Raw genomic sequence first — 57671 nt, 5'->3', positions numbered from 1 at the left:
GTTCAATCCATCGCGAAACGAAGCCGCTTAATAAGGGTGTGAACCAAACGTCTCTTGGTAAAAGAATCAGGGTGAACTGGGAGCTCTATCTGTTCTTGGCGCCGGTCTTGCTGTATTTCCTTGTATTTCACTATGCGCCGATGTATGGTATTCAGATTGCCTTTAAGAACTTTATCCCTAGCAAAGGCATCATGGACAGCCCATGGGTGGGCTTCGATCATTTCGAGCGTTTCTTCAATTCCTACTATTTCTGGGATTTGCTGTGGAATACGTTCAGCCTCAGCTTCTACGAGCTGTTAATCGGGTTTCCGCTACCGATTATCCTGGCACTCGCTTTCAACGAAATCCGGACGGGTCCCTTCAAGAAAATAGTCCAGACCGTTACGTATGCGCCTCATTTTATATCCGTTGTTGTCATGGCGGGTATGATTATTACGTTCTTATCGCCGTCCACAGGCATACTGATCCAATTTATCAAATGGATGGGCATCGATGCGCCGAACTTTCTGTCGGATCCGGCCTGGTTCAAGACCGTATACGTTCTGTCCGGGGTCTGGCAAAGCACCGGATGGGGGACCATTATATACCTGGCTGCGCTGTCCGGTGTCGATCCCCAGCAGCATGAAGCTGCGATCGTGGATGGAGCCAGTCGTTTCAAACGATTGTTGCACATCAACCTGCCGGCCATACTCCCAACCATCACCATTTTGTTGATTTTGAACATGGGCAACATTCTTACGATAGGCTTCGAAAAAATACTGCTGCTGCAGAACTCACTGAATATGGAGTCTTCGGATGTCATTTCAACTTATGTCTACCGGACCGGTCTGGTAGACGCGCAGTACAGCTTCTCGACAGCCGTTGGCCTGTTCAACTCCGTTATTAACGTCATTTTACTGGTAACGGTCAACCGGATTGCCAGACGCACCAGCGAGAACAGCCTATGGTAGAAAGGGGGAAAGTACATTGGTTACCGCTATGAAGGAATCGAAGTGGGACAAGATTTTTCTTGGCAGCGTCTATATCTATTTATCCATCGCTCTGATTGTTGTTCTGTATCCGCTCATTTATATTCTCAGCGCATCGATCAGCAGCCCGCAGCAGGTAAATTCGGGTGCGATGTGGCTGTTTCCCAAGGAGATTACCTTGGCCGGATACCAGCTGGTCTTCGAAAACCCGAAGATTTGGAACGGATATCTGAACACGATAGTCTATACTGGGATAGGAACGCTGTTGAACCTGGCCGTAACTCTGCCTGCAGCCTATGCGCTCAGCAGGTCTGATTTAGTCGGTCGTCAACTGTTCTTGGGATTTATTCTGTTCACGATGTTCTTTACCGGAGGGCTTGTGCCAACGTATCTCGTAGTCCGGAATTTGGGGCTGATCAACACGATGGGGGCGCTCATTCTTCCCGTAGCAGCATCGGTATGGAATATAATTGTTGCCCGGACGTTCTTTCAGACGACGATCCCGAAGGAACTGCAGGAAGCGGCATACATGGACGGCTGTACCAACCTGAAGCTGTTCGTCCGCATTATTCTGCCGCTGTCCGCACCGATTATCGCAGTCATGGCTTTGTTTTACGGGGTCAGTCACTGGAACAGCTATTTTCCGGCTCTGATCTATCTCAACGATGAGAGCAAGTACCCTCTGCAGATGGTATTACGGCAGATTCTGGTTCTTCAGGAAATGACGGCGGAGACGACCGGCGCGGGAATCAGCGGGGATGCCGCCAGGGCAATGAATTCCAAAGCCGAAACCGCATCACTGATCAAGTACGGGGTTATCGTCGTATCGACACTGCCGATTGTGGCTCTCTATCCTTTTTTACAGCGATACTTTGTCCAAGGGGTCATGATTGGCTCTGTAAAAGGATAATGAAAGCGTTTTATAAAAATATGAACTTGAGTATTCAAAGGGAGGAAACATGGATGAAGATGACAAGCAAACCTTGGAAGCTGGTGTTGACGGGCATGACGGCCCTGTCTTTGCTCGCCGGATGCAGTTCGGCCAGCGATACGACTACTGGAACGAAGTCAACAGAAGCAGCCGCAGTGAATAAGGAAGGCTTCCCGATTGTTAATGAACCACTAACGCTGACGATGATGGCACCTGATGTCGGTGTTCAGAACTGGCAGGATATGATCGTTCTGCAGCAGATGAAGGAAATGACGGGCATTTCCTTCCGATACTTAAACGCTCCGAAGGATAGCTTTGATACGAAGAAGAACCTCGTATTTGCCAGCGGCGATTACCCGGATGTCTTCTATGCTGCAGGCTTGACGGCGGCTGAACAGATGAACTATGGCGAGCAGGGAATTCTGATTCCGCTTGAGGAGCTTATCGAGGAATATGCTCCGAACTTCAAGGCGCTGATGGACGAGATTCCCGAGATCCGTAAATCCATTACCGCTCCTGATGGGCATATCTACTCCTTACCTGCGATCGATTTAAGCCAGCACTGGTATCGCAACCCGATGTGGTATAACGGAGATTTCATGGAGGCCCTGAATATCGACAAGCTTCCGGAGACGACCGAGGAGCTCTATACCTTCCTGAAGCGGGTAAAAGAAGAAGATCCGAACGGCAATGGTGTCGCCGATGAAATCCCGATCTCTTCCGTATCGACAGCAACGACCAATGCTCGGGATATTCGTACTTGGCTTCTTGGCGCTTTCGGCGTTTATGAAGACGAAATTTATGTTGATGATGAGGATGTTGTTCATTATACCCCGATAGAAGAGGGCTTCAGAGAGTATCTGGTCTATATGAACCGTCTATGGAAAGAGGATCTGCTTGACCACGAAAGCTATTCACAAACCGCAGAACAGAAAAAGGCCAAGGCACAGAACAATCAGGTGGCCCTGTTCTCCGACTGGCATGCCTACATGACCAAAGGGGGAGAACCGTCCACCAAAGATCCGATGTTCGCTCCGGTGAAGAGCGATTTGGTAGACAAGCCGGCCATCGCCAAGAACAGAGGGATTACTACGGGAGCTTTTGCCATCACGGTTACCAATCCTGCCCCTGAAGCATCGATGCGTTGGGTGGACTACCTTTACTCTTATGAAGGATCGCTCTTTTTCAACAAAGGACCTGAAGGCAAGCTGTGGGAGTACACGGATGAAGCCAATCGTGTGAAGCGCTATCTGCCTGTTCCAGACGGCAAGGAAATGGAGGATTACCGTGCGACTTTGACGCCAAATTACGGCATTCCGGCTCCTACCATCAACACGGACGATATTAATAAAGGATTGAAGACCGACTTTGATCTGTGGGTTGAGAAGGAAACGAAGGAAAAGCTGCTTGATCGCGGAGCCAGACCTCCGTTCCCTGCTTTGTTTCTTACCGTTGAAGAGCAAACCGAGATTAACAGTCTGAACTCTGATCTGAGCACGTATGTACAACAGATGGAGGCGAAATTCGTTACCGGAGCAGAACCATTGTCAAATTGGGATAACTACCTGAGCACGATGAAGAAAATGGGTGCCGATCGGGTCGTTGAAATCTACCAAGGTGCATATGACCGCTGGAAGTCGAACTAAACATAAATTGTGCCTAGTAGAATTCAAGTGGGCCTGATTAATCCTGAATATCATACAAATGTGGAGGCATAGTCTATGAAAATTACGAGACATCCGAACAATCCGATCGTCGTTCCGGGGAAGTACGAATGGCGTAAAGTCACCGTATTCAATCCTGCGGTTATTATCGACAACGGCAAGTTTTACATGATCGAGCGTACCGCAGGCTCGCTAACGCCTTGCAAGAATGTTTTGGGACTGCTGGAGAGTGAAGACGGAGTGAATTTTACGCACGTAAAAGACGAGCCGATCGTGACTCCTGACATGCTGGGCTTTCCATATGGAAGCGTCCAGGACCCGCGGATTGTCAAAATTGACGGCACGTACTATCTAAACTATGCCCTTAGGCCGTGCGCCATGAGTTACTATCCGACAGGAGCGGGCATACCGGAGCGTTCGATTCCGAAATATCCGGACGGGTGGGGAGAAGAGGAAGGCCACTGGCTCACTCGCTCTTCGATTGTGAAGTCGGACAATCTGATCGACTGGGAATTCGTTGCCGATACGACACCACTCGACATAAACGACCGTGACAACATTCTGTTCCCTGAGAAGATTAACGGAAAATATGTATTGCTGCGCCGTCCGGAGGAATACGTGGGTGCAGCTTACGGAACGGACAGTGCGGCGATATGGATTACGTACTCGGAGGATCTGGTTCACTGGGAAGAGCCCAAGCTTCTGGCTAAGGCTGAGAATCCAGCTTGGGAATCCAGGAAAATCGGCGGAGCAACGCCGCCTGTGCGAACAAATAAAGGCTGGCTGGTCCTTTACCACGGGGTTGATGATCAGGTCGTTTACCGTGTTGGGGCGATGCTTCTTGACCTGAACAACCCCGAGAAGGTCATAGCAAGAACGAAGACTTTCATTATGGAACCGGAAACATACTATGAGAAATTCGGTTATCAAATTCCGAATGTTGTGTTCCCGACAGGAAACGTGGTCAAAGATGGCCTGCTCTATATCTATTATGGTGTTACCGACACTGCAATTGCACTGGCTACCGTGCCGATAGATGAGCTGGTAGAGTATATCTTGAACGAACCGCAGCTAGCGAAGTAGAAGCACAAGGGCCCTTTCGAGACAAAGTCTCCGAAAGGGCCCTTGTGTTATATATCCACCCTGTTCGAGAGATGTTGTTTGCGGTACTGACCGGGCGTAAGTCCGGTTTCTTTCTTGAATTTGCGGATGAAATTGGGTGCATCCAGGTAACCGACCTGTTCGATGATTTCCTTCAGGGGAGCGCTTGTTGTCACAAGCAGCCGAATGACTTCTTCCATACGCCTCTTCCAGATATACTGCGAGAAACTGATCCCGGTTTTCTCTTTAAAGCTGCGGCTTAAGTAAGAGGTAGAGACGGAAAATTTAAGGGCGACATGCTCCAGGCTGAGCGTATAGTCGGCAAACTGCTGATTTACATAATGTACGATATCATCGATCAGTTTAGGCGCTGCTTGCTCATGGTTACGCTCAACCTTCTCGCAAATCTCTGTCGTCAGCGACAACAGCTTGTCCTCAAATTCCTCCAGCGTCTCAAACGACGTATAGTCCGAGATGTTGCTGAACACTTCGTTCATTCCGACCTCAGAGGCGGACCGAAGCAGTGCGTTTAATAGATCGAAGCAAATGCAGCGCAGCAGATGAATCTGCAGCAGCGGTTCGCTCCGAATGGTCTCCATCATCTCGGCGATCATCTGCACGGCCACCGACTCGTTGCCTTGCTTTAGGCTTTGCTCCAGCTTGAGCAGCGACTTTCTTGGAAGCCACACGCCTTTGGCGACAGGATGATTCTGCTCTGCCAACTGGTCGAAATAGGTGATACGGCTGCTGCCAACCATTCGGTGCTCCAGTGCGGTTGCGGCTTCGATGAAGGATTGGTTCAGTTGCCCCAAATCCCGGTAGGGCGTACCTACGCCCATGCTCGGATCGAGCCGCGTGTTCTCGGAGATCAATGCCTGGACCGCGCGAATGATCTGCTCCATCAGGAGCTTCAGCGAATCTTGACCAGGGTCAGGAAGTGATACGATCAGCGCAAATTGATTATCGGCTGAGAATTCAACGCCATAGATATTCGCATGAAGCCCTGATGGTTCAACATGGCTGAGAATTTTATGCACCTGCCGACGATCATTCTGGACATCCTCGGCCGCATCGTTTTCTTCCCAGGACAGAATCACACAGAAATAAATGACTTGTTCTTGGGGAGGTTCTAGTCCGACTGCGGCGATCATTCGCTCGATTTCGGGATCATCCGGCTTGCCGTGCTTCAGTAGAAGCAGCATGCATTGGTTGCGCACGAACGGCTCCTGCATATCGATTCGGGTGCTGTAATCGTGAAGGGTCTGACGAATCCATTCCCATTCATTGCGCGTTTTTGGCTCTGGAGTATCGTTGATTCTGAGCTTGGCGAATTCCATCAAATCCTTAATCGGGTGATATTGGCGTCTAGCCAGCACAAAAGCGGCGAGCACTCCGGTTATGACTGCGATGACAAACACCAGCAGAATGAGCGTCTGTACATGAGCGACCCGGCTGAAGAACTGGTAGCTTGGCATGATGGTCATGTAGTTCCAGCCGTTCTCCCCGGATTTGACTGATACGACGGAATACTTGTCATTATTCAGGGAGAGATTGTGTATGCCGGCATCAAGCGCAGCCAATGACCCGAGATGCTCTTGGGACAGGGTTACGCCATGATTGTTGGCTGTAAGCACTTCATTATTTTGATTGAAAATATAGCTGCTCCCGGTGAAATCGTTAAGAATAGAATCCATGACCCCGGTAAGATTGGACTCTTTCACCATATATACGACGCTTCCGTAGGGATAGGGGGCATTGGGCTTGATCGGTACGATTACGGTCAGCATCGCCTCCTGCCTGGAGCTGTTGATCGTAACATTCTCGGCAGGCCGTATGAACATCTGATTCGTTTCGTTCAGAGCAACGATTATATCCTCCAGACTCCAGTTCTCATAACGATAAAAGGAATCGAACGTAACGTTAACATTCGTCAGGCCGCGGTAAGAATAGATAACCGGGTCGTTATGATAGTATATGAAGATGTCTTCAATGATGCTGCTGTTCGCTTTATAGTTGGCCAAAGCTTGTATGGCTTCCACTCTGTAATAAGAATCACGGACCATATAAGGGGTTAAGCGTCTGTCGTAAGCGATTCGGCCGGAAAGCTCCCGAAGCTCTGCGATACGGGAGTCGATGGTCATTTTTACCTGGTTCAATTGATTGATGTTGGATTGTTCAATCTCGGTACGAAGCCCGCTGACAGCGCTATCATAAACAAATATCGTTACTCCCGTCAGGGGAATCAGGAAGATCAGAATATAAGACAGAACGTATCTTAGGAGCAGCTTCGACTTAAAGTGATTCCAGTTTATTCGGAAAGTGAAAGTGGATACGATGAATGATTTGAGCTTGTGAATGATCATTTGGGTGAATCCTCCATTGCATTCTTTCATGTCTTGCGATAATTCGATTTCATCAACCACGATGTGCTGTCCAAACATTATATCATTATAATGATATAATTTGGCGAAATATGAAGAATAAACTCATAAAATTATTCATTACAAGACATCAGACGTGCATGGTTGGAGATAGAGGAGAAGGGTATGGGAGCTAGCAGCTACCGGATGGCCGGACAGCTGCTTTTTGGCATTTGGTTTGAGCAAAAGGCGGTTGCCATTCTGCTGGGCTTATTCAGCCTGGGCATCCAAGATATCCGAATTGGACCGAAACTGCCGGAGTTCATCTCCAAGGGCGTACTGGACATCCTGGTCGATATGTTCGGCCTGAAGCTGATTACAACGGCCGAGGAAGACATGAATGCCATGCTGGCATTGTCATAATCATTCAAATGGTATGATAAATTAAACGGCCTTACCCTAATGAAATTCAGGACTAAGGCCGCTTCAATCGACTCTTTTGGAAATGGCGGTACAGGGATGACCTCTCTGGGATCGCCATTTTTTTCATTTTTGCTGGGCTTAATGATGTTGGTTTTTTGCTCCCCACTCACATAACTGTTCCAAGATGGGTAATAGCGTTTCCGCTTTATCTGTAAGACTGTACTCGACTTTTGGCGGAACTTGAGGGTATTCTTTGCGTGTCACCAGACCATCCGCTTCCAATTCTTTGAGCTGTGAGCTCAATGTTTTGTAGGTAATTGCTCCTATTTGTCTTTTCAGATCATTAAAGCGAACCGTTTGGTTTTCTGCCAAAAGGTACATAATAACCATTTTCCATTTACCACCAATGATTGAAATGGTATAACCAAAAGGTGTATCTTGAACATTTTTAACCTTACCTTTAAATTCCGCCATACTCATACTTAACACTATCCTTTCGGGTAGTACCTATCATAATTGTGCGTACTATTTTTTTATTTGTGCTCAGTCTATACTAACCTTACTTTGATGTAAAGGAGAGAAACAAATGACTAAAAAAACAATACGCCTGTTAATGCCACAGTGGCAAGGGGGTAACAACCCGAACTACTCTTTTGGAGCCGAGCTGCTTGCTTGGCTAGCTCCGGACAGTGATCAGCCCCTTATCCATGTACCAGTTCAAGCTTATGATGGAACTCCGCTAGAAAACGAGGACGGTATGAATGGAAGAAAACAGCTGCTTGCACAGCTAGAGGCTGCTCATCATCTTATTGAAGCTCATAAGCCGGATCGCATCGTCATGTTTGGTGGTGATTGCCTAGTTGAACAAGCTCCATTTGCCTATTTAAACGAACGATACGGCGGGGAATTAGGTTTAATATGGATCGATGCTCACTCGGATTTAGTCAATTATGTCGGGTATGATAACGGACATGCATTACCTCTCGGGAATCTTTTGGGAGAAGGAGATGAGGAGTTCGCCAAACATGTAAAAATCCCGCTAAAACCTGAAAAAGTCTTTATTGCGGGATTAGCAGCTCCAACAGAACAAGAATTTGTAATGATTTCAGAAGCGTTTCAAAGACTAGGTGTTGCTCCTACAGAACCAGACACGGAAATGATTCAAAGGCTTGGTATTAGAACTGCCGGAACGAAAGAGTTAGCGAGCGGTACTGAATCTATAAAAGAATGGATCAAAGAAAGCGGCATAAAACACCTGGCTATTCACCTTGATTTAGACGTACTAGATCCACAGGCATTTCGTTCTTTATTATTCGCGAACCCTGAAGAACCCTTTAATTTATCTCCCAAGGGAACCATGCAAATGCCTCAACTAGTGAGTTTGATTAAAGAATTATCTGAAGCAACAGATATCGTTGGATTAGGTATAACAGAGCATTTGCCGTGGGACTCCATTAACTTGAAGAAACTCCTTGGAGAAATACCCATTTTAAAAAACTAAAGTTATAAAAGAATTTTAATAGAACAACGAACGGCATATACTTAGAAAATACATTCCGCACCCTAGCTTTAGGGTGTGTTTTTTTATGGCAGCAAGTGCAATGCTTCAGATTGATTTCGTTTAAATGAAGGCCATTCATTGAGGAAGGCCTTCACATCTTAATATCAATATAAATATAATAAAAAACAGTAATTATTTATTGTAAAACGATAAATTTATTGATAAAATCAAATTCATAATAATGAAGTGAGGTGCTTTTAATGAAACGTGGATCCACACTCTTTCTAAGGATAGCTGTTATTCTTATTGGAATCCCAATTCTTGCATTGTGTATATTTGTGGTACCAGGGATAGCGAATTTCACTGCAGAATTGTATCCAGATCATACTTATTTGAAATATCTCGTTCTCATCGATTTGTATGCAGCCGCGATACCTTTTTATTTTGCTTTGTATCAGGCTTATAAACTTCTAGGCTATATTGACAAGAACAAAGCTTTCTCGGAATTATCCGTACGCGTTCTAAAGAATATAAAATACTGTGCAACCATAATCAGCAGCTTGTTTGTGGTAGGTATGCCACTCTTCTATCTGATTGCGGAGAAAGACGATGCCCCAGGTATTATACTCATCGGAATGGCCCTGATTTTTGCGTCCATGGTGATTGCCGTTTTTGCTGCAGTTCTTCAGAAGCTACTACAAGAGGCAATTGATATAAAATCTGAAAATGATTTGACGGTCTGAGGTGATACTATGGCGATTATAATCAATATTGATGTGATGCTGGCTAAACGGAAAATGAGCGTAACCGAACTTTCGGAGAGGGTTGGAATAACAATGGCTAACCTTTCGATATTGAAAAATGGAAAAGCCAAAGCCATCAGGCTTTCAACATTAGAAGCTATTTGCAATGCGCTGGAATGCCAACCTGGAGATATTTTAGAATACAAAAGTGACGAGAACACGTAAGGATCATAAGCAGAGATCTAAAAAGTCGCCATTTTGGCGACTTTTTTGTGATTCATAGCTGATAAGATGAATGTCTGATGGGGAACTGCAGCGAATCAATAAACTGACGGACAGTTTAGTTTGCGAAGCAGGTTAGGATCACTCTTCCTAATATGTGGTAATATGGTCGTCAAGAACAATTGAAGAGGGGTTGGATACTTGATTCGGGGAGTAATTATCGAAGGGTTTTTTTGTTATAGTAACGAAAACGATAGTTCAACGACTAAGAGTAGTGAGTCATCTATCGTGTGAACATGAGGAGGTTAAGGTATGATGAACGACTGCAATGAGGGTAATACTCAGGAAAATAGTGAGATTGATAATGATCAATGGATCTGCGAAGTGGATCAGATTCTTCATAAGATGATCGACAAGTTAGGTGTAGCATATGGCATCGTAAGGGAAAGTAATAACCATGAGGAGCCAACATGCTGGAATATTCGTATCGAAGATTCTGAAACCGTACTCACATCAACCATCTTACTCGAATATATGAGCCGAAATAAAAACTTGAAGGAAGTATTGTCTTTTTTTATGTGCGATCGGTTTCCACACTATAGATAAAGAGTGTATTAACGTGTGAAGTTATTCAACTAATGGTCAGGAGAGCGAAAGGGTAATTTAACGTTGCAACTTATGGAAATTAAGATCGTCATATAATGAAGGGGGAGATTATGATGATTTTTCTTTTAAGAAGTATAGTGCTTATACTATTCGTATCTTTAATCGGGTGTCAGCAAAATACGACCTCAACAGAAAAACTCACAACTGAAGCAGGTATTGAAGATTTTGTGGAGCCAGAGCCATCGGATTGGGTGAAATATATAACGCCTGTCAGAGAGTACATGTATTATAGAACGCAAGCCGTGGTTAACAAGGATATTCATATTTTGTGGGATCATTACCCAGATCTAAAAGAGAATGTTGACCACAAACAAGGGGTCAATATTGAGAAATATGAGGTTGAATCCTTAAATCAAAATGTTAATTTATTGGATGCCAATTATAATATTGAAGATTATGAACGAATTAAAGTGAAAATGATAAACGATAATAAAGTGGAAGTTCTTATTCATGCAAGTATGATTTATTTGAGAGATGATTTTGATGAGTCCGGAGGGGAATATTTAATTAAGCTGTTCTTAGAACATAAGAATAATCATTGGACCGTCGTAAAAACTGACGAATATACTTTACCAGAATACAAAGAATGGATGAAGGAAAAGGAACAGATATAATCCATTGTTAAGCTTATCTATTCATAAAATAGTAGAAATAAACGAACCATTCCTCTCAGGGATTGAGTTCGTTTTTTTTCTTTCTAAGGTGTTGGAATGGAATGTGCGCTTTTATGGATTGCTCGATTACATCAGTTTTGGATATATATTCACAATCCATATGTTGATATACTAGCGTACACATAGAGAAGGAGGTAAGTCGAATGGCTCTAAGAAGCGGATGACAACAGGAGTTAATTTTGATCAGCGTGCAGGTGGTCGTGTTGGACTTGTACGTGCAGAAGAAAGAGGGGAGAAGACATGGAGCGTCTCGTTGAAGAGAATCTCAAAACCGTGAAGCAGCAAATGGAATTGGCATGCCAAGCCTCGGGTCGCCAGATAGAGGACGTGAAATTATTGTTGGCAACCAAAACCGTTCCGCTTGAAAAATTGCAAATGGCCATACAAGCGGGGGAGACTTTATTTGGGGAAAACAAAGCACAAGAACTGCGGGGCAAATTTCCACTTATGCAGTAGTACAATTAGGTGGAGTGGCATTTTATCGGACATCTGCAAACCAATAAAGTGAAGGACGTTGTCAAATATGTTACGCTCATTCATTCTGTGGATCGTTTGAAACTGGGGCAGGCCCTTCACCATCAGCTCGTTAAAGAGAACAAAACCATGGATATTTTGGTGCAAATCAACACGTCCTATGAAGAAAGTAAATTTGGTGCTCCTCCGGAAATGGCAGTGGAGTTGGTAGAACAGTTGTCCCAGTTCGAAACGTTAAACGTGAAAGGCTTAATGACGATTGGCAAACTGAATGCAACCAACGATGAGACCCGGCATTGCTTCCGGTTACTAAAATGTATTCAAACACAAATCAGAGAGAAAAATTTCCCTCGTGTGAAAATGGATATCCTCTCGATGGGTATGTCCGGTGATTTTAAGGTGGCCATCGAGGAAGGAGCTACCATCATCCGCGTAGGGACTAGCGTATTCGGCCAACGTTACTTGCCGGACAGCTATTACTGGAACGAACACGCGCAACAGGACGATTAGGAGAAAGGCAGGAGAACACTCATGAACACAACAACATCCCCTTCGCTGCGCGGCCGCGATTTGATATCGCCAACCATAGCCGCTTTAATATCTGTCATTGTCAACTATGGGGGCACCTTTATTCTCGTGTTTCAGGCAGCAAAAGTCGCGGGTTTAAGTCCCGAAATGACCGCTTCCTGGATTTGGTCCATCTCCATTGGAGTGGGTGTGACGGGGATCTGGCTAAGTTATCGTTACCGGGAACCGCTTATTACGGCTTGGTCAACACCAGGTGTGGCTTTTCTCGTTTCGGCCTTAGCGGTAACCCCTTATCCGGAAGCCATTGGAGCTTACATAATCTCTGCCGTAGGATTTATTGTTTTAGGATTATCGGGCATGTTCGAACGATTTGTCCGGCTTATTCCTCCAGGTATTGCTTCTGGACTACTAGCAGGCATTTTACTTCAGTTTGGCATTTCAGCTTTTGGGGGAGCGAAAGTTGACCCATTGCTTGTCGTTGTCCTGTTTGCCGCTTATATCGTGCTACGACGGTTTACATCCCGCTATGCGATTGTTGGCATACTGGCCATCGGACTGATTTATTTGATTGTTATGGGAAAAGCGGATTTCAGCACGATCCACTTGGCGATTGCATCACCGGTATTTGTCATTCCGGAGTTTTCACTACATGCTACATTAGGCGTTGCATTGCCGCTGTTTATTATTACTTTGACGGGACAATACATGCCCGGAATGCTCGTTTTGCGGAATGACGGGTTTAAGACGAGCGCAAATCCGATTTTGACCGTAACGGGTCTGGGTTCACTTCTTGCAGCACCTTTCGGCTCGCATGCTTTTAATGTAGCAGCCATTACAGCAGCGATTTGCACAGGGAAAGATGCGCATGAGGATTCCACAAAACGCTATATCGCAGGCATTGCCTGTGGCATTTTTTATATTGTTGTCGGCATTTTTGGCGTGACGTTGGCTGCTCTGTTTTTGATTCTGCCGTCTACCTTTATCGCGACATTAGCGGGATTGGCATTGCTTGGCACCATTGGTGGTAGTCTTGCCAATGCTCTAACGGATCCCAAGGGACGGGAGACCGCATTGATTACGTTTTTAGCAACAGCCGCGAATGTCACTCTACTTGGCGTCGGCGGCGCATTTTGGGGACTTGTTGCGGGATTGGCTGCTCATCTATTGATTCATGGGAAATTTTATAAAAAGCAACACAGTTCAAGTGGAGTACAGCAAGTGGAACCAAAACAATAGTAGGCGAGAACATGAAAACAGGTATAGAGCGGGTCAAAAGGCGGGTGGCGGGGTTGTTGGTATTATAAAAGCAACCCCGCGAGACGATAAATGCCTTCTTCAATGGCAGCTTCATCTACTTTAGCAAAACCCAGTACCCATCCTTTTCGATTGCTTTCCAAACCATACGTACTAAGCGGATAAACACGGATACCTTTTTCGAGCGCTAACTTCGTCACGGCTTCTTCGTCGAACGACGGCTCTGCCTCAAGAAGCATATGCAGCCCTGTTTCTACGCCGCTTAGTGTGAAGTGTTCACTCAGACCCGTCGCGATGATAGCTTTCGTCATAGCTTCGTGTCTGCGCCGATATACATTTCGAACTCGTCTCATATGGCGCATGAAATGACCATGTTTAATAAAATGAGTAAGCGTTAATTGCTCCATAATTGGAAGATGACGATAGGTTAGTTCTTGAACTTGGGCAAGCCGGCGAATAGCCTCATTGGGACCAATGATTGCCGAGATGCGAATTCCAGGAGCAACCATTTTGGAAAAACTCATCATGTACAAGGTATTTTGAGGACGCTGACTGAACAAGGTTGGAAGTGGATCGCCGCGATATCGAAATTCACTGTCGTAATCGTCCTCAACAATCCAAAACCGCTGTTCAGCAGCCATATGTAACAATTGTTGCCTGCGAGGCTCCGACATAATAACTCCAACCGCACACTGGTGGGATGGCGTAACAAACACAAGTTTGGACCCAGGGTGAATGCGGTCTACATACAGCCCGTACTCATCGACCGGAACGGATACAACTTGCATACGCCGATACTTCAACGCCATCCAGGCAGCGGGAAAGCCGGGATCTTCAACCGATACCGTATCTCCTTCATGTAAAAGGGCTTGGGCGATTAGATCAATGCTATGTTGTGCGCCTGAAGTTAATATGATTTGATCGATATTCACATGAACGCCCCGTTCAAGGGATAAATAACGTTGAATCTGTTCTCGCAGCGGCAGGAAGCCATAAGCGTTGCCGTAAGCCCAATTGTCCAGGTTTGTTTCTGTGGACGCATGTAAAAAAGATTGTCTCCAATTCTTTTGAAAATGTTCGTCCAGATAGGGCTCATGGGGACTGAAATCGATGTCTACTTTCCGATGTTCTTTGTCTCCGAACCAACTGTGCAAATGACCGACTGAAGCGTTTAATAAGGGCAATTCGGGGAGGAGGGGCCCTTGGGTAGCCGTATCCTCTGATAGACGAGAGGCATATGACCATTCGCTAACTCTTGTCCCGCCGCGACGAGAGGTGACGGTGTACCCGCGGCTGAATAATTCTTCGTAAACAATCTGTATGGTTGAACGGGAAACGCCAATCAATGGAGCGAGTTCGCGGGAGGGGAGCAGTAATTCGCCTGGCGGCCATTTTCCGGTCGTAATATTATGGATTGCTTGATCCAGAAGCTGCTGCCAGATGGGACGTTCATCATCTCGGTTAACTTTTAGCATACATACACCTCTGATGTTATTATGGATTGCTCAATTTGCTGAATTATGGATATTAAATAACACTCCATTGATTGATATACTATCATGACAATCGTTGCTTATACAACACAATATAAGTAGACAAACGAGCATACAGAGAGGAAGAGGGTTCATGAAATATTTGGAACAACAAGACAAAGCAGTGGCACATGCTATTCGGCAAGAACTTGTACGGCAGCGGGATACAATAGAACTGATTGCATCGGAGAATTTTGTAAGCCAGGCTGTCATGGAAGCCACAGGTACGGTACTGACCAACAAATATGCGGAAGGGTATCCGGGAAAAAGATATTATGGCGGATGTGAATATGTTGATATAGTAGAAGAGCTTACCACTTCCCGTGTCAAAGAGCTTTTTGGTGCGGAACATGCCAATGTGCAGCCTCACTCCGGTGCGCAGGCGAATATGGGAGTTTACTTTGCATCGGTCAAGCCTGGTGACACCATTTTGGGCATGAATTTATCCCATGGTGGACATTTAACGCACGGGAGTCCGGTGAACTTTTCCGGTAGACTTTACAATTTTCTCCCTTATGGTGTCGATGAACAAACCGGACGCATTGACTTTGATCAAGTGCGAAAACTTGCTCATAAGCATCATCCGCGCATGATCGTTGCTGGCGCCAGTGCTTATCCTCGAACGATTGAATTTGAGTTGTTTGCCCAAATTGCTGCCGAAGTTGGAGCCCTTTTCTTTGTGGATATGGCACATATTGCGGGAATTGTCGCTGCGGGCTTGCACCCCAACCCGGTACCGCATGCGCATTTTGTAACGACGACGACGCATAAAACGTTGCGAGGACCAAGAGGCGGAGTCATCATGTGCCGTAAGCCATGGGCGCAAGCCATTGATAAAGCGATTTTTCCTGGGTCACAAGGCGGCCCGCTTATGCATGTCATCGCGGCCAAAGCGGTTGCTCTAGGCGAGGCATTGCAACCGGATTTTAAAACGTATATGGAAAAAACTCTTGAAAATGCTAATGTACTAGCGGAAACACTAATGAATGAAGGGTTAACCGTTGTATCGGGAGGAACAGATAATCATATCGTTTTGGTTGATTTGCGCACGATTGGACTTACGGGCAAAGAAGCTGAAACCATCCTTGATGAAGTGGGGATTACCGCTAATAAAAACGCAATTCCTCATGATACGGCAAGCCCGTTAGTAACGAGTGGCATTCGCTTCGGAACCCCTGCTATGACATCAAGAGGATTGGGTCCCAAGGAAATGAAAGAAGTTGCCCATCTGATTGGTCTTGCCTTTAAAAATCCGAAAAGTTCGACGGTCAAAGATCAGATATTGGGAAGTGTACGTGAGATTACTTCTCAATTTCCTTTATATGGTGGGCTTTAATAGTGCCAAAGATTGCGCGAGCCTTGCTCCAATCCACGCCCAGACTGCCTTGCCAGCCAGCCCAAGGCATCTCCATATCGGAACGGCCTTTGGTATTGTCTAGACTGGACTCAGCGTTGATGATGGACTCCATATCCGTCCAGCGATCCGGGGCAAGCTCTAGGATGCGATTGGGAATCACACCGACCATGGCGAGCGCCTTGAGCATGCCGCGGCGTATGCCGGCGTGTCCTTTGATGATTTTTTCGGATGTGAGCCGCTTCTCGTATTTCCCCGGCGTTTCGGCCGCTTCCGCGCGGTCCAGGCTATGCAGTAGATCGCTGAAAGCCTGCTTGTCTTTTTCCGTTGGTTGAATAGGGCCTTGCTCCAGCAGTTTGACGAACTCGGTCATGTCTACATACGCGCCGAAGCTCGATCCGCTGTAATTATTACCTAGATGCATTGCATAACGGATGTAGGACAAGTTGTCCCAGCCTTCGTCGCTATGACTGAATGCGCACACCCTGCAGGCAAGAACGCGCTCGGCTTCCTCATACGCATGCGTCCGCGCATGTATCATGGAATGGTAACTGGCCAGCGAGGATATCCCTCGCGGGTAGCTCCCACCGACCCCGGCGATAAAGGCGCTGCCTACGCTGCTCCAGGAAAGGAGGGGGTTCGTCTGCAGCACGATCAGCTTGTCGATGATCTCGTCATGACGGATGTATTGCAGTTCATTCGGGACCCATCCGCTGGCGTGGAGCAGCTCCTGCTCGGCCGGAGTAAGTGTACCCGTCTTATAGATGGAAACCTTGCGTTCCCGATCATAGTCGTTATTCGAGTGATGGTACAGCTTTTTCAAAACGCGCAACAGCTTGTTGTTCATGGATAACTCCTTTCAATTAAGGCGGGATACACACGTTCTTCTGATAACCTTGGGTTGTCACATTCCATTATAATAGTATCGGGCAACGTAGGCATGCGCTTAAAGGACCAGGCGGGACATAGAGGAAGCGAAGAGGAACGGGATCGAGGCAATAGCTCGTTTTTTACGACTCAAAGTAAATGAACGGCCCGTGTCTGGAAGGCGCAAGGATCCAGCTTCGTTCGATATAAGTTTCTGAGGACAAGAACACTTGTCCGATTAGATAAGTGACAGATGTACTCAGCAGTGGTAGCCCTGTTAAGCTATCGTGCTGAATTGATTTAAACAAAACTTTACCTTGTACTTCCTCCTGGTCAACTTTACTATCTTTTATAGATGAAGTTTATAAAAAAGGAATTTCATCAAGAGTTAAGGATTTTGATAAAAACTATGTAGTCACATTTTCATCTAATCGATGGTTAAGGGGAAATTAAATGTTAGAACAAGTTGATATAAACAGCATCCTCAAAGATCTTCATGACTGTTATTGCATCTAAAAATAAGACTGGTTCTACGGATGGGCGGGTTTATATTCTTTCAGAGCAGAGCGAACCGAAATACGTTTTAAAAATAGATCACTCGAACCAAATTACCTTGGCGGAACAATTTCTTAATACACATCGGCACATTAATCTTTTGCCTGAAATTCTCTATACTGATCCTGCAAAAGAGTATATCGTATATTCATACATTGCGGGTACAACTCACACTGCCAGCGGTTTAAAAATCAATTGGTTGACAACTTTGACGAGAGAACTCTTCAATCATTACGAAAAATGTCTACATACAGACCAGTGGGGAAGACTGGGATCACCAGTTCAATCCTGGCATGAATGGAACATTCGGAGTTTAGAAGATACTAGACATAATTGGGGAAGCCTTTTGCCAATTGAGGATTATTATAGATTGGAATCCATTGTAGAAAAAATATCCAAAAGTGCAGAGAATGAAGCGAGATTTTTACTTCATGGAGATACTGGTGTCCATAATTTTGTGTTTCATGAACACACATTGGTTGGTGTTATCGACCCTTCGCCAATGATCGGTCCTTTGTTATATGATTTTACGTATGCTTTTTGCTCCTCTCCAGAAGATTTAAACCTAGAAACGTTATTGGAAGCATTCAATTTGCTGAATCATGAACCTTTGGAGAGATCAAGGCTTATTGAAGAAGTCATCTTTCAACTATATTGCCGTATTGGTATCTGCATACAACTCCATCCGCATGATTTGGAGAAATATCTAAAAGCGTGGGAATATTGGAAAGCCCTCTTAAACTAACGGGGGAATGGATCGGACGTCAATCCAGGCTGGCCAATACCAGCATTACTAGCGCTCTCGGGCTGCGCCCATGATTTTAGAGAATGTCATGAATGAATAGAGCATCGGAATGACAAGATAAGAAAGTGGTATACATTTCAATTTCCAAAGGAGGATATCTGTTATGGCTCACCAGAAGAGAAGGAAAGAAGCTGCCTGGAAGTCACGAAAGCAAGAACAGCATCCCCATGGTAAAATCAAATCGCTCAAGGAATTGTCCAGCGAATAGAATGAAGAGTATACTACTTGGAAGAGAAAGACTGTCGGCGTAAAATACCGGCAGTCTTCTTTTTTGTAATCCTTCATCAGACATCTCGTTTGTCTATGGAAAAAACTTGAAAAATATTTATATTGCAATTATAGTAGATATTGGAATTAAAAATAATATTTGTATGAAGAGGAGCGTGAGCCTATGAAAAAGAGAATTGCTAGTATTCTTACCGCTACTGCAGTTTTATTATCTATTCCAGCAAGTGCATTTGCATACACGCCATTACAAACTCAATTATCCAGCATTATCACCCCGCTTGCTCATGATGAATGGAGCTTCGTTGTATCAGGTGAAGATGAGGTCACTTTTGATTATTCAAAATCTGATGGAGTGAACTTACGTGTCTGGCTGGGGGATGATGAACGCGCTGGTATGGAGCTCCTTGTGTATGATCCAAATGGCAACCTTTTTGCTTCAGGTAATTCAACATCTCGGACTGATTATCAAGTTAAACTGGAAACTAAACCAAAAATCGAAGGAACCTATAAAATCAAAGTGGTTGTAAATGATGGTGGAGGACCCTACTGGATTTCATTGGCTGCGAGATCCTACTAATGCTTGGACCGTCCATAATTGGACGGTCTTTTTTAAGCTGTTTTTTTAACAGACTCATAACGATTCTGGAGATAGCTTGATTGCGCAAAAATGAATACACAATATGACTTGACATTGGAGCTTACTCCAATGTTATTTTGAATACATGGAAAAACTTTATTCTATTCAAGAGGTTTCGCAGTTACTTGGGATTCCAAAGGATACACTTCGGTACTATGACCGGATTGGAATCGTTTCGCCGTCCCGTGAAGACAATCGGTACCGCAGGTATTCGAAGAATGACCTCATCGATTTGATGAATATTCAAATCATGCAGTATGCGGACTTCACTCTTGACGAGATCAATGGAACGTTTGGGTTCCACAGGATGGAGAATGTAGACCCTGCTTATTGCCGTGAGGTTGCTTCGTTCCTCGATGCCAAGAATGCAGAAACGCGTAAGAAAATTGCCCATCTGGAAAAGGTCAGTCAATTGCTGGACGTAGCAGCCGAAACGCTAAGGGACTTTAATCATGAAAGCGACCAACGGCTGGCAGAAATCGTTCGCGAGTTATACCGGTCTATTCGCAAGAAGGAACCGGGAATATCCGAGGAGGGATGTCATGGGCATCAAGGTTAGGAATTTTTATTTTTTTTTTGCTGGCATTCTGGCGATACTGTTTGCCTTTACGCACGCATGGAACGGGCAAACCGCTGTACTGCCGACGCTTGATGTAAGTGTGATAGCGTTGGACACCCGAACCGTATTCATGTATGTCTGGCATATCATCACGGCAGAAAATCTGATCTTCGGCATCGTGTTCATTTTCATGTCATTCCAAAGCGAGCGATTGAAGATCCGGTTTGCCGCATGGACCATCGTGTCGCTTCTGATCATCCGATTAATGGTCATTCTTGGCATAACCGCATTACAAGACGTATCGGCACTTAAGGATACGTTAATCGATTCGATTGCGATCGTAATCTATGTCACCTTCATCATAATGGGCATAAGAAGAAAGCCAAAGGTGATCAGAGGTCAGATGCCCCAATCCGGTCGGGTGGAGTGAAGAACTAAGCCGGGAGAAAGCATCGTTGGCAGCTATGAGCCGGGGATGGAAAAAGACTGTGACAAATCAAAGAAAAGGCTGTCCATTCACCGGGTGATCCAGCGAAAAGGATAAAGAATATACTATTTGGATGATAAAGACTGTCGGCGTAAATTACCGGCAGTCTTCTTTATTGTAATAATCTTTCCATCTTAGCTGTAATGTTCATTGTCAGCATATGGCTAAAGCAGATTACGACTAAAAATGGTATTGCAAATTGAAGTTGAATTGTTTAATATGGATATCACATATCCATATTAAGAGCGATCTTAAGAAGGGAAGCAGGGAGGAGGGGAAGGAGACACGCAGTTCTCTAGAAGTACAGCAGGGGCAGGAACGTTCGGGAAAGTGCGAATGCTTGGAAGAGAAGGTACTGGACGGTGCGAAACTGCATTTGTACCTCTATGTTGATGGAACACACGATCCAGTCCGTAAGGGATGAGGCTTTTAAGCAATGGAACAATAGCTGTGAACAAGAAGTGATACATGTTTTGTGCTTCAATTATGGATAATATAGATCTGTTAAAGTCAGAAACTATAGCGATAAGAGAGAGGGATATTATGAACGATTTTTTTAATGAGGCCATTTGGGAGAAGGCTTGGAAAGAACACGGTGAACGCGTTGTGAACAAGATGAAAAAGACCGGAATCGAACCGACCCGGGCCTTTGATCATAAGGCGAAGACTTTCAATGAGCAATCGTTTAATGAAGAGGGAAGAAAACGGACCACACGAATCATGAATTGGCTTGAAGGACAAGGGGTTCAATTCGACAACGCCTCTGTACTGGACATTGGCGCCGCTTCGGGAGTATTTTCGGTGCCGTTTGCAGAGCGAGGGGCACGCGTAACTGCCGTAGAATCCTCTCAACCATTGATTGAACTGCTGAAGGAAAATATCACAACATTCGCCGATGACCAGGTACAGATTGTACCTGAACCTTTTGAAGATATTGACGTGCTGGCCAGAGACTGGAGCAATGCCTTCGATCTCGTTTTTGTCTCGATGTGTCCGGTCATTCTGGATTGGGATAGCGTCGAAAAGATTTTACAATGCGCCCGGGATTATTGTTATATCAGTATGCCGGCAGGCTCTATGGAGCTCAGTTTGGTGAATGAAATCTGGCCGCTCATCACCGGTCAGCCCTTCCAATCGAAACACATGGAATTCGGATATTTGCTTCATCTACTGTATCTTAAAGGCTATTCCTATGAGTCCCTTATCACACGGGAAACGAAGACAACGGAAGTCTCAAAAGAAGCGGCGTTACTGGAAATGATGAACTGGCTTCGCAGTCGCGGTCTTGCTGCAGATGATCAGAATCGTAAATTGGTTGCAGACTATTTGGAGCAAGCGTATCCGTCCGGCAAAGTAACCATCCGACAGAGCGGTCGTTATGGCAAAGTACTGGTTCGAATTCAGGAACAAAGCATGTACACAAGAACAATTTGAGTCAGATCAAGAATATGAAAGGATGATGATAATGGCTATCCAACACGTAACAGATTCTACTTTTAAAGGGACGGTGCAAACCGAAGGAGTAACCGTGGTGAATTTTTGGGCTTCTTGGTGTGGTCCATGCAGAATGTTTGCACCCGTTCTAGAGGAATTTGAAAGGGAAGCAAAAGGTTCCATTAAAGTAGTTAAAGTTAATGTAGACGATAACCCGGCGACGGCTTCCCAATTTCAGATTATGAGCATACCGACCACTCTCATATTCAAAGATGGGAAGCTCCTTTATAAAGAATCAGGCATATTGCCGAAACATGTCTTGAAGCAGCACACTGCCTCCAATTGAAGGGAACAGAATGAAAACAGTCTTCATGAATAGAAATGAGATCCCAAAGGGATCAAAATATGCGAGAGGCGCTTTTATGAATAGAGAGAAAAGCTAATTCCAAATTCGTCGTGACTTCATGGATTACCTCAATGTAAAATATGAAAAGATGGGAGATGAGGAACGATGTTGAAATTAGTAAAGGCTTTACTGCTGGGATTGAGCATGACTGTAATTGGTTTAGATTCTGGAAATGTGCAATCTACCGTCGTGTCAGCAGCCGGTACTGAATATTATGTCGCCACCGACGGTAGTGACTCCAATCCGGGGACTATTCGTGCGCCATGGAAGACGCTGCAGCATGCGGCTGACGAGGCTGATCCGGGTAGCATGATTTACGTTCGGGACGGCGTATACAATCAGAAGCTCAAGATAACACGCTCCGGAACAGCTGCACAAGGTCCCATTACTTTCACAAACTACGGTTCGGAGAAAGCCATCATTGATGGTGCTGGACTTTCAGTCAACGGGATCGAAGGGCTTATCGAGATAAAAGATGTGGATTACATTACTATTCAGGGCTTGGAGATTCGCAATTATACGACGACTTCCAAAAACGCGGTGCCTGTTGGAATCTACGTTCAAGGTTCTGGCGGCTTTATTAATCTGACCAACAACAAGATCCATGATATCAAGAGCACGGTCACACCAACCGGCAGTGATTTGCTTGGCAGAGATGCTCATGGTATCGCCGTATATGGCACCAAAGCTCCAGAATCGCTTCATGACATTACGATTCATGGTAATGAGCTGTACAATCTTGTCCTGGGTTCCAGTGAAACACTGGTACTGAATGGTAATGTAGATAAGTTCGCGGTAACGGACAATCTCATTCATGATAACGACAACATCGGGATCGATATTATCGGTTTCGAGGGGACAGCGCCGGAAGAAGCCTACGACCAGGCCCGAAATGGCTTGGTGAAAGGCAATCGGGTATACAACATTTCTTCCAACAACAATCCTTCTTATGGGAAAAGACTCCCGAATAACAGTAATTCAGCTGGCGGTATTTATGTTGATGGTGGCAAAGACAGCATCATTGAGCAGAACTACAGCTACAACAATGATATCGGCATTGAAATCGCCTCCGAGCATGCGGGCAAATCCACCAGCAATATTACGATCCGAAGCAACATGGTGCACAATAACCGGTTGACAGGGATCGCCATGGGTGGATACGACGAGGAGCGGGGCTCAACGGTGAATTGCAAGGTAGTGAACAACACCGTCTACAATAACGATATTTTAGGTGATGGTAGCGGCCAGCTCTATGTCCAGTATGATACGAGAAATAACGTGATCAAGAACAATATCTTTGTGGCCAGTTCTACTGGTGTGCTGATCTACAATGAATATGTCAAAAATTCAGGAAACGTCGTGGATTACAATCTATATTATTCTCCAGGCGGTAGTGCAGATGCATTCTGGACATGGAAGAACAAAGACTATACTGGCTTCTCCGCATATAAAGCGGGAACCGGTAACGATGCGCATTCTTTGTTCATGGATCCTAAATTCGTAAATGCTCCCGGTGGCGATTTCCATCTTCAGTCTTCGTCCCCAGCGATTGATGCTGGTTCGACGGATCACGCGATCATCGGAACGCAGGACATTGACGGAGAGCCAAGAGTGCAAGGGGCCAATGTAAACATCGGCGCAGATGAGTAAAGCAATACCTTTTTAGAAACGGGTAAAACAGAGCTGAAATGTTAAGAGTGCCTAATAGCAAGCGGGTTCGGCAGCATTCGGAACGTTCTTATTTCGGATATTTGGTATGTATTTTGGGCTGCAGCTTGGAACGCATCCATCAAAAAAGTCGCCAATTTTGGCGGCTTTTTTGCCTTCCATAAGTTCTTCCCCCTGGCACTTTGTGAGAGTTTCTGCTTGACATTATTTTGTTTACCAGTAAACTAAAATTGTTGAATGGTTAACAATAATTCCAAAGGAGGTGACTCTTATGACCTTAAATAAACGCAAAGAGGCGATTGAAGCAGTCCAATACTTTATCATGAATCGAGAGAAGAATATTCGGAATCGGAGCACGTCGATCGAAAGTACTGTCGGTTCAGATTCAGTGAAAAATTGGTCAATGACGCAACTTCACATCTTGTCTTTAGTAAAGCGTCACCCATGTCAATTGAATAATACGTCTTTAGCCACGGAACTAAATTTATCAAAATCCGCTATAACTAAAGCCATTAATACATTGATTCAACACCATTTAGTCGTGACTGCAAAGAAAACGGACAATCTCAAAGAAATTTATTATGAAGCGACAGATCAAGGGAAACAGCTGGCTACTGCTCATGATAAGCTGCATCACCAGGCTGAAGAGAAGTATTACGAACTGTTCAGTCATTTTAATGATGAAGAAATCGATGTTATTATTCGCTTTCTTAATGCGTGGTTGATGACTTCGGAATACAAATAACTCTTCAGGAGATGACTAAAATGAACAAGCAGGAAGCCATTCGTTTTATTTCGCACATGTATAACGACATTATTGTTAATTTTGATTTTGTTAAAATACCTGATTATTTCCATAACGACTACGTTCAAGTGACTGATGGCAACAAGATAAACATGGAAGAATTTAAGAATCACCTAACAACATTAAAAGCTTCTGTGGACCAAATTACCGTTTCTCCATTTTACGATACCCTCTATGACGAAGAGCTCCAGACTTTGACATTGCGATACACTGTAGATGTTACCAAGAAAAGCGGAACCCGCGGATTAATAGAGCTTATCGCCATTTTTGAGATTAAACACGACAAGATTGTACGTTGTAATGAACTGTCGCATGCCCTTCATCATGATAACGAGTTTAAGGAACTTGCAAGTATTTCTTCTCCAGTTGTTTAATATTGCTGTCCTGAAGCTCATCTACCCGTGACTTAGCCAGCAGGCCAATCCAAGAATTAGCGAAAACATATAGCCCGAATGAGCCATTTTCATATATAGACAATTAAGAGAAAATGAAAAAATCATGTAATAATACCGAGTCGTATGGCTGCTGGAACAAGAATAAAAGGGAGGTAGCTTGAAAAATGAATAAAACAGGAGTTTGGTTATTTTTTGCATGGACTGTATCAGCTGTAGCAACTACCGGAAGTTTGTTTCTTAGTGAAGTATGGCATTTTACGCCATGCGTCTTATGTTGGTATCAACGGATCTTCATGTATCCATTAGTCATTGTTTTGGGAATCGCAGCATATCGGCAAAAGACGCACATCGTCCCATACATCCTGCCCCTGGTTATCATTGGCGGAGGCATATCTACATATCATAGTATTATTCAAAAGCTCCCCAAAGAGTCGGATATTGCCGCATGCGGACCGGTCTCCTGCTTGAACGACTATTTGAATTGGTTCGGCTGGTTAACCATTCCGATGCTGGCATTTGCCGCGTTCGTGCTCATCGCTGTAGCTCTATTAATGGCCCTGCGCTCGCAGAAGCAACAAACAAACCAGTGATAAGTAAATGACACGTAACAGCCGGCCTAATGGCCGGCTGTTTTCAATCATCACCCACTTTTTATATCTTGCGGTCTTATTCCATATCCCTATCCTCCAACAAGGAGCTTGTGATACATTACTTAAAAATCATGAGGAGGAGATGGAATTTGTATGAGTGGTGTGGCATATAAGGGTATGCCATGTGGGACTAGCGTTTCGCTTGAACTCAACAAGTTTGCAATAAAAAAAGCGACAGGATTCAACCTGTCGCTGGTGTTCCAAGGAAAACTATAATTTCTTCGATGCTGGTATTGATGTAAGTGTTCATTCCAGATATGTACTTGCTGAACTCTTCCGAAGACATTTTACTTTTGCCTTGCATATAAGACTTGATCTCTTGAATGCTGTCGGATTTGTATTTGTTCAATTTCTTTAGCATGACGTTGCTTCTTTTTTTCATGTCGGATGTCTGCTTGCTGCAAGTTTTCTTTGCTTCGCTGAGACTTTTTTTTGCCTTATCAAGTGACACCTTCGCTTGGCTCAATGCTTCTTTACTGGCTTTAGCCTTCTTAAGGCTGTTATATTCAGTAGAAAGTTGTTTGAATTGAGTGGTTAGCGAGGTCACATTCACGCACACAGGGTGCTTGTACGCTTTTTGGGCAGCCTTCACTTTTTTCACCTGTGCGTTATAGTCCTTAAAGTACAGTTTATGAATCTCAGACGTAGAAACGGATGCTGCAAAAGCCTGTGACGGAATGAACAACGCCAGCATCAGAAGTAATACAAAAGTCTTTTTCATTAGGATATGCACCTCTTCAGTTGTAGTGCTTATAGCATATACCATAATTTGTCACCCATCAATATTTAAGTAGAAAACTTATTTTTAGTCTCTCCAATACAATGATAACGCAGCTTTATAGCTATTCTTAATATTCGCGTACCTTCATACAATGAATGGATGCACGATCCTATGAAGAACGGCATATAAGGTGCGGCCGGGAAGGGGGATGGAATGCTTCTTGGAACGATATTACGTATGTGTGAGAAACCGAAAATAGATGGAGGAATGCTCGTACAGGACTTGAAGCCAAAAGCAGAGATTCCAACCGGAATGGAAGTCAGCACTTTGCTGGTTGTCGGTCATTCGCCTGGACCCCAATCAGGGGTACAGCGGGGTGTAAGAACATGGCCTTGACGGGGAGCGGATTACTGATAGTGGCACTGACTGGCTTGATGGGGGCGCCGCATTGTCTGATTATGTGCGGAGGGATCGTTTCGTCTCTGGCCCTTCGAACCAGCGGCTCTCCGCTTGCTTCTGTGTTAGCCTACAACGCTGGCAGAGTGACAACGTACACGGTGATTGGAGGCTTTATGGGGATGGTAGGCTCCTTTCTGGATGTGGCTGGCAGCTTTGTAGGCTTCCAAGGAGCGGCCAGCATCATTGGTGGACTGCTCATTCTGCTGTGGACATTTCGTCGGTACACATTGCCCATTTATAACACTCATCTGCCGAGACATTCTTTTTTTCACCTGAAATTGGAACGGCTTGGTCAGCGGTATGAGTTGTTTGCGACATTTTTAACCGGCCTTTTGCTCGGTTTTCTTCCATGCGGTTTGACCTATGCGATGCACATGAATGCAGCGGCATCCGGTTCTAGTCTGGAAGGCCTCTTGATCATGCTGGTATTTGGACTTTCGACTTTTCCCATTCTGCTCCTAACGGCGGTGTCTGCTGGCAGTCTAACGAAAAAGTGGCGCAGAGGAATGCGGAAATTCGGCGGAATTCTGGCCTTTATAATGGGAATACTGTCAATTTTAAAGGGACTTAGCGCCAACGGATGGATTCCGGGTATCCACCCATGGTTATGGTAAGAAGGACTAGCGAACTTTGAGCAGCGTCCTTACTGTGACATATTGATCCTCCCAACGAAGGACCGCTTCCGCGTGCCAAAGTCCTTGCATAACAGGTACGGCAGTTGCGATGTATACACCCGGCTTGGATTCGACAATTACAGCGGGGAACACACCACAAAACATATCGGGCATGGTGAGGTTGAGTTCAATATCGGCGTTAGCAACTGGCTTCTCAGGTAGCTCAGTAATGAAAACCTGAAAGGATGTTTGCTTCATGGGTTCGGCAACAGATTGAACGGATTGTATTTCCATGCGAAGCTGCCCATCGGTATAAAGATCTTCTACTTTGGGACGATCGTGAACCTGCCGGTACAAAATCACAGCCGCGATCATAAAGAGCAACAGAAAAGCCATGCCCCATCTTGTCTTCAAGATATCCCTTCTTTCGCCTGAAAACATGAGTATTCTCTCATAGGTATGTAAGAAAAGGTCAGAACATGCACATATAGATGAGACTCTAGTTCTGGATATGTGCCGGAACCCTAATATGGAGAAGAAATCCGTACCGGAACTTAATCCCCTCCGCAACCTTCTAGGGATGTTGGAACTTCCCTGGGACCTGGTTGTGGATTTTTTTGATAGTGGACTCTGTAAGATCGTTTGGGATTTGGATGGAATATGGATGGATGGGAAGGCGGCTCTCCAATCTTAAGAATTGATACGTTTCCAGTGGGAAAGTCCGGTTGATTTCTCATTCCTTGAGAAAATGATCGAGTTTAATATTATGGATAAGGCAGACTGTTCAATTTTTTGGCGGAAATAAGAGTGCATAAGGAAATCCCCTTGGAAAAGGGGATTTTGATTTCTGATCGAGAAGTCGCCTTGTAGAGAGTAGATTGAAAAATTGTGCCATAAATGAATGAAACGAGACGTTACTTGACAACGTAATAACGAAAGGGAGTCATGGCACAATCAAAACTGGAATAAACCTCTGCTGCTTTAACTGGAGCTTAGTTGTTTTTAGTCAGAGGTTTAACCATAAACATTCTCAGTTAAGAGGGGAGAAGTACTGTTGGAATCACTTTGGTTGGAGTATGCATGGGCATTACTAATTTTAATTGGATTGGAAGGTTTACTATCGGCGGATAATGCCCTTGTACTGGCAGTGATCGCGAAGCACTTACCGGAGGACCAGAAGAAGAAAGCTATTAATTATGGGATCATTATGGCTTTTGTTTTTCGCTTCGCTGCTCTGTTTGCAATATCGTTTATTGCGAATGTCTGGCAAATACAGGCGATCGGAGCTGCTTATCTTCTATACCTCGGGTTAAAGCACATCATCAAAGCGCGTTTCGGTAAGGAAAACACGAATATTCGCGAGGACGTAAAGAAAGATGCTGCCGGTAAAGGCTTCTGGCCAACGGTAAGCAAAATTGCTATTGCAGATCTCGCCTTTGCAATTGATTCCATTCTTGCTGCAGTGGCTTTGGCACTGGGTCTCCCAGATTCCCCGCTTCCGGATTTCGGTGGTATGGACGGAGGACAATTCTTGGTTGTCGTGCTTGGCGGAATCGCCGGGCTCGTTCTGATCAAATTTGCTGCCACATGGTTTGTAAAGCTGCTTGCGCAACGGCCAGCACTGGAGACCACGGCTTATGCCATCGTGGCATGGGTCGGTGTCAAGCTCGCTGTGATTACTTTGGCCCATGAAGATATCGGGGTGTTAAATCATGATTTCCCACATAGCACAGTCTGGACCATTATCTTCTATGGTGTCTTGGTGGCGATAGCTCTTCTCGGTTGGTTTGCGCCTGCGAAAAATAAACAGTCACAGACCGGTCAACTCTAGTCCGTTCTTTCCTTCATTGCTGACAAATGGCTTTCCCGTAAGGGAAGGCCATTTTACATGTTCCCCTTATTTAGTTGACACGACACTAATTAGTTTCCTATAATCAATATGTCACTAAATGGTGTCCAATTAGAATAAAGTCATTTGGAAAGAGATTGGAGTCTGAAGAGGTTTCGCTTCTTGATAATCATATTTAGGAGAGAGTGTCGTGAGAGAGAATAACCAGTCGCGAGATGTGTTTGACGCGATTGCAGATCCAACAAGACGCCAACTGATTCATCTGTTGGCACAAGCAGAGGAGATACCGCTTCATGAATTAACGGCACAGTTCCATATGGGCCGAACAGCGGTATCCAAGCATTTGACCATCCTTAAAGAGGCCGGCCTGGTACATGACCGAAAAGTCGGCCGAGAAACACGGTTTAGGCTAAACGCTTCTCCATTACGAGAAATTGAAGATTGGGTGGCTTTCTACAGCAAAGAAGAGTGAGTTTCACATGATCTATGGATTTCTTCCTCAATGTAACATTTAGAAATGAACTCCGATCGGAAGGATGTTAGCCATGAGCGAATCGAATCAGGAATATATCATCATTTCAGCCGCGAGGGAAAACAATCTCAAGAACGTATCCTTGCGCATTCCCAAGCGGAAGATCACGATATTCACCGGGGTATCCGGATCCGGCAAGTCATCGATCGTCTTCGATACGATTGCCGCAGAATCGACACGTTTACTGAATGAGAACTTCAGTATGTTCGTGCGTAATTTTCTTCCTCGCTATCCACAGCCAGATGCGGACGCCATCGAGAATCTGAGTATGGCTGTAATTGTCGATCAGAAGCGGCTGGGGGGTGGTTCCCATTCCACGATGGGTACGATTACCGATATTTCTCCCATTCTCCGTCTACTCTTCTCCAGAGTGGGACAACCTTATGTTGGCCAAGCGAACATGTTCTCGTTTAACGATCCGCAAGGCATGTGTCCCGAATGTAATGGGATTGGTCGTAAATTAGGCGTTGACATGAGCAAGGCGCTGGACATGTCAAAGTCGCTCAACGATGGGGCGATTATGCTGCCGGACTATTCGGTGAACGGCTGGGAGTGGAACATGATTGTGCAGTCGGGGGACTTTGATCTCGATAAGAAGCTGAGTGACTATTCGGATGATGAACTGGAGCAACTGCTGTACGCCAAAGCAAGGAAAGTGAAGATGGATTTCGCCGGCAAGGCAACGAATATTACAGTGGAAGGCGTTATTGAGAAGTTCACGAACAAATACATCAAGCAGGATGTGAAGACGAAATCCGAGCGCACGCAAAAAGCTGTTGCACCCTACATTTCCGAGGGCCCATGCTCCAGCTGCCGCGGTGCCAGACTAAGTCAGGCAGCGCTTAGCTGCAGGATCAATGGACTCAACATTGCGGAGATGTCCTCCATGGAGGTCGGTCAGCTCATTCGTGTCATTCGGGAGATTGACAACGCGATCGCCGTGCCGATGATCAAGTCACTGACGGAGCGGCTGCAGCATCTGGTGGATATCGGACTCGACTACCTGACGCTGGATCGTGAAACGGACACATTATCCGGTGGGGAGTCACAGCGCGTCAAGATGGTGAAGCATCTGAGCGGCAGTCTGGTAGATGTCACTTACATCTTCGATGAACCCAGCGTTGGCTTACACCCCCGTGATGTACACCGGTTAAATGAATTGCTTCAGAAGCTGCGCGACAAGGGCAATACCGTGATTGTCGTCGAGCATGATCCCGATGTGATCAAGGTGGCGGATCATATCGTTGATGTAGGGCCTCACGCCGGCAGCCGAGGCGGTACGATTGTGTATGAAGGAAACTTCCAAGGCTTACTGGAGGCAGGTACGCTGACAGGCACCCATATGAAGCGGCCGCTCCAGCTGAAGCACGATTGCAGGCGGCCTTCCGGCAAGCTGTCTATCCAGGATGCCACACTTCACAACCTTCGGAACGTGAGCTTAGATATTCCTACCGGCGTGCTGACCGTCGTTACAGGAGTTGCCGGCTCGGGCAAGAGTACGCTGATTAACGAAATATTCCTCAGCCAGCATCCGGATGCGATCGTTATCGACCAATCGGCAGTAGGCGTGTCAACACGTTCAAATCCCGCGACCTACACGGGCATTATGGATGATGTGCGCAAGGCGTTTGCTTCTGCAAACAAGGTCAACCAAGGCTTGTTCAGCTTCAACTCCAAGGGGGCTTGCGAGAACTGTCAAGGGCTGGGTGTAGTGTACACAGACCTTGCATTCCTCGAGAACGTAAAGCTGCCATGCGAAGTATGCGGAGGTAGAAGGTTCAAGGAAGAGGTGCTCGCATACAAGCTGAACGGCAAATCCATTGCAGAAGTGCTGGAGATGACGGTGGAGGAGGCATTGGAATTTTTCGAGCTAAAAGAGGTTGTGCGCAAGCTGCAAGCGATGAGTGATGTAGGGTTGAACTATATTACACTCGGCCAGCCGCTCAGCACGCTCTCAGGCGGGGAATGCCAGCGAATCAAGCTGGCAAGCGAGCTGCATAAGATGGGGAGCATTTACGTGATGGACGAGCCTACGACTGGCCTACATATGTCAGATATCGGTGACCTCCTGGGGATCATGAACCGACTTGTGGATGCCGGGAATACAGTGATCGTTATCGAGCATAACCTCGATGTGATCAGTCAAGCGGATTGGATCATCGATATGGGACCGGACGGAGGGAGCAGGGGAGGCCAAGTGGTATTCGAGGGCACACCTTCGCAAATTATCCATGCGGAGCAGTCGATTACGGGAAGATACTTGTCGTAATCTAAATCCACTTTTTGCTCAACCAAGGCTGCCAGCAGTATCGGCAGCCTTTCGTTTAGTAACGGGTAATTAAGTTCAATACTATGCATTAGATTCCTCCGATACTACCGGACGTAGACAATATTATCAGATTGAATAGGATTCATTGATAACAAATAAAAACAGACCAAGGGGTTCTTGATATATGTATTATGAAATAAATGGCGTAACGGTTGATTCTGCTGAGGTTTTGGATTATTTACAAAAGAACTATGTGCTCCATGTCTGTAAATATGTGCAAGAGAAAACCGGATGTACACTAGCCGAAGCAAGGAAGTTATACGTAAAAATGCTTCAGAACGAAGGCATTGAAGAAAAACCGAGTACCTTGGAGATTTTAACGTACTTAAGGGCTGAATACGAAGATAAAGACTGATATCATACTGATAATAGTAGTAGCTGGCACGGCTACGGCTATAACGCGGATGCGATCAATCATCCGTTCCTGAGCCAGCGGCCAATGATGGAGATTACTGAGACCGAGACAAGCCTTTTCACTCGATCGGGTTTATAGTATGCTAACCATATTAGGGAGGAGTGGGAATTTATGGTGAAACAACTGATCGTCGGAGACGCTCTGCACGAATTGGCCCATACGCGCCGCATTCTGGAGTGCTTACCCGAGGAGCATATGACGTGGAAACCGCACGTCAAATCCATGACGTTAGGCGGGCTCGCCACGCACCTGATCAACTTGCTCAACTGGCAAGTCGCGATTTTTCTTTACCCGGAATTCGATCTTTCGACCGTGCCGCTTCGGCGGGAAGCTTTGGAAAGACGCAAAGACATGTTGGAGGAATTCGACGCGAACGTTATCAAGCTTGAACAGCTGTTAGCCGAATGCGACGAGAAAGCGCTCGCCGAGGAATGGACCTTGCGGAACGGCGACCATATCATTCTGCGCCAACCGCGGGCAGTCGCGCTTCGCACATTCGGTTTAAGCCATATGGTTCACCATCGGGCGCAGCTCGGGGTATATTTGCGGCTGCTTGATATTCCGGTGCCGGGCATCTACGGTCCCTCAGCCGATGAGGAAGGCAAGTGAAAGAAAAGCCCCGAAAAGTCGCAGGGCATTTGTCAGAGGACAAGAACATATACACATACGAAGTCGCGGAAATCGCGGCTTTTTTTTGTCAGCCGATATGGACAGAAAATTAGTATCCTAACCGAGTAGATGATACTCTAATTCCAAACGACCTCGGCAGCCTAGCATGAAGATAACGGGTGGTTTTATTAAACCCATTATTAAGGAAATCGGGCGTTTTCGGGTGTGAAGATTGGGTTATTCAAAAGAGCAATCTGTAAGAAATCCATGCATTATTAATTTGCTATGATTGAAAAAAGGAGTTGTCAACAAGTCAATTTCATTTTGGAGGGATGGACATGAACCAAAACAATGCAACAAACAAAATTGCAACGCAAGTAGGTGAATGCGAGATTGTGATCACCCGCGTATTTGATGCTCCACGCGATCTTGTGTTTGATGCTTGGACGACAGAAGAGCACCTGTCGAAGTGGTGGGGTCTTCAAGGTTTTACGATGACTACACAGCAGTTTGATATGAAACCGGGCGGTACATGGGAGTTTATCATGCACGGTCCTGATGGCGTTGATTTTCCCAACACCAACGTCTTTGTTGAGGTCGTTAAACCCGAGCGAATCGTTTTCAAACATGCTGTGTTTCCTCATTTTCTGGCAACAGCAAACTTTGAGTACCTGGAAGGTAAGACCAAATTGACTTATGGGACAGTTTTTGAAGAAAATGCCGCTGTATTCGATAAGGTGAAAACATATGCCGTCCCAGGTGCCGAACAGACCATGGATCGTCTTGAGGAGCATCTGGCAAGTATGTCTTGACGCTAACGGGAAATGCTGCTTCAAATCAGGAAGTGTATAATCTTCGATTAGAAGTAAATTAGATTTAAACACGATGTAAAAACTGCTATTAGCGGCTTTTTTTTGTTTAATTGAGACTAAAGCTTATTTCGATTTAATCTGAATGTTGAAGGAGTGTACGTATGAAGACATTAGGGTCGATGAATGTAGATGTTATAACGTTGTTTGTGGAGGATTTGCAAAAAGTGAGAGCGTTCTATCAAGAAGTATTTCGATTTTCCGCCATATATGAAGACGATGTGTCTGCAGTATTTGATTTCGGAAATATGAGCATTAACCTCCTGGATATTTCCGAGGCATACGGTCTGATCCATCCTGGAACAGTTGCAAGCCGAGAATCCGGATCTCGTTTCCAGTTTACCATTAGGGTGGAAGATGTGGATGCAGTATGTAATGAATTGAATAAACAAGGCGTTACTCTACTTAATGGTCCAATGGACCGACCTTGGGGGGTACGCACTGCTGCCTTCACAGATCCTGCAGGACATGTCTGGGAGATAGCGCAGCAATTGATATAAATTTAAAATTTCTCGTATCGATCTTGACTGCACAAAATAGCCGTCGGAATGACTGGCAACCGAGGGTGCTCCTAAGTACCTACAGGAAACGGTTAGTTTGGGAGACTAATTTCAGTCTTCAGGCGGAGGTCAACGATGACGATGTCCTTATAATAAGGAATGGAAAGGAGAGACATACCAATACTTAATGTGGGCATCTTTTAAAGACAAATTGGAGGTTGAAAAGATTGAATAGGCACGACAAAAGCACCAATGCACCAAGCCTTCTTCGCAATCGGTTTCTGCAGACGATTTTATTATCAAGCGTACTCCTGCAGATCGGCATCTGGGTACGTAATTTCGCTATCCTCCTGTATGTTGCGGATAGAACAAATAACGATCCATACGCCATTTCGCTTATCAGTGTAGCAGAATTCGCACCTATTTTTGTTTTTTCGTTTATCGGAGGCACATTTGCGGACCGCTGGAGGCCAAAGCGAACGATGATCTGGTGCGATTTATTATCCGCGGTTTCGGTATTCGTAGTGCTTCTGACCATACATTTCGGTTCTTGGCAATCCGTCTACCTTGTCGCATTCATCTCGGCTATTCTTTCGCAGTTCTCGCAACCTTCAAGTATGCGGTTATTTAAATATCATGTGTCTGAAGAACAACTGCAGCAAGGGATGGCTCTATTCCAATCGCTGATGGCCATCTTCATGGTGCTTGGCCCTATGCTTGGCACCTTTGTTTACAGCACGTTTGGCCTTGAAACATCAATCGCTGTGATGGGCGTGGTCTTTCTGCTTTCCGCACTCGTCCTGATTCGCCTTCCTGAGGATAATATGAAATCTCAAACGGCCGCAGTCAAAGGGCAATTCCGTAAAGATTTCGCGGAAGGCTTCCGCTATGTTTGGCAAAGCCAAGTGCTGCGTATGCTCGGACTCGCGTTCATTCTCGCAGGACTTGCTGTTGGCGTAGCCCAAGCTCTCAACCTGTTTATTGTAACGGAGCGGCTGGGTAAGAGCGAGGAGTTCCTGCAATATCTGCTGATGGTGAATGGCGTAGCCATGCTGATCGGCGGGGGGATCGTTGCCGTCTTTGCGAAGCGGGTTCCGCCACAGATACTTCTTGCAATAGGCATGCTGGCAGGCGCGGTCTGCACAGCCATTGTCGGTTATTCGACGAGCGTTACGGTCACGCTGACCGTTCAATTTCTGAATGGGCTTGTCTTCCCTTGCATTCATATCGGAATCAGCACCATGATCCTGAAATGGTCACATGCTTCCATTGTCGGTCGGGTGAACGGGGTTCTGAATCCGATGTTCGTAGGCATGATGGTCATTTCCATGTCTTTCGCTGGTGCGTTAAAGGATGCCTTTTCGCTGAGTACGATATATGGCGGAGCCGGATTACTATTTCTTCTTGGCGCACTGGTCATGGTACCGATCATGAACCAAAAAGCGCCAGATAACGTACTTACTGCACAAGAGATATAATCTCGCGATATCTATAAGGTTTGATGCAAAAGAGCCGGCTATGAAAAATGAGTCGGTTCTTCTTCATTTCCTGGTGGTTAACTTCCAGCACAATAACAGTATGTGAGGTGGTTGCATGGATAACAAATTATATGATCGCATCAAGGGCGGCCTGTACGGAGTGGCTGTAGGCGACGCTCTTGGTGGAACGACGGAGTTTATGAGCGAGCGAGAGATTAAGGAGAAGCACGGCTATTTGACGGAGATTATCGGCGGCGGGGTGTGGCAGTTGGAACCGGGGGAAGTGACCGATGATACGATGATGACGCTTTGCGTGGCAGAAGGGATACTCGAAAATCCTGATGAGCCGCTGGAGGCGATCGGGCGTTCCTTTATGGAATGGTTCCAATCACGGCCCAAAGACATAGGAAATATCATCCGTCATGTTTTTCAAAAATACGAGGGAGACTGGCTTGAAGCCGCCTTTGTTGCGCACATGGATATGGGGCAAAGCGCCGGGAATGGTTCCCTTATGCGCTGCCTGCCGGTGGCCCTGGCCTATAAGGACCCGGTGGATATTGACCGAGTGACAATCTTGCAGTCACGGATGACGCATTATGATCCAAGGTGCGCCAAAGTCTGCGTCATGTACAACCGAATGGCTCAACGCCTTCTACAGGGCGAAAATTTAAGAGCAGCCATCATGGCCGAGGTGGTGGGAAGCGAATACGAAGGCATCATTGAAGCACAGCCGGATTGCCCGGCAAGCGGTTTTGTGGTGCATACCTTCCGGTGGGTACTACATATTTTGCTCCATACATCAGATTTTGCAGGTGTCGTACAGAAGGCGGCAAATCTAGGGGAAGATTCCGATACGATTGGCGCCATCGCCGGTGGGTTAGCAGGTATCTACTACGGATATGAGGACATTCCTGCGAGATATGCGGAAGCGATCCTCATCCAAGAGAGACTCGACCGGATAATTTCGCAGCTGTATGCACTGAAAACTTCATAGAGTTGTTCGTCACCCTTATAGAAGAAAAAAAAGTTGAGTTATGGGTTCCTGTAATTAAAGTCCGGTAGAAAACACTCCATTACAAGTGTTTTTTCTTGTTAATTGAAACCTGTATCTAATGACAGCTGTATCGTAAATCATCCTCTGTATAAAATAGGATGCTTCAACCATAATAAGACAGATTGTTTTATTCCAAACATACGGACGAGCAGATGAATGTGAAAACCAAAATATTCTGATCGCAGGGAGAATTGTAGCGGCAGCCAAAGCGGGCAATCAGGCAGATGTAACTAAGTTAGAGGCGGATTGGCATAGAAACGCCGACGATATCGCCAAATTTTTGAGCGCGGCGAACCCGAACTGGCAGTTTAAAGTGCTGCAAGATATGCTGTATACGCATCTTCAGTTGATTACGGAAATCGTCGTTAACTCTCTCAAAGGAGATTGGAAAGCGGATATTGCAGCAACCGACAAAAACGAGATCCATATGATTCATTTAGCGGATATCCTGACGGAAGGCATTGTCAAACAATTTCCTGAAAAATTTTGAAGCGGTGGTTATGAAGCAGGTATTGTTGGAACAATTATTGGACTTTAGACTCAAAAACAGCACCTTGTTTTCCATAGGTGCTGTTTTGGTTTAAACTCGTCATTGATTCAAATAGGATAATCGTGTATTTTAAAGGAATGATAAACCTCTTATTCCAGATACGAGTAATTATAAAAAACCTGCATATTAGATCTTGAGTGATACTGGCCGCTATTTTTGAAAAGGGGTGACTTTAGAATGCTCTTTATCAGTATCATGTTGTATGCAATCATATTCGTCTCCGGGTACATATGGATCAAAAAAAAACTGAAGGTATCCTACGATTCAGATACGCCGCTGTATAAGCATATCAATCGATTTCATCGAATTGGGGAGTCCATCATTGTAGCTGTTTCCCTAATCGCGATTTTCTTTATGTGGTTTGTTTGGGAGTGGAGGGTGTCGGCATATCAGGACGTTATTCTTGTGATGGCTGTTCTACACGCTTTCCGATCCGTTGTTGAAAGACGCTATAAGAAGGAATCCAAACAACACCTCCTCAGTGCTTATGCAAGTGTTTGCGGTCTACTCCTTTTCCTTGGTATTGAGCTATTTGTGTAACAACACAAGAAGAACGGAAATTCTATTAGAAGATTTTCATCTAAAACAAACCAATAACAAAGCAAATGAAGCTTTCCACAATCACTCGAAGGGGTGAATATGGAAAGCTTTTTTATTCTCTTGTGGAAATATTCACTCCGCACAACGATGACACCTCGTCCTGATCATAAAGCTTAAGGATTGTTGCAGTGTGGACTAAAAACAGTTGCAATAACCAACTATCGGCGAAATTGTGATACAAAGTATGCAGGTTCCTTGGTGTTCCAGGGAGCAATTCGCTCTGTCAAATATAATTCCAGTTCGATGGCTTGGCAGCCAGTCGGAGGCTAAGCCCGTTGCACCTTCGAATTGGGCAGAGCCTGTAAAATGAGAGAGAGGTTGTCCGAAGTCACGTTTGGTGACTTGAAGGACAACCTCTTTCTTGATAATGATGTTAATTTCCATAGTGTAATGAACCTACTCGCTGAATCTGAGGTATATTTAAATAGGCTGCTTTGTTGGACGAATAACCATTTCGCTTATGGAAACGCTATTTGGTGTTCCCACTACATAAGCAACCGCATCTGCGATATCTTCGGATTTCATGCTGAGCTCAGGGTTTGCAGAATTTTGTTGTACCCACTTTCGGTTCTCTTCATGATGAATGGACGTATATAGTTCTGTATCAACTGCCCCAGGAGAAATAACGATGGATTGAATATTGTTGTCTCTTTCTTCTTGACGCAGTCCCTCCATAATGGCTCTTACAGCAAATTTCGTGCCACAATAAACAGCCGAATCTGGATAAACAACATGACCAGCAACCGAAGATGTCGTAATAATTTTTCCGGTCTGCTGCTTTTGCATGATTGGTAAAACGGCTGAGATTCCATTCAAAACGCCCATAATATTTACGTCCAACATGGCTTTCCACTCTTGTTTTCTGCTCTCAGCGAGCGGAGCTGTGGGCATAATACCAGCGTTATTAAAGATAGCATCAATTCGCCCATATTCCTTCATTGCCAAATCAATAACTTTTTGCACTTCTTCATCATTCGTTACATCCGCGGTTTGATAGACTATGTTTGCATCGGGCATGGAGGCTTTAAGTTTCTTCAAACGATCTTCACGGCGAGCTGAAATGACTAATCTGGCTCCTTGCTCTGCTAATTTACGTGCTGTCGCTTCACCTATTCCGCTGGATGCTCCCATAATAATAACAACTTGGTCTTTAACATTTGACATAAAATGTTCCCCATTTCCAACATATTTACCTCGTAAGGTGTTATAAGGCTATCACTTTGAGCAGACTTTAAGTCAAGCTGTATTTAAATTCAATTTTTGTTTGACTTAGAGTCAACTCTAAGTGTTACGGTAGAGAAGGAACTTCTCATTAAACATAAAAAATTCCGAGGGAGCGTATAGGATGAACCAGGACATTTTTGCAAGAGATCGCGCAGGTGAGGTCATTTCACTTCGTGACCCTGAATTTTATAAAATGGCAGATGCTATCGAACGTGCGCAGAAGCTTATTGCAGAGTTAAATACGGGGTATCACAATAAAAATAAAGTAAGAGAACTTTTTAGCCATTTAACGGGGAGTAAAGTGGATCATACATTTGAGTTGCTACCGCCGTTCTACACGGATTACGGTCAAAATATTAGAGTAGGGAAAGAGGTATTCATTAACCAAGGATGTACATTCATGGATCGGGGAGGTATCACGATTGGTGATAACGTGTTAATTGCTCCTAAAGTAAACCTTGTGACCATCAATCACCCGATATCTCCAGCTCAAAGAAGATCAACCGTTTCAAAACAAATTGTTATAAAAAAGGGGGCATGGATAGGGATTGCAGCAACCATTATGCCTGGTGTAACGGTCGGTGAAAATTCAATTGTTTCGGCCGGGGCTGTGGTTACAAAAGATGTACCTGATCATACAATCGTTGCAGGCGTACCCGCAAAGATCATTAAAACCATTGAAGAATAGAGGTTTCATTCGAGGAGATACTTTCAAGGGTAAAATGTAAGGGGTGAACATATGTCTTATCGAATAGGAGAAATGGCTCGAATATTAGGAACTAGTGAGCATACACTTCGTTACTATGAAAAAATGGGTTTAGTAGTGCCCAAAAGAGATTCTAACAAGATCCGCTTCTATACGGACGAAGATGGGAACTGGCTTAAATTCATTCTACACATGAAGCAAACAGGGATGTCGTTAGAAGATCTTAAAAAATACATCGATCTTTTGGAGAAAGGACAAGAAGGATTAGACGAATTATTGCAAATATTATATAACCATCAAGAGGAAGTCAGAGCTAAATTAAATATATATCAAGAGAATCTTAAATTGTTAGAGAAGAAAATTCAATTCTACGAGGAAAGTCACAAATTGGGAAACAACAAAAATCTTTTCAATAAATTTGTAGAAGACGCAGAATGCTGATTTTCTCTCGTGACCTGGAGTTAACTCCAGGTGGTAGACTTAAATTTAAGGAGGGACGTTCATGGAATATGTGAAACTAGGGAATACCGGACTCGACGTATCCCGCATCTGTCTTGGATGCATGGGATTTGGCGTAGCAGAGCGGTGGGTCCATCAATGGGTGCTTAATGAGGAGAACAGTCGTCCCATTATTAAAAAGGCATTGGGGCTCGGCATCAACTTTTTCGATACGGCGAATGTGTACTCAGACGGTACAAGTGAGGAAATTGTGGGCCGCGCATTGAAGGATTTCGCCAATCGGGATGAAATCGTCCTCGCGACGAAAGTTCATTTCCGTATGCACGAAGGACCGAACGGCATGGGGCTGTCCCGGAAAGCGATCATGAGTGAAATTGACAAAAGCCTCAAGCGCTTGGGTACCGATTATGTCGATCTGTACCAGATCCATCGATGGGATTATGATACGCCTATCGAAGAAACGATGGAGGCTCTTCATGATGTGGTGAAAGCTGGAAAGGTCCGCTATATTGGAGCCTCAGCCATGTATGCATGGCAGTTTCTAAAAGCGCAGCATGTCGCCGAGATGAATGGCTGGACTCGGTTCGTTTCGATGCAGAACCATTATAACCTCATTTACCGCGAAGAAGAGCGCGAAATGTTGCCGCTGTGCAAATCTGAAAAAATAGGCGTGATCCCCTACAGCCCTCTAGCATCGGGACGATTGACTCGCGATTGGTCAGAATCGACGCACCGTTCAGAAACAGACATGGTTCAAAAATCTAAGTATGATGCCACTTCCGATGCCGATCGGGTAATTGTGGAACGGGTTGCACAGATTGCGGCAGAGCGAGCCATTCCCCGTGTACAGGTAGCTCTTGCCTGGTTGCTGCAAAAACAACCGGTTACCGCTCCTATTGTCGGTGCGACCAAAATATCGCATCTCGAAGACGCGGCAGCCGCTCTTACGGTTAATCTTACACCGGAGGAGATTGCCTCCCTTGAAGAGCCGTATGTACCTCACCGGGTTGTGGGCGCATTATAACCTGTGCTTGTTAGGAAAAGGTATCGATAGAAGAGAAGCGGACAAACATTGGATAAAACCGAGTTGCGGGACCTCTACCTACAACGCGGTTTTTTCTATTTTGTGATAGGGAGGTGGGCGAGCGAGTTCGATTTTACGGGAAAATAAAAAAACTTGGCAGATACGCCAAGAATATAAAAAATCAATTGAACGCAAAAAAACGCTATGCTATAATCAGTAGCGCGAATGAAAATCATGTGTAATCAGATATTATAATTACTTTTCCTAATTTAATTATACATCGGTGGCCATGATTTGTCAATGCACTTTTTTTAGACCAGATTGAAAAGGAGTGTGTTCAGAAAAACATGGAAGCGAAGGAATGGCGGTTAGAACAAGAACGGCTGGATCAGGTAAGGGAAAAGCTGAAGGCGAGGATCGACGAGTTGGAACCAAGCGTTACCGGGATGCGCGATCAGGCTGCTGAGATTCGCAGGCGATTCTGGGAAGAGGTTACGGTCAACACGAGCTCGGACGAAGACTTTGAAGAAACATTTTATACGATTAAACAACAGGCTGCGGTGTTATCTGAAAGGGAGCGTCGTCACCGGCTTCTGACGCAACAATGGAGGAGCTTGCATCGGCTGTTGCCTTCTCCTTATTTTGGGCGCGTCGATTTTCTAGAGGATGGCCTGAATGTGAGTGAGCAGATTTATATCGGCGTATCTTCTTTCGTCGATGAAGATGGATTAAGCTTCCTGGTGTATGATTGGCGCAGTCCTATCGCGAGTCTCTACTACGACCATTCCCCCGGTGCGGCCTCTTACGTCACGCCGGTCGGGCAGATCACAGGTATGATGGAGTTGAAACGGCAATATCAGATTCACAATGGACAAATTCGTCATTTGTTTGATGCGAACGTAACGATTGGCGACGAGCTGCTCCAGCAAATGTTGGCCAAAGGCGCGGATTCTCAAATGAAGAGTATCGTATCAACTATCCAAAAGGAGCAAAACGCCATCATCCGAAACGATCATAGTCGGCTGCTCATTGTTCAGGGGGCGGCAGGGAGTGGGAAGACCTCCGCGGCATTGCAACGTGTAGCATATTTGCTGTACAAAAACCGCGATTCGCTTAAGGCTGACCAGATCGTTCTATTCTCGCCAAATCAAATATTTAACAGTTACGTATCCTCCGTCCTTCCCGAGCTCGGCGAGGAAAACATGCAACAGACGACACTGCAGGAATATATCGAATATTGGCTGGGTGCATCCTTAAGTCTGGAGGATCTCTTCGATCAGATCGAATATGTGCTGACCGCACAATCAACTCCCGATTATGAGGCTCGCCTTCAGGGGATGAAGTACAAGGCTTCCGAGGCTTTCTTGAGAGCCCTGCAGAACTATGCGCAATGGCTGGGGCAGGAAGGCATGCTTTTCAACGGCATTCGATTTCGGGATCGTGATCTGATTACGGCGGAGCAAATGAGAATCCAATTTTACAGCTACGACCTTTCCTTGAGCTTGGCCAATCGTGTCGATCTCCTGCAGAAATGGCTTCTGAAGGAACTTTCGCTAATCGAACGCAAGGAGCGCGGGGCGTCCTGGGTTGAAGAGGAACTTCATTACCTTGATAACGAGCAATATGCGGAAATTTTCAGCGAGCTGCATAAGGATAGGGAGGTGTTTGACATTGCCGAGCGTTACGCGGTAGTTCACGAGAAAATAAGCAATAAGCGAAGAGAAGATGAAGGTGACTTTGACTTCGCCGAGCGGGAGGAGGAATTGCTCAGTCAAAGGATCGTGAAGAGGAACTTCAAACCGCTAAGACAAAGCGTGAAGAAATTATCATTTATCGATGTCCAAAGCCTATATGTCCATTTGTTTGACGAAGAGGTTGCTTATCGAGAGAAGACAAATGAGACCGAGATCCCGGTTCTATGGCCTGAAATTTGCAGGCAAACCAAAGAAAAGCTGGAGCGGTTCGAATTATTCTATGAGGATGCGACTCCGTATTTGTATCTAAAAGAGCTGATCGAAGGCGTTCGGACGAACACGGAAATTCGGCATGTGTTCGTCGATGAGGGGCAGGATTATTCGACGTTTCAATATGAGTATCTAAAAAAACTATTTCCTCGCGCCCGCATGACGGTACTCGGTGACTTCGGGCAGGCGATCTTTACGCAATCAACGAAGCTGCAGGATTCCGATTCACCGCTGTTTCGGCTATATGGAGAAGCAGAAACAAGCTTGATCCGCCTTGTGCGCAGTTATCGTTCAACTCGGGAGATTGTGGATTTTACGAAAGTGCTGCTCTCCGATGAGTCGGAAATCGTCCCTTTTGAAAGGAGCGGACCGAAGCCTCTTCTTATGAAGGTGGAGGACGGAGAGATGCATGACGAACGTATACTGAAAGACATCGCGGCACTTAAAGCCGAAGGCTTTGACTCTATTGCCGTCATTACGAAGACTGCGGCTGAAAGCCGCGCAGCCTTTGAATCGTTACGGGTGCAAGGAAGCGAAGCATTGCAGCTCATTACGAAGGAGACGGTTACCTTTGAAAAAGGAGCGATGGTTATTCCCGTATATCTCGCCAAGGGTGTTGAGTTTGATGCAGTCCTGATTTATGAGGCATCATCTCAAGCTTACAGCCGGGAAAACGATCGCAAACTTCTGTATACAGCATGTACGCGTGCCATGCACCGACTTCACGTATACACAACGGGAGATTGGTCGCCGTTCGTGCAGGCATTGCCTGCTGATTTGTATGAGAAAGCAACATATTGACGGATCGGGGATGACTCTCTTCGAGATTGCTGCTCAAGTATCAGCCAATCTTCGAAAACAGATCAATTTGTTCCTCGACCATCCATAGACAGCTCGAGTGAGAAGAAAGCAGGGATCATGTCAGCTCCTACGCAAACAAAGGCCCCGACTCGCTCATATGTAAACAGCCTAGGCCGTTTGTCGGCCAAGGCTGTTTTTTTTGCTACTTGTTAGTCTTAACTGTACATCATTACAAGGCAGAGGACTTTCTTACCGGCTGGGCGCTGTGAGGCTTGTCGCTAGACATGACACAGCTCATCGTCTTAGCCGATGTCAAACGCTGACGGTAGGTTCAACTATAGTTATTCTATTATGGACTGAATCGAGATTAACCGTTGCGCCAATCGGCAAAGCGGCTTTATAAAAACCATGACCTGTAGCAAGGTTCGTTACAAGCGGCTTACCAAGAGGTACAACAAATTCGTTGATTACATCTTCATAGGATTTGCCATAAGCCGCCTGGCAGCCTGAGCATTCTCCCATAATAATGCCGATACAGTCACGAAATTTTCCGGCAAGCTTCAAATCATTCAAGTACCTATAGACGGTATTGGTAGGTTCATGTGTTTCTTCAAGAACGAGAATTTTACCCCGTGTATCGATTTCGAATGGCGTGCCTAACGTATCGACAAACGATGTCAGATTACCACCCACAAGCTGCCCCGTAACGTTGCCCGGAACACGGCTTATCAGCGGCATCCCCTGTGGATTCAAGATGGACCGGGTTAATGAATATACGGATGTCGCAGAAAAAAACTGATCGAAATTATAAGCGGGCGTTACGGGTTTGAAGTCAATCAGCAGCAGACTATGGAATGTTATTAAATCCCCATATTGATGCAGTACATTTAATAGTACCGTGATGTCGCTGTAACCCGTAACGATTTTTGGATGATTTCGTATCTCATTATAATCAAGGTACGGAAGAATTCCGGCCACTCCTGTACCGCCTCTGGTGGGCAGTATCATTTTCACCTGCTCATCTCGAAACATCATCATTAAATCGGAAGCCCGCTGCTCGTCTGTGCCGGCAAGAAATCCATTCTGCGCATATACATATTGACCCAAAACAACATTAAGCCCCATCGCTCTCAAATATTCGATCCGTGTATTAATGATGTTCGCAGCGAGCGGGCTACCTAAGGTAACGATTCCAACGGTATCGCCTCTCTGCAAGATTGGCGGACGTATCGGCATATCCTCGTCTTCCTTCCCTGAGAATAGAAGAAGCTATCGTGATTGTGTCTTTCTTTAGAATATACTGGCTAAATTCGCAATGCAGTACTAAAAAAAGATTTTGAATGAACGTATCCTTTGTTGAGATAGAGGAAGGGGGAAGGCTTTGAACCGGCTCGATACTGCTGGTACTACCTTCTATGAAGACTTCGATTGATGGATAGCTGTCTCGATGTAAGCTCTCAAAGTCTTGATAAACGTGCGCATGGCGTATCCGACATACCTGTCGCTGCGGTAGATCAGACAAATGTCCTGAGAAGGCGTAGGGTTCCTAAGATGCACAACCTTGATGTCCGGATTGACAATATTTTCCAACAGGAGTCGCGGCAGAACACAAGCGCCAACTCCGCTCTGTACCATCTGAAGGAGGGAAAATAACGTTGTCATCACCATATGCGGTTGTACAGTAAACCCGGTCTCCATGCAAAAGCGGTCGATCAGCTTTCGGCATTGGTGGTCTGCTGGAAACATGACCATCTTTAAGCCTTGCAACCTGCTCAAGGGGATGAAGTTCTCCGTGGCAAGGGGATCATTCATACTTACAGCCAATGAGAACTCCTCATGAAACAGGGGAATTGACGTGAGACGTTCATCGATAACAGGTCCAATAGTTACGCCGACATCGATGCTTCGGTCCAGAACTTGTTCTGTTACTTTCGTAGTTTCCAAAAGGGACAGCGAGATGGTGGGATAGGTCTGATGGAAGTTTAGCAGCATGGCATTGAACATAAGATCCGCGTCACCGGGCAAGACCCCGATGGAAAGAGATCCGCCTTGCATTTGCTTCAGATCTGCAATGGCATCGCCCGCTTGCTGCAGATGCCTGAACACGGCAGCACCATGTTCACGAAGAATGGCTCCAGCGTCTGTAAGGACAATTGTTTTTCCCACACGATCGAACAACAGAACCCCGAATTCTTCTTCCAATCTTCTTATCTGCTGGCTGATGTTGGGTGCACTGACTCCCATTTTTTCGGCTGCTCTCGTGAAATGAAGCTCTTCACAAATGGCCATGAAATATTGCAGTTGTTTTAACTCCATCGCTCACACCTTCTTTCTATTGCATCGTGTATCATGCTCAATGATAATTGTTGCTCCGACTTCTTCTTCTGTCAAAGAATAATCGTTAACTGATACTTAACGTTCCGGTAACGCCCACTGCATTGATGGTAAGTTCCATGAGACATAAAATGGGAACATATCAAGTGGTTCTCATGATAAAGGAGGAAATTAGCATGTCTGAAATGATTATCAATACGGCAACAACCGCACGTCAAGTACTGCAGCAGCAGGTGCAGGCGATCCCTGAGGAACAGTTCGATATTCAACCCGCTGGTTTCAACAATACAATCCGTTGGAATGTCGGCCACATGATTTATTGGATGGATAAGTATTCTCCCTTGATCTTCGGCTCTCCGCCTGTCATACCGGACACTTATGAAACACTGTTTAACTCTGGAACCAAGCCGTTGGATTGGACGTTTGCTCCTCCATCGAAGGAAGCGATGGTCGAGATGTTAACGGCGCAGCTTTCCCGTTTATCTGAGTTGACACCTGAAATGCTGGGCGAGAATCTTTTGACTCCGTTTGCCTTGGGACCGTTCCAATTCAACACCTTTGGTGAGTTGTTAAACTTTATTCTGATTCACGAAGGTTTTCACCTTGGAACGATTTCGAGCCAGCTAAAGGTTCTGTCGTCGAGTTAACCAATGAAGTGCAGGCGTCCTATTTTTCACGTCTCATCTAACAAAACGGCTTGATGAAAAATTAAAAAAGTGAGTGACTAATAAACCATGTTGAGGAGGATTCTTTCATGGAGAAATCTCTAGACGCAGTCCAATCCCGTACTTGTGAAGTGTTTGATGCCTTTCGGCATGCTTTGGAGACAGGGGATACAGCCGATTTTCTTATAAAGGTTACGGAAGATTTCCATTTCTTCGTTCCGCTCCCGCTAGAGGGGTGGAATCACGAGCAGCAAGGCAAAGAGCGCTTCGAGGAATTGATCAGGTTCGAGCGCTCCGTATTTCAGATGCAGTTGACTCCGCTGATTGTGCTTGAGAATGAGGGCAACGGGATGGTGGTATTTCGCTCGGAAGGCTTGTTGAATGGGCGGCCTTTTCGTAATGAGCTTGCAATCGTCTTCGAGTTCGAGGAAGAGCGGGTCCGCTCCTTCCGCGAATATGTAGGTATGCCGTTAAAAAACTACGAGACCCCATAATCGATATAAAAGCTACACTGCATATTGGAAGCCGGGGTCCATTCGGATCAAGGCTTCCAATACACGTTCCAGGCGTATACTTTATGAGCTACAAGTCTATTTATCCTTCAGATTAATTCTAAATCCATCTCCCGGATTACCACCAAAAACGATTGTTCCACTTTCAGGCAGTACTACCGAATGATTATTGCTTGCCTTTGAGAAGTTCATCACATTTCCATTTACGTCATAAACGGCAAACCCTCCACTTGACGGAGCCTCAACAGTCATGACTCGATTGGCTGATTTTTCATCAATCTTATACCATACAGCCTGACCATTGAATGGTATGTTGCATATCGAGGAGCCCCCTGCATAAATGGGTTGAATCGCATCTTCACTAATATAGGATTGTCCATCAATCTTTAAATACTCCGTATGGTTCAATTTATAGAAATTCAAATCAAATGCATCTCTTCCGTTCATCATCGGAATTTCGACAGCATTTACTGCTTTATTCTCGTCCATAATTTTAGTGCCGTTTGCGTACCCATGATCCATATCAACGGATATATTCTTATTTAAGACCTTTGGTGCTAGATAAAATCCAGAAGTTATCTTTTCATCCAATGCATAATAACTTTTTCCGTTTCTATTTTCCCATACCTTTTTAGTTGTCTGATTTAGAGGATTGGTATCCAGCTTTTGATATTCATACATTACCGCAACGGTTTGACCTAATCCCGGAAGATTCGTATACGCGTTAACCTTTAAATAGGTTTTTCCATTCTTTTGTTGGTCAAAGCTAATGGCTACATTTCCATCCTTGTTTTTAAATTGTCCATTGCCCGTGTATACATATTTTTGTGGTGGTATCTCTCCCCCTGATAGAGCAGGTAAATCAATCTCTCCGTTCTTAATTCCAATATTTATTGTCTTGCCCACTGAACCGTATACTCCAGAATAAGAGAGATATTCCGATGGCATATCCACTTTTATGGAAGGCTCAAATGTTTTCTCGGGTAGAATGTCTTTAATCATGCCTTTATCTTTTAAATATTCTAATAAAACGTTGGATGCAAAGGCATTATTGAAAATTGAACTCCCTCCCGATGAAAGCACAGCTATAGAAATATCATGGTCGGGTAGGGTAGTCAAAGCTGCGTGATACATAACGGTATCCCCACCTTTGGATAATGCCGTTATTCCGTAATCACTAAAAGGTGCTAAGCGAACGGCATCCCAACCAAGACCATAATTCACGATGTTTGTCTCTTCAGAAACCCAGATTCCATTTCGATACTCATGATTTTGCATGGCTTTTGCTGACTTCTCAGATAAAATATCCGTTCGATTCCCGATTAATACTTCAGCGAACGTACTTACTTCTTCCGCCGTGGAGTAGATGCCTCCTGTTCCAAGAACATTGGCATTCTCAACGGGTAAAGCCTGATCGATCCCAGGAAAATAAGTTTTTGCCAGTCGTTCTCTATCAAATGAATCGAGTGGTGTTTTAGTAGAGTCTAAATCCAGCGGGGTGCTAATATATTGTTCAATAAATTCGGTATAACTCAAACCGCTCACTCGTTCAACCAATAATTCAAGCAGCTGAAACCCATCGTTACAATATACCGAATATTCGCCTGGGTCTGACTTTAAAACTTCTGATTGTAATTTTACCAATAATTCATCATGATTTTTTGTATCATTATCATCAAACAACATGCTATTCCCATAGTGGCTACCATAAAGCCCTGATGAATGATTCATTAACATTCGTGGCGTAATCTCTTTATATCGTTCATCCGCCATTTTAAACTCCTTGATATACGTGATCAGTGGTTTATCAATATCAATTTGATTCGAATCAGCTAACATCATCGTTGCAGCAGATACATGCATTTTACTGACCGATCCTATTCCAAACATCGTGTCTTTGGTTACCGGTTCCTTGGTAGCTTTATCATATACACCAGCGCTATCGGATAACACAATGGATCCATGATCCATAATCGCATACTGCAAGCCACTTACATCATAATTGGACACCATCTCCGAAGCCAATGCTTGAGCCTTTTGCTTAACAGTATCATGATTCGCTTGAGCAAAAGCAGGTGTAACCGGTAATGCAAAAAGCATAGCGGTGATTAACACAGAAGCTATCTTCTTCATTAATAATTCCTCCTAAAAAAAATTCGGTATTTACTACCTCACGTAAGCTTAATAGATGGGAGTAAAAATGAAGTAAAGTCAAAGTAAAAAGGAAGCAGGACGCAAGATATGTAATATGTAGGGGATGAATATCGATGTATATATGAACGGAGCAGAGCGGATCCGTACCTCTCGCGAGGAGCTAGTCGCCTTATTCATAACCGGAGTGTATCTATGCGTGTTAAGAATATATTATATTTATGTGGCTGTTTCGAATACAATGAACGTATAGCCAAGAGCGAGATCACGACTGGAGCAAGCGATCTGTCCAGAACGCCTTAGAGCGCTCGACCTGGGACGGTGTTCACGCGTGAATGAACCCAATACAAGTTCATCGGAGGGGATACGAATGGGAAAACAGTTTCCGGCCATGCTCCCCGAGCATATGGCCTTTATCCGAAAGCAGCACTTATTTTTTGTCGGAACGGCCCCCATGTCGCGAGATGGGCATGTCAATCTGTCGCCGAAGGGATACGACACGTTCCGGATTTTGTCCGATCGTAAGGTCGCGTATTTGGATTTGACCGGGAGCGGCAATGAGACCAGTGCCCATCTTGAAGAGAACGGTCGAATCACGATGATGTTCTGCGCATTCCAGGGGCCTCCGAACATTCTGCGCCTGTACGGAACCGGAACGGTAATTCTTCCGGAGGACAACGAGTGGGAGTTGTTATACGGGATGTTTGAACCGATGTCTGGAGTCCGGCAGATCATTACAGTCGATATACATAAAGTTCAGACATCCTGCGGTTATGCGGTACCATTCATGTCGTACGAAAAGGAGAGGGAAACGCTCCAGCGGTGGGCGGAGCAAAAAGGTGAAGAAGGCTTGCACAGCTACTGGCAAGAAAAAAATTTGAGCAGCCTCGACCGATTGCCAACGTCTCTAGCAAAACGTACAAGGACATAAAGGAGGGACCTCGATGATAAAAGGTGAAAGGAATTCAAAAATTGATCCCTATTTTAACAAGCTTAAGAAGTGGAAGGAAGAATTCAAGCTGCTGAGAGAAATCGCTCTTGACTGCGGGTTGACCGAGGATTTTAAGTGGATGCATCCTTGTTACACGCTTGATGATAAAAACATTGTTTTGATTCATGGCTTTAAAGATTACTGTGCGCTTCTGTTTCACAAAGGCGCGTTATTAAAAGATCCCCATGGGATCCTAATCCAGCAAACGGCAAATGTTCAGGCAGCGCGTCAGATTCGGTTTACCAATGTTCAAGAGATCGATGAAATGCAACTTATCTTGAAAACATATATTGATGAAGCCATTGAAGTTGAGAAAGCCGGTTTGCAAGTGACCTATAAAAAGAATACGGAATACATCATTCCGGAAGAATTAGAAAATAAATTCGTTGAAATCCAAGGCTTAAAGACGGCTTTTGAAGCATTGACTCCGGGACGGCAAAGAGCATACATTCTGCATTTTTCTACACCCAAGCAATCCAAAACTCGAGAGTCAAGGGTTGAAAAATATATCGCACATATCCTGGCTGGAAAGGGATTAAACGATTAGTATTTGTTGTCTATCTATGTCAAAGGACTAGAACATACATAGATTAACCTCCGCGCTAAACGCGGAGGTTTTTTGTTTGCAGTTAGTCACTTATTTGGGTGACTTGGGAATTCCCCTCGCTAATATTATTCCTCGAGGGTGATGCCGGCAGCTTTCAAATGCCCGTAGGCAACGATTCTACTAAACTGAGATGAAACTTCACTCGCAGGAAGAGGTAGATCGTTTTTAACCCACCAAATGACAATCCCCATGAAAGACGATACGAGGTATTCGAGCAGCAATTCCCTAGATATTGCTAAAGGGGAATTACCCTGAGCAGGATTATACCCCTCATTTAGTTTATCTTTGATAATGCTCTCCATTTTCGCTCGAAACTGATAGATTCGATTCTCTTCAATTAACATGGCATTGTAAAAAGAGGTATTGTGCGAAATGTGCTCCAATGTCGTTTGCATGACTGTCTCGAGTATAGCAATACTGAAAGGACTTATGTTGATTGGACAAAGAACGACTGCATTCTTTAATTCGCTCAACAACTCATCCATACATGTATTTAATAAATCAGGTTTATTTTGATAGTGAAGATAAAAAGTATTTCGATTGATCATTGCCCGATCGGCAATATCCTGGATCGTTATTCCTTCGTATCCTTTTTCCTGAATAAGCTCATAGAACGCCTTTCGAATCGATTGTTTCGTGCGCAGTATTCTTAAATCGGTTTTCTTCTTCATTGTTTTCACTCTCCTATATTAAATTTGAGTCGTTAAGCGACAAAGTTATTTGGATTGTATGTTATCTTTCAAAAATAAAAATATTGAATATTGAGTGCTGTATTCGTCTTTATTATAATGAGCGAAAGATAAATAAACAACATGGAGTTCATTATTTATCTAATGACTATAAACTCAAATTGAAAGAGGTGAATGAAGATGAGGATGATTGTTATTGTTTAGGCTGGTCCGAGTTTAGGCCTATTCATCGCAAACGAAAATTTTAACTTTTGATAAAATAAGGAGGATATTCTAATGACATTAAACAATCAAAATGAGCTTGTCCGTAAGGCAATCGCTGTGCTGGAAAGTTTCGAGAGCGGTAACCCCGATGCTATTACAGCTTATATTCATCCAAATAAATATATTCAGCACAATCAGGCCCTACTCGATGGTCGTGCGGCCATGCTTGGTGCACTTGGTCATTTAAAGGAAATTGGTACAAAGGTAAGCATTAAGCGCACTTTAGTCGACGGCAATTATGTTGCCATTCATTCCGTATATGAATTTTTTGGCCCCAAAATCAGCTTTGATATTTTCCGATTTGAGAATGGACTGATCGTCGAACATTGGGACAATTTGCAAGAGATGGTGGAAAAGACACCAAGCAATCATACGATGGTTGACGGTCCGGACACAATTAAGGATATCGACAAAACTGATGAGAATAAAAAAGTTGTCAAGAGCTATGTCGAGAACATCTTGCTTGGGAAGAATCCGGACCTGCTTAGCTCTTACTTTGATGGGGATAACTACATTCAGCATAGTCCACATATTGCAGACGGCCTTTCCGGTCTCAGTGCTGCATTGCAGGCACTTGAGGAGAAAAATATTGAATTTCAATATACGCAGGTTCATCAGATTATCGGACAAGGCGATTTTGTTCTTACGGTAAGTGAAGGTCTATTTGTTGGCCAACCTACTGCTTTCTACGATTTGTTCCGCGTAGAGGAAGGAAAGATCGCCGAACATTGGGACGTAATTGAGGTTATACTACCGACAGAAAAACGAAAAAATTCAAACAGTAGATTTTGAAGTTGTGTACACCTGAATCACAAGAAAGACATCGCCGAATTATATTACGGTGATGTCTTTCATATCACGAATGAACATGAGTAATACATTTTGTAATCAAATGGATACAGATGCGTTGCTACAGCAACGCTATTTTTGTTCATTTTTTTCACATCTACATGGGATCAATCGATTAAACAACGAAAGTAATAAGGGTGGATAAGTATGAGCTTATTTAAAAACAAATTCATTGTTGCATTACCTATTATCGTTATTGCAGTCATCTTCATTTTTAGCCTTGCAATGATTCCTAGCATCAATCCCTCTCCTCATAATTTGCCAATTGCTATTGTGAATGAGGATCAAGGCTTGACGACCCCAAAAGTAAATATGGGCGTGACGATCGTGTCTGATATGAAATCAGAAACCTCTGTAAATTCGGATGGAGAGCCAGCGATTAAATGGATTGAAATTGGTAGTGAAGTAGAAGTAAAAGCAGGGCTCAATAACCAAGAATACTATGCTGCATTGGTGATTCCCAAGGATTTCAGCGAGAAGCAAGCATCGCTTTTGACGTCGGATCCGTCTACACCCCGGATGCAGATTTATGTCAACCAAGGGATGAATGCATCGGCCTCTAGTATGGCTGAACAAATGCTAATTCAAGCGGTTAATGGCATGAATGAGAAGATACGTGCTGAGCTATTAGCGACTTTCGATCAGCAAGGCGCTACGATCTCGACGAAACAAGCCGCTGCATTAGCTTCGCCCATTGTTAGCGATGTCATTAATGTGAATCCAATCGGTACGCATATTGCAAATGGAAATTCACCTGTTTTGATGTTCCAACCTCTGTGGATGGCCAGTTTAATCGGAAACGTGATTTTCTTGCTTGTCAAAAATAAATTAAATGAAGTGAATCGTCATGAACGGCTTCGGGCGAATATAGCCCAAGTCTTTTGGGGAGTGATCATTGCTTTGGCGGCTGGATTTAGCTTAACCTGGTTCGCCGAGCGTTGGGGCCTACACATATCTCATTTCACGCATACAGCATTATTCTTGGCCATTGCATATTTAGCATTTTTCCTTATGATATCTGCTATTTTTTCTTGGATTGGATTTAAAGGCATGATTATTTTCGTATTGTTCCTATTTATCGGTGCGCCGCTCCTTAGTCTCGCTCCTGAGTCATTATCTCCGTTTTACCGTGATTGGATCCTACCATGGTTGCCGATGCGCTTCATGGTTGAAGGGCTGCGTGAGTTGTTCTTCTTTGGGCAAGGGTTGAGCTTGAATCATCCGACAAATGTGTTAATCTGGATCGGCGTTGGAGGCCTTTTGGTCTTGCTAGCATCTGCCTTTAAACGTTCCCGTAAACCAGAACAGAAGAAAGAGGTAGAGCTGGCACATAACCCTTAATAAAATCATCTTTTGGCCACCCGCTTGATTATCGGAAATGGCTAAATGCTCGAAGTATAAGATTTCTAAGAATGGAAGCGGGGCTCTCTTATCCTATGGATCACTGACATACTGTTGTCAAATTTCAACGTCTACAATTAGCGTTGGAAATGAGAGCGATTCTAACGAAATCAAAAGTAATCAAGGAGGAGTACATGAAATACGCTTATGCTTACGTGCTAGATACAATGGCGGATTGGGAGCTTGGCTTTGTAATGGCAGAGCTCAACTCAGGTCAATACTTTAAAAATCGAGGGAGCCGTATTCCTGTAAAAATGGTTGGTGTATCGAAACGTCCGATCACGACAAAGGGCGGTATGACGATTCTTCCAGATTTGACGGTCGATGAGATCACGCCTGAAACCTCCGCGATACTGCTCTTGCCGGGGGCGGACCGTTGGCATGATCCCGAACATGCAGCAGTTGTTGAAAAAGCAAAACAACTACTGGACGCAGGCGGTAAAGTTGCAGCAATATGCGGAGCGACTACCGCCCTTGCAAATTCCGGTTTATTGGATGATCGACAACACACGAGCAACAGTCTGGAGTATTTGACTCTGTTCTGCCCCACATACAAAGGCGCTGCCTGTTATAAAGACGAGAAGATCGTTGTAGACGGAAATCTTATTACAACCAGTGCTGCCGGCGGACTTCTATTAGCTCGTGAGGTTATGGCGCTGCTGGATCTATTTAAAAATGAAACGCTAGAAGCCTGGTATAACTACTTTAATACTGGCGACAGTCAATATTTTCATATCATGATGGAGACGCTGCAAGAGGGTAATTCATCCTTCAGAAATTAAAACATACTCTAAAGAGTCTGCAATTGGAGTAGAGGATTGTCGGAGGATTAGAACATATACGCATAGGAAGTCGCGGAAATCGCGGCTTTTTTGCTATAACGATGTAGCGACACGGATAAATTCAGAAAGACAATATTGTTCAAAGGGGCGATTCAGGTAGTCGTTTTTTTACCAAAATCATAATTTGGGTTGCACCTAACGTAACGTAATCTTTTATACTTAATCTACCGGTGCATAGTTAGCGCTAACAAAGGAGCACTTATGAAACGAAATTGGAAGGTGGGGGATCTTGCCAAACAAACGGGACTCACCGTGCGGACTTTGCGATTTTACGATCAAATCGGTTTGTTCTCGCCATCCGGCAAGACGGAGTCCGGTCATAGACTGTACGATGAATCTGACCTGTCACGCCTGCAGCAGATTATATCGCTTAAGGAATTAGGCTTATCTTTGGAGGAGGTCAAATCCGTCCTGAACGACGAGCAGATCAGTCCAGTAGAGATCGTCAACCTGCAAATAGCCCGAATCAAAGAACAAATCAAGCTGCAGCAAATGCTTCTTGAACAGCTTCATCATGTATCCAAGTCGATGCAGGGGATGGCTCCATTAGCAGTTGAAGACTTCACCGATCTCATGCAAGCGATTAAAAAGAGCCATGAGAAGTTAGTCATCGGGCGGAGAACGAGCTGGGAGCACCATCTGGATTTATTGGGTGATTTTATTGCCGAGGAAGAGAGAGAATCGAAATCTAAGGAGGATTAACTGTGAACGAACGATTTGTCAAACATGCCACCTTCGTCGTGGAGCGGATTTATGCAGCTTCGCCTGCAAAGGTCTATCAAGCTTGGGCCGATCCGGCTGCCAAAGCAAAGTGGTTCTCAAAACCCGATATTTTTGAATTCCGTGTCGGTGGACGCGAATACAGCAGTGGAGGACCGCCAGAGGGTCCCGTCTTTACCTTTGACGCTTGCTACCAAGAGATTGTGCCGGAAGAGCGTATCGTCTATAGCTACTCCCTGGATTCGGACGACATTCGTATGTCCGTTTCGCTCACAACAGTCGAGTTCATCCCGACCGAGAGCGGCACAAAGCTGGTCTTCACCGAGCAGGGGGCATATTTCGACGGATATGATACGCCGGAAGTGCGTGAGCATGGCACGAATGAAATGCTGGATACACTTGGCAAAACACTTGAATAGGAGGTATACCCGTGAAGTCTACCATTGGTGAGAATGAAATTATATCCTTACGAGAATTCGATTTTCCGCGTGAGCGGGTCTTTGAAGCTTGGACCAATCCGGATCAGTTGGCATGTTGGTGGGGACCGAATGGATTCACCAATACGTTTCATGAATTCGATTTAAAGCCGGGCGGTACATGGCGGTTTGTCATGCATGGGCCGGATGGCGTGGACTATCCCAACCATAACGTTTTTGAGGAAATCCTGCCGTTGGAGCGAATCATACTCAGGCATTTGTCAGGCCACGAATTTCAGTTGACGGCTACATTCGAGGAACTGGGCGACCGTACAAGGGTCATTTTTCGCCAGCTTTTCATGAACACGGCGGAGTTCGAAGAAGCTAAGCAATACTGCGTCGAGGGCAATGAACAAAACTTAGATCGAATGAACGCTTTGCTGGAAGAATTAATGGCGTAGATTTTGAGAATATGCAAAAGCTATTCATTTCCCCAACAATCGAAAATAGTTATTACCAGAATACGTCGATGAACATTGTAACCCCCACTGATCAAAGGAAGAAATCAGTGGGGGTTTTGTA

Annotated in this window: 61 protein-coding genes and 2 pseudogenes (1 of these 63 only partly in view); 51 read left to right on the top strand and 12 right to left on the bottom strand. The window is 44.9% G+C overall.

All coding sequences use genetic code 11. The features are described from left to right. The 4 genes from CRG97_RS17650 to CRG97_RS17635 form a co-directional block, all read left to right on the top strand. Positions 1 to 950, top strand: partial view of an ABC transporter permease gene (locus tag CRG97_RS17650; RefSeq protein WP_098745748.1) — the 3' portion only. Its footprint begins 40 nt before the window's first position; 950 of the gene's 990 nt are visible here — the last part of the coding sequence; its start codon lies off the left edge, out of view; it ends in the stop codon at positions 948 to 950. Positions 951 to 966: 16 nt separating this feature from the next. Continuing rightward, the gene (locus CRG97_RS17645) at positions 967 to 1878 is read left to right on the top strand and encodes a carbohydrate ABC transporter permease (protein ID WP_098745745.1); all 912 of its coding nucleotides are present in this window, start codon (positions 967 to 969) and stop codon (positions 1876 to 1878) included. Positions 1879 to 1931: 53 nt separating this feature from the next. Further along, positions 1932 to 3545, top strand: coding sequence for an extracellular solute-binding protein (locus tag CRG97_RS17640; protein ID WP_098745742.1), 1614 nt, complete (start codon positions 1932 to 1934; stop codon positions 3543 to 3545). Positions 3546 to 3620: 75 nt separating this feature from the next. After that, positions 3621 to 4646, top strand: coding sequence for a glycoside hydrolase family 130 protein (locus CRG97_RS17635; RefSeq protein ID WP_098745740.1), 1026 nt, complete (start codon positions 3621 to 3623; stop codon positions 4644 to 4646). Between the two features lie 47 nt (positions 4647 to 4693). On the opposite strand, the gene CRG97_RS17630 is transcribed toward CRG97_RS17635, so the two are convergent. Next, positions 4694 to 7027, bottom strand: coding sequence for a helix-turn-helix domain-containing protein (locus CRG97_RS17630; protein WP_098745737.1), 2334 nt, complete (start codon positions 7025 to 7027; stop codon positions 4694 to 4696). Between the two features lie 231 nt (positions 7028 to 7258). Here CRG97_RS17630 and CRG97_RS17625 point away from each other — a divergent pair. After that, positions 7259 to 7447: pseudogene (locus tag CRG97_RS17625) on the top strand (hydroxylamine reductase); the annotation flags it as partial. 138 nt (positions 7448 to 7585) lie between these two features. Here CRG97_RS17625 and CRG97_RS17620 read toward each other — a convergent pair. Further along, complete coding sequence (locus tag CRG97_RS17620) at positions 7586 to 7927, bottom strand: winged helix-turn-helix transcriptional regulator (RefSeq protein ID WP_098745735.1); 342 nt, start codon at positions 7925 to 7927, stop codon at positions 7586 to 7588. A gap of 106 nt (positions 7928 to 8033) precedes the next feature. On the opposite strand from CRG97_RS17620, the gene CRG97_RS17615 reads away from it, so the two are divergent. The 8 genes from CRG97_RS17615 (at position 8034) to CRG97_RS17585 (ending at position 13491) form a co-directional block, all read left to right on the top strand. Continuing rightward, entirely contained in the window at positions 8034 to 8948 is a 915-nt protein-coding gene (locus CRG97_RS17615) for an arginase family protein (protein ID WP_098745733.1), read from the top strand. A 260-nt stretch (positions 8949 to 9208) separates the two neighbouring features. After that, positions 9209 to 9691 carry a DUF2975 domain-containing protein gene (locus CRG97_RS17610; protein WP_098745731.1) on the top strand — a complete coding sequence of 161 codons (483 nt, stop codon included), beginning with the start codon at positions 9209 to 9211 and terminating at the stop codon, positions 9689 to 9691. 9 nt (positions 9692 to 9700) lie between these two features. After that, positions 9701 to 9916, top strand: coding sequence for a helix-turn-helix domain-containing protein (locus CRG97_RS17605; protein ID WP_098745729.1), 216 nt, complete (start codon positions 9701 to 9703; stop codon positions 9914 to 9916). Positions 9917 to 10225: 309 nt separating this feature from the next. Further along, positions 10226 to 10519 (top strand): hypothetical protein, encoded by a 294-nt coding sequence (locus CRG97_RS17600; RefSeq protein WP_237566467.1) that lies wholly within the window; start codon positions 10226 to 10228, stop codon positions 10517 to 10519. A gap of 110 nt (positions 10520 to 10629) precedes the next feature. Then, positions 10630 to 11193, top strand: a complete 564-nt coding sequence (locus CRG97_RS17595) for a hypothetical protein (RefSeq protein ID WP_153047504.1) — start codon at positions 10630 to 10632, stop codon at positions 11191 to 11193. A 300-nt stretch (positions 11194 to 11493) separates the two neighbouring features. Next, positions 11494 to 11709: a hypothetical protein gene (locus CRG97_RS34260; RefSeq protein ID WP_481856206.1), complete on the top strand. Its 216-nt coding sequence runs from the start codon at positions 11494 to 11496 to the stop codon at positions 11707 to 11709. Positions 11710 to 11718: 9 nt separating this feature from the next. Further along, on the top strand, positions 11719 to 12237 hold the full coding sequence (locus CRG97_RS17590) for a YggS family pyridoxal phosphate-dependent enzyme (RefSeq protein WP_481856205.1): 519 nt from the start codon (positions 11719 to 11721) through the stop codon (positions 12235 to 12237). Between the two features lie 21 nt (positions 12238 to 12258). Beyond that, the gene (locus CRG97_RS17585) at positions 12259 to 13491 is read left to right on the top strand and encodes a benzoate/H(+) symporter BenE family transporter (RefSeq protein ID WP_098745723.1); all 1233 of its coding nucleotides are present in this window, start codon (positions 12259 to 12261) and stop codon (positions 13489 to 13491) included. Between the two features lie 62 nt (positions 13492 to 13553). On the opposite strand, the gene pdxR is transcribed toward CRG97_RS17585, so the two are convergent. After that, positions 13554 to 14984 carry a MocR-like pyridoxine biosynthesis transcription factor PdxR gene (gene pdxR, locus CRG97_RS17580; RefSeq protein ID WP_098745720.1) on the bottom strand — a complete coding sequence of 477 codons (1431 nt, stop codon included), beginning with the start codon at positions 14982 to 14984 and terminating at the stop codon, positions 13554 to 13556. Between the two features lie 151 nt (positions 14985 to 15135). Between pdxR and CRG97_RS17575 the strand changes: the two genes are divergently transcribed. Then, positions 15136 to 16377 (top strand): serine hydroxymethyltransferase, encoded by a 1242-nt coding sequence (locus tag CRG97_RS17575; protein ID WP_098745717.1) that lies wholly within the window; start codon positions 15136 to 15138, stop codon positions 16375 to 16377. Here the strand turns inward: CRG97_RS17575 and CRG97_RS17570 are convergent. After that, positions 16343 to 17242 (bottom strand): hypothetical protein, encoded by a 900-nt coding sequence (locus CRG97_RS17570; protein ID WP_098745714.1) that lies wholly within the window; start codon positions 17240 to 17242, stop codon positions 16343 to 16345. The two genes, CRG97_RS17575 and CRG97_RS17570, sit on opposite strands and share 35 nt — an antisense overlap. A 516-nt stretch (positions 17243 to 17758) precedes the next feature. Between CRG97_RS17570 and CRG97_RS17565 the strand changes: the two genes are divergently transcribed. From CRG97_RS17565 to CRG97_RS17535, 8 genes are all read left to right on the top strand, one after another. After that, complete coding sequence (locus CRG97_RS17565; RefSeq protein WP_098745711.1) at positions 17759 to 18562, top strand: phosphotransferase; 804 nt, start codon at positions 17759 to 17761, stop codon at positions 18560 to 18562. Positions 18563 to 18725: 163 nt separating this feature from the next. After that, the gene (locus CRG97_RS33730; RefSeq protein ID WP_015735743.1) at positions 18726 to 18830 is read left to right on the top strand and encodes a DUF6254 family protein; all 105 of its coding nucleotides are present in this window, start codon (positions 18726 to 18728) and stop codon (positions 18828 to 18830) included. 183 nt (positions 18831 to 19013) lie between these two features. Beyond that, positions 19014 to 19427, top strand: a complete 414-nt coding sequence (locus tag CRG97_RS17560) for a hypothetical protein (RefSeq protein ID WP_098745708.1) — start codon at positions 19014 to 19016, stop codon at positions 19425 to 19427. A 145-nt stretch (positions 19428 to 19572) separates the two neighbouring features. Next, entirely contained in the window at positions 19573 to 20046 is a 474-nt protein-coding gene (locus tag CRG97_RS17555; protein WP_098745705.1) for a MerR family transcriptional regulator, read from the top strand. Next, positions 20030 to 20476 carry a hypothetical protein gene (locus tag CRG97_RS17550; protein WP_202618957.1) on the top strand — a complete coding sequence of 149 codons (447 nt, stop codon included), beginning with the start codon at positions 20030 to 20032 and terminating at the stop codon, positions 20474 to 20476. Before CRG97_RS17555 ends, CRG97_RS17550 begins: the two co-directional genes overlap by 17 nt. A gap of 600 nt (positions 20477 to 21076) precedes the next feature. Beyond that, complete coding sequence (locus CRG97_RS17545; protein WP_098745702.1) at positions 21077 to 21967, top strand: class I SAM-dependent methyltransferase; 891 nt, start codon at positions 21077 to 21079, stop codon at positions 21965 to 21967. Positions 21968 to 21998: 31 nt separating this feature from the next. Then, complete coding sequence (gene trxA / locus CRG97_RS17540) at positions 21999 to 22313, top strand: thioredoxin (protein ID WP_098745699.1); 315 nt, start codon at positions 21999 to 22001, stop codon at positions 22311 to 22313. Positions 22314 to 22478: 165 nt separating this feature from the next. Continuing rightward, positions 22479 to 24023, top strand: coding sequence for a right-handed parallel beta-helix repeat-containing protein (locus CRG97_RS17535; protein ID WP_098745696.1), 1545 nt, complete (start codon positions 22479 to 22481; stop codon positions 24021 to 24023). 51 nt (positions 24024 to 24074) lie between these two features. On the opposite strand, the gene CRG97_RS34025 is transcribed toward CRG97_RS17535, so the two are convergent. Beyond that, positions 24075 to 24203 carry a hypothetical protein gene (locus tag CRG97_RS34025; RefSeq protein ID WP_272914369.1) on the bottom strand — a complete coding sequence of 43 codons (129 nt, stop codon included), beginning with the start codon at positions 24201 to 24203 and terminating at the stop codon, positions 24075 to 24077. A 109-nt stretch (positions 24204 to 24312) separates the two neighbouring features. Between CRG97_RS34025 and CRG97_RS17530 the strand changes: the two genes are divergently transcribed. The 3 genes from CRG97_RS17530 (at position 24313) to CRG97_RS17520 (ending at position 25831) form a co-directional block, all read left to right on the top strand. Continuing rightward, positions 24313 to 24786 carry a MarR family transcriptional regulator gene (locus CRG97_RS17530; RefSeq protein WP_237566466.1) on the top strand — a complete coding sequence of 158 codons (474 nt, stop codon included), beginning with the start codon at positions 24313 to 24315 and terminating at the stop codon, positions 24784 to 24786. A gap of 20 nt (positions 24787 to 24806) precedes the next feature. Further along, positions 24807 to 25220: a metallopeptidase gene (locus CRG97_RS17525; RefSeq protein WP_098745693.1), complete on the top strand. Its 414-nt coding sequence runs from the start codon at positions 24807 to 24809 to the stop codon at positions 25218 to 25220. 185 nt (positions 25221 to 25405) lie between these two features. Further along, positions 25406 to 25831: a disulfide oxidoreductase gene (locus CRG97_RS17520; protein WP_098745690.1), complete on the top strand. Its 426-nt coding sequence runs from the start codon at positions 25406 to 25408 to the stop codon at positions 25829 to 25831. 241 nt (positions 25832 to 26072) lie between these two features. Here CRG97_RS17520 and CRG97_RS17515 read toward each other — a convergent pair whose 3' ends face one another. Continuing rightward, complete coding sequence (locus CRG97_RS17515) at positions 26073 to 26612, bottom strand: hypothetical protein (protein ID WP_098745687.1); 540 nt, start codon at positions 26610 to 26612, stop codon at positions 26073 to 26075. Between the two features lie 386 nt (positions 26613 to 26998). Here CRG97_RS17515 and CRG97_RS17505 point away from each other — a divergent pair, with 386 nt between their 5' ends. Further along, positions 26999 to 27685, top strand: coding sequence for a sulfite exporter TauE/SafE family protein (locus CRG97_RS17505; protein ID WP_098745681.1), 687 nt, complete (start codon positions 26999 to 27001; stop codon positions 27683 to 27685). Between the two features lie 6 nt (positions 27686 to 27691). Here the strand turns inward: CRG97_RS17505 and CRG97_RS17500 are convergent, their stop codons facing one another. Next, a complete protein-coding gene (locus tag CRG97_RS17500) occupies positions 27692 to 28099 on the bottom strand; it encodes a FixH family protein (protein WP_098746662.1) in 408 nt (135 codons plus the stop codon). A 640-nt stretch (positions 28100 to 28739) separates the two neighbouring features. On the opposite strand from CRG97_RS17500, the gene CRG97_RS17490 reads away from it, so the two are divergent. The 11 genes and pseudogenes from CRG97_RS17490 (at position 28740) to CRG97_RS17440 (ending at position 38410) form a co-directional block, all read left to right on the top strand. Further along, positions 28740 to 29516, top strand: a complete 777-nt coding sequence (locus tag CRG97_RS17490; RefSeq protein ID WP_098745678.1) for a TerC family protein — start codon at positions 28740 to 28742, stop codon at positions 29514 to 29516. A gap of 208 nt (positions 29517 to 29724) precedes the next feature. Continuing rightward, a complete protein-coding gene (locus CRG97_RS17485) occupies positions 29725 to 30006 on the top strand; it encodes an ArsR/SmtB family transcription factor (protein ID WP_098745675.1) in 282 nt (93 codons plus the stop codon). A 73-nt stretch (positions 30007 to 30079) separates the two neighbouring features. Continuing rightward, complete coding sequence (locus CRG97_RS17480; protein WP_098745672.1) at positions 30080 to 32335, top strand: ATP-binding cassette domain-containing protein; 2256 nt, start codon at positions 30080 to 30082, stop codon at positions 32333 to 32335. Between the two features lie 184 nt (positions 32336 to 32519). Then, a complete protein-coding gene (locus CRG97_RS17475; RefSeq protein ID WP_098745669.1) occupies positions 32520 to 32750 on the top strand; it encodes a hypothetical protein in 231 nt (76 codons plus the stop codon). A gap of 171 nt (positions 32751 to 32921) precedes the next feature. Then, a complete protein-coding gene (locus CRG97_RS17470) occupies positions 32922 to 33419 on the top strand; it encodes a DinB family protein (RefSeq protein WP_098745666.1) in 498 nt (165 codons plus the stop codon). A gap of 338 nt (positions 33420 to 33757) precedes the next feature. Beyond that, positions 33758 to 34231 carry an SRPBCC family protein gene (locus CRG97_RS17465; RefSeq protein WP_098745663.1) on the top strand — a complete coding sequence of 158 codons (474 nt, stop codon included), beginning with the start codon at positions 33758 to 33760 and terminating at the stop codon, positions 34229 to 34231. A gap of 161 nt (positions 34232 to 34392) precedes the next feature. Further along, the gene (locus CRG97_RS17460; protein WP_098745661.1) at positions 34393 to 34788 is read left to right on the top strand and encodes a VOC family protein; all 396 of its coding nucleotides are present in this window, start codon (positions 34393 to 34395) and stop codon (positions 34786 to 34788) included. A 227-nt stretch (positions 34789 to 35015) separates the two neighbouring features. Further along, complete coding sequence (locus CRG97_RS17455; protein ID WP_098745658.1) at positions 35016 to 36266, top strand: MFS transporter; 1251 nt, start codon at positions 35016 to 35018, stop codon at positions 36264 to 36266. 115 nt (positions 36267 to 36381) lie between these two features. Beyond that, positions 36382 to 37260 (top strand): ADP-ribosylglycohydrolase family protein, encoded by an 879-nt coding sequence (locus CRG97_RS17450; protein WP_098745655.1) that lies wholly within the window; start codon positions 36382 to 36384, stop codon positions 37258 to 37260. A 226-nt stretch (positions 37261 to 37486) separates the two neighbouring features. Beyond that, positions 37487 to 37810: pseudogene (locus tag CRG97_RS17445) on the top strand (glycosyltransferase); the annotation flags it as partial. Between the two features lie 237 nt (positions 37811 to 38047). Further along, the gene (locus CRG97_RS17440) at positions 38048 to 38410 is read left to right on the top strand and encodes a DUF4181 domain-containing protein (protein ID WP_098745652.1); all 363 of its coding nucleotides are present in this window, start codon (positions 38048 to 38050) and stop codon (positions 38408 to 38410) included. A 480-nt stretch (positions 38411 to 38890) separates the two neighbouring features. Here the strand turns inward: CRG97_RS17440 and CRG97_RS17435 are convergent, their stop codons facing one another. Then, positions 38891 to 39634 (bottom strand): SDR family oxidoreductase, encoded by a 744-nt coding sequence (locus CRG97_RS17435; protein ID WP_098745649.1) that lies wholly within the window; start codon positions 39632 to 39634, stop codon positions 38891 to 38893. Between the two features lie 181 nt (positions 39635 to 39815). On the opposite strand from CRG97_RS17435, the gene CRG97_RS17430 reads away from it, so the two are divergent. The 4 genes from CRG97_RS17430 (at position 39816) to helD (ending at position 44648) form a co-directional block, all read left to right on the top strand. After that, positions 39816 to 40382 (top strand): sugar O-acetyltransferase, encoded by a 567-nt coding sequence (locus tag CRG97_RS17430; RefSeq protein ID WP_098745646.1) that lies wholly within the window; start codon positions 39816 to 39818, stop codon positions 40380 to 40382. A 51-nt stretch (positions 40383 to 40433) separates the two neighbouring features. After that, a complete protein-coding gene (locus tag CRG97_RS17425) occupies positions 40434 to 40841 on the top strand; it encodes a MerR family transcriptional regulator (protein ID WP_098745643.1) in 408 nt (135 codons plus the stop codon). A 61-nt stretch (positions 40842 to 40902) separates the two neighbouring features. Further along, positions 40903 to 41883 (top strand): aldo/keto reductase, encoded by a 981-nt coding sequence (locus CRG97_RS17420; protein WP_098745640.1) that lies wholly within the window; start codon positions 40903 to 40905, stop codon positions 41881 to 41883. A gap of 347 nt (positions 41884 to 42230) precedes the next feature. Continuing rightward, positions 42231 to 44648 carry an RNA polymerase recycling motor HelD gene (gene helD, locus CRG97_RS17415; protein ID WP_098745637.1) on the top strand — a complete coding sequence of 806 codons (2418 nt, stop codon included), beginning with the start codon at positions 42231 to 42233 and terminating at the stop codon, positions 44646 to 44648. A gap of 312 nt (positions 44649 to 44960) precedes the next feature. Here helD and CRG97_RS17410 read toward each other — a convergent pair whose 3' ends face one another. Continuing rightward, positions 44961 to 45884, bottom strand: a complete 924-nt coding sequence (locus CRG97_RS17410) for a S66 peptidase family protein (RefSeq protein ID WP_098745634.1) — start codon at positions 45882 to 45884, stop codon at positions 44961 to 44963. 177 nt (positions 45885 to 46061) lie between these two features. Continuing rightward, entirely contained in the window at positions 46062 to 46964 is a 903-nt protein-coding gene (locus CRG97_RS17405) for a LysR family transcriptional regulator (RefSeq protein ID WP_098745631.1), read from the bottom strand. Positions 46965 to 47158: 194 nt separating this feature from the next. On the opposite strand from CRG97_RS17405, the gene CRG97_RS17400 reads away from it, so the two are divergent. Both CRG97_RS17400 and CRG97_RS17395 read left to right on the top strand, forming a co-directional pair. Continuing rightward, on the top strand, positions 47159 to 47629 hold the full coding sequence (locus CRG97_RS17400) for a DinB family protein (RefSeq protein ID WP_098745628.1): 471 nt from the start codon (positions 47159 to 47161) through the stop codon (positions 47627 to 47629). Between the two features lie 107 nt (positions 47630 to 47736). After that, positions 47737 to 48141, top strand: a complete 405-nt coding sequence (locus CRG97_RS17395; RefSeq protein WP_098745625.1) for a nuclear transport factor 2 family protein — start codon at positions 47737 to 47739, stop codon at positions 48139 to 48141. 96 nt (positions 48142 to 48237) lie between these two features. On the opposite strand, the gene CRG97_RS17390 is transcribed toward CRG97_RS17395, so the two are convergent. After that, positions 48238 to 50292, bottom strand: coding sequence for a serine hydrolase domain-containing protein (locus CRG97_RS17390; RefSeq protein WP_098745623.1), 2055 nt, complete (start codon positions 50290 to 50292; stop codon positions 48238 to 48240). 388 nt (positions 50293 to 50680) lie between these two features. On the opposite strand from CRG97_RS17390, the gene CRG97_RS17385 reads away from it, so the two are divergent. Both CRG97_RS17385 and CRG97_RS17380 read left to right on the top strand, forming a co-directional pair. Continuing rightward, positions 50681 to 51241 (top strand): pyridoxamine 5'-phosphate oxidase family protein, encoded by a 561-nt coding sequence (locus CRG97_RS17385; protein WP_098745620.1) that lies wholly within the window; start codon positions 50681 to 50683, stop codon positions 51239 to 51241. 13 nt (positions 51242 to 51254) lie between these two features. Next, entirely contained in the window at positions 51255 to 51848 is a 594-nt protein-coding gene (locus tag CRG97_RS17380) for a YdeI/OmpD-associated family protein (protein WP_098745617.1), read from the top strand. Between the two features lie 125 nt (positions 51849 to 51973). On the opposite strand, the gene CRG97_RS17375 is transcribed toward CRG97_RS17380, so the two are convergent. Beyond that, entirely contained in the window at positions 51974 to 52579 is a 606-nt protein-coding gene (locus CRG97_RS17375; RefSeq protein ID WP_098745614.1) for a TetR/AcrR family transcriptional regulator, read from the bottom strand. Positions 52580 to 52873: 294 nt separating this feature from the next. Here CRG97_RS17375 and CRG97_RS17370 point away from each other — a divergent pair, with 294 nt between their 5' ends. The 6 genes from CRG97_RS17370 (at position 52874) to CRG97_RS17345 (ending at position 57550) form a co-directional block, all read left to right on the top strand. Next, on the top strand, positions 52874 to 53653 hold the full coding sequence (locus tag CRG97_RS17370; RefSeq protein WP_098745611.1) for a nuclear transport factor 2 family protein: 780 nt from the start codon (positions 52874 to 52876) through the stop codon (positions 53651 to 53653). A 204-nt stretch (positions 53654 to 53857) separates the two neighbouring features. After that, on the top strand, positions 53858 to 55051 hold the full coding sequence (locus CRG97_RS17365; RefSeq protein WP_098745608.1) for a YhgE/Pip domain-containing protein: 1194 nt from the start codon (positions 53858 to 53860) through the stop codon (positions 55049 to 55051). 194 nt (positions 55052 to 55245) lie between these two features. Next, positions 55246 to 55893 carry a DJ-1/PfpI family protein gene (locus tag CRG97_RS17360; RefSeq protein ID WP_098745605.1) on the top strand — a complete coding sequence of 216 codons (648 nt, stop codon included), beginning with the start codon at positions 55246 to 55248 and terminating at the stop codon, positions 55891 to 55893. Positions 55894 to 56154: 261 nt separating this feature from the next. Beyond that, on the top strand, positions 56155 to 56655 hold the full coding sequence (locus tag CRG97_RS17355) for a MerR family transcriptional regulator (RefSeq protein ID WP_098745602.1): 501 nt from the start codon (positions 56155 to 56157) through the stop codon (positions 56653 to 56655). Between the two features lie 2 nt (positions 56656 to 56657). Beyond that, complete coding sequence (locus tag CRG97_RS17350; RefSeq protein WP_098745599.1) at positions 56658 to 57092, top strand: SRPBCC family protein; 435 nt, start codon at positions 56658 to 56660, stop codon at positions 57090 to 57092. An 11-nt stretch (positions 57093 to 57103) separates the two neighbouring features. Beyond that, complete coding sequence (locus CRG97_RS17345; RefSeq protein WP_202618956.1) at positions 57104 to 57550, top strand: SRPBCC family protein; 447 nt, start codon at positions 57104 to 57106, stop codon at positions 57548 to 57550. Positions 57551 to 57671: the final 121 nt, after the last annotated feature.

It is taken from the genome of Paenibacillus sp. EZ-K15 (assembly GCF_002573715.1).
Lineage (GTDB): Bacteria > Bacillota > Bacilli > Paenibacillales > Paenibacillaceae > Paenibacillus_AQ.
This window is presented reverse-complemented; position numbering and strand designations above follow the sequence as displayed.

Excerpts from the sequence above, each read along its gene's own strand:
- CRG97_RS17640 (WP_098745742.1), top strand. The coding sequence starts at position 1,932 with ATGAAGATGACAAGCAAACCTTGGAAGCTGGTGTTGACGGGCATGACG.
- CRG97_RS17635 (WP_098745740.1), top strand. The coding sequence starts at position 3,621 with ATGAAAATTACGAGACATCCGAACAATCCGATCGTCGTTCCGGGGAAG.
- CRG97_RS17630 (WP_098745737.1), bottom strand. The coding sequence starts at position 7,027 with ATGATCATTCACAAGCTCAAATCATTCATCGTATCCACTTTCACTTTC.
- CRG97_RS17620 (WP_098745735.1), bottom strand. The coding sequence starts at position 7,927 with ATGAGTATGGCGGAATTTAAAGGTAAGGTTAAAAATGTTCAAGATACA.
- CRG97_RS17615 (WP_098745733.1), top strand. The coding sequence starts at position 8,034 with ATGACTAAAAAAACAATACGCCTGTTAATGCCACAGTGGCAAGGGGGT.
- CRG97_RS17610 (WP_098745731.1), top strand. The coding sequence starts at position 9,209 with ATGAAACGTGGATCCACACTCTTTCTAAGGATAGCTGTTATTCTTATT.
- CRG97_RS17605 (WP_098745729.1), top strand. The coding sequence starts at position 9,701 with ATGGCGATTATAATCAATATTGATGTGATGCTGGCTAAACGGAAAATG.
- CRG97_RS17600 (WP_237566467.1), top strand. The coding sequence starts at position 10,226 with ATGATGAACGACTGCAATGAGGGTAATACTCAGGAAAATAGTGAGATT.
- CRG97_RS17595 (WP_153047504.1), top strand. The coding sequence starts at position 10,630 with ATGATGATTTTTCTTTTAAGAAGTATAGTGCTTATACTATTCGTATCT.
- CRG97_RS34260 (WP_481856206.1), top strand. The coding sequence starts at position 11,494 with ATGGAGCGTCTCGTTGAAGAGAATCTCAAAACCGTGAAGCAGCAAATG.
- CRG97_RS17585 (WP_098745723.1), top strand. The coding sequence starts at position 12,259 with ATGAACACAACAACATCCCCTTCGCTGCGCGGCCGCGATTTGATATCG.
- pdxR (WP_098745720.1), bottom strand. The coding sequence starts at position 14,984 with ATGCTAAAAGTTAACCGAGATGATGAACGTCCCATCTGGCAGCAGCTT.
- CRG97_RS17575 (WP_098745717.1), top strand. The coding sequence starts at position 15,136 with ATGAAATATTTGGAACAACAAGACAAAGCAGTGGCACATGCTATTCGG.
- CRG97_RS17570 (WP_098745714.1), bottom strand. The coding sequence starts at position 17,242 with ATGAACAACAAGCTGTTGCGCGTTTTGAAAAAGCTGTACCATCACTCG.
- CRG97_RS17565 (WP_098745711.1), top strand. The coding sequence starts at position 17,759 with ATGACTGTTATTGCATCTAAAAATAAGACTGGTTCTACGGATGGGCGG.
- CRG97_RS33730 (WP_015735743.1), top strand. The coding sequence starts at position 18,726 with ATGGCTCACCAGAAGAGAAGGAAAGAAGCTGCCTGGAAGTCACGAAAG.
- CRG97_RS17560 (WP_098745708.1), top strand. The coding sequence starts at position 19,014 with ATGAAAAAGAGAATTGCTAGTATTCTTACCGCTACTGCAGTTTTATTA.
- CRG97_RS17555 (WP_098745705.1), top strand. The coding sequence starts at position 19,573 with ATGGAAAAACTTTATTCTATTCAAGAGGTTTCGCAGTTACTTGGGATT.
- CRG97_RS17550 (WP_202618957.1), top strand. The coding sequence starts at position 20,030 with ATGGGCATCAAGGTTAGGAATTTTTATTTTTTTTTTGCTGGCATTCTG.
- CRG97_RS17545 (WP_098745702.1), top strand. The coding sequence starts at position 21,077 with ATGAACGATTTTTTTAATGAGGCCATTTGGGAGAAGGCTTGGAAAGAA.
- trxA (WP_098745699.1), top strand. The coding sequence starts at position 21,999 with ATGGCTATCCAACACGTAACAGATTCTACTTTTAAAGGGACGGTGCAA.
- CRG97_RS17535 (WP_098745696.1), top strand. The coding sequence starts at position 22,479 with ATGTTGAAATTAGTAAAGGCTTTACTGCTGGGATTGAGCATGACTGTA.
- CRG97_RS34025 (WP_272914369.1), bottom strand. The coding sequence starts at position 24,203 with ATGGAAGGCAAAAAAGCCGCCAAAATTGGCGACTTTTTTGATGGATGC.
- CRG97_RS17530 (WP_237566466.1), top strand. The coding sequence starts at position 24,313 with ATGACCTTAAATAAACGCAAAGAGGCGATTGAAGCAGTCCAATACTTT.
- CRG97_RS17525 (WP_098745693.1), top strand. The coding sequence starts at position 24,807 with ATGAACAAGCAGGAAGCCATTCGTTTTATTTCGCACATGTATAACGAC.
- CRG97_RS17520 (WP_098745690.1), top strand. The coding sequence starts at position 25,406 with ATGAATAAAACAGGAGTTTGGTTATTTTTTGCATGGACTGTATCAGCT.
- CRG97_RS17515 (WP_098745687.1), bottom strand. The coding sequence starts at position 26,612 with ATGAAAAAGACTTTTGTATTACTTCTGATGCTGGCGTTGTTCATTCCG.
- CRG97_RS17505 (WP_098745681.1), top strand. The coding sequence starts at position 26,999 with ATGGCCTTGACGGGGAGCGGATTACTGATAGTGGCACTGACTGGCTTG.
- CRG97_RS17480 (WP_098745672.1), top strand. The coding sequence starts at position 30,080 with ATGAGCGAATCGAATCAGGAATATATCATCATTTCAGCCGCGAGGGAA.
- CRG97_RS17475 (WP_098745669.1), top strand. The coding sequence starts at position 32,520 with ATGTATTATGAAATAAATGGCGTAACGGTTGATTCTGCTGAGGTTTTG.
- CRG97_RS17470 (WP_098745666.1), top strand. The coding sequence starts at position 32,922 with ATGGTGAAACAACTGATCGTCGGAGACGCTCTGCACGAATTGGCCCAT.
- CRG97_RS17465 (WP_098745663.1), top strand. The coding sequence starts at position 33,758 with ATGAACCAAAACAATGCAACAAACAAAATTGCAACGCAAGTAGGTGAA.
- CRG97_RS17460 (WP_098745661.1), top strand. The coding sequence starts at position 34,393 with ATGAAGACATTAGGGTCGATGAATGTAGATGTTATAACGTTGTTTGTG.
- CRG97_RS17450 (WP_098745655.1), top strand. The coding sequence starts at position 36,382 with ATGGATAACAAATTATATGATCGCATCAAGGGCGGCCTGTACGGAGTG.
- CRG97_RS17440 (WP_098745652.1), top strand. The coding sequence starts at position 38,048 with ATGCTCTTTATCAGTATCATGTTGTATGCAATCATATTCGTCTCCGGG.
- CRG97_RS17435 (WP_098745649.1), bottom strand. The coding sequence starts at position 39,634 with ATGTCAAATGTTAAAGACCAAGTTGTTATTATTATGGGAGCATCCAGC.
- CRG97_RS17430 (WP_098745646.1), top strand. The coding sequence starts at position 39,816 with ATGAACCAGGACATTTTTGCAAGAGATCGCGCAGGTGAGGTCATTTCA.
- CRG97_RS17425 (WP_098745643.1), top strand. The coding sequence starts at position 40,434 with ATGTCTTATCGAATAGGAGAAATGGCTCGAATATTAGGAACTAGTGAG.
- CRG97_RS17420 (WP_098745640.1), top strand. The coding sequence starts at position 40,903 with ATGGAATATGTGAAACTAGGGAATACCGGACTCGACGTATCCCGCATC.
- helD (WP_098745637.1), top strand. The coding sequence starts at position 42,231 with ATGGAAGCGAAGGAATGGCGGTTAGAACAAGAACGGCTGGATCAGGTA.
- CRG97_RS17410 (WP_098745634.1), bottom strand. The coding sequence starts at position 45,884 with ATGCCGATACGTCCGCCAATCTTGCAGAGAGGCGATACCGTTGGAATC.
- CRG97_RS17405 (WP_098745631.1), bottom strand. The coding sequence starts at position 46,964 with ATGGAGTTAAAACAACTGCAATATTTCATGGCCATTTGTGAAGAGCTT.
- CRG97_RS17400 (WP_098745628.1), top strand. The coding sequence starts at position 47,159 with ATGTCTGAAATGATTATCAATACGGCAACAACCGCACGTCAAGTACTG.
- CRG97_RS17395 (WP_098745625.1), top strand. The coding sequence starts at position 47,737 with ATGGAGAAATCTCTAGACGCAGTCCAATCCCGTACTTGTGAAGTGTTT.
- CRG97_RS17390 (WP_098745623.1), bottom strand. The coding sequence starts at position 50,292 with ATGAAGAAGATAGCTTCTGTGTTAATCACCGCTATGCTTTTTGCATTA.
- CRG97_RS17385 (WP_098745620.1), top strand. The coding sequence starts at position 50,681 with ATGGGAAAACAGTTTCCGGCCATGCTCCCCGAGCATATGGCCTTTATC.
- CRG97_RS17380 (WP_098745617.1), top strand. The coding sequence starts at position 51,255 with ATGATAAAAGGTGAAAGGAATTCAAAAATTGATCCCTATTTTAACAAG.
- CRG97_RS17375 (WP_098745614.1), bottom strand. The coding sequence starts at position 52,579 with ATGAAGAAGAAAACCGATTTAAGAATACTGCGCACGAAACAATCGATT.
- CRG97_RS17370 (WP_098745611.1), top strand. The coding sequence starts at position 52,874 with ATGACATTAAACAATCAAAATGAGCTTGTCCGTAAGGCAATCGCTGTG.
- CRG97_RS17365 (WP_098745608.1), top strand. The coding sequence starts at position 53,858 with ATGAGCTTATTTAAAAACAAATTCATTGTTGCATTACCTATTATCGTT.
- CRG97_RS17360 (WP_098745605.1), top strand. The coding sequence starts at position 55,246 with ATGAAATACGCTTATGCTTACGTGCTAGATACAATGGCGGATTGGGAG.
- CRG97_RS17355 (WP_098745602.1), top strand. The coding sequence starts at position 56,155 with ATGAAACGAAATTGGAAGGTGGGGGATCTTGCCAAACAAACGGGACTC.